Here is a 57671-nt window from a genome sequence, read left to right as displayed (position 1 = left end):
AGCTATAAGGGGGAAACGGGATGACAGAGCATGAGCAGCGACCACCGGAGATGAAGCGGCATGAACAGGGGAACAGTGGATGGGCGAAATCGCGAAGATCACTCTGGTGGGGCTCAGGGCTTCTCATTGTGCTGATTGTGGCAGCAATTGCTTGGTGGAAGCCTTGGCAATCGACGGGTGCGGTACTTACGGCAGAAGCGGCAGCTCAATCCGTACTGGATCAATATCCGGGTGAAATTGTGAATTCCACGTTGAAGGACGGGACGTATATCATGCAGCTCCGTTCGGAGACCGGATTATATGACGTGCAGGTGGATGCCGTCACGGCTACGGTGAATTCTATCAAGCGGCTGGAGTCGAACCCACAAGCGGAAGAGAAGACGTTATGGAGCCGCGAGCAGATCAAGACGGCATTGTTAAAACAACAAATAGATAACCAATTGGTCTCGCTTGAACTTGTAGAGCAGCAAGGCAGTCCGGTATACACGGCGGTAGTGAAGGCGAAGGATAACAGCCGTGAAGAACTCACGATTGATCCATATACGGGAGAGACGATATCGTCCAAAACAATAGCAGCCCCGACAACTGAACCAACCAAGGATGATCCCAAACCTCAGTTTCTGAGCGAGAAACAAGCCAAGCAGAAGGCACTTGCAGAGGTCCCGGGGGAAGTGGACGATATCGAACTGCGTGGAACCAACAGCGGGAATCCGTATTATCTGGTTGAGATTGATCTGGAGGATGGCCGGGAGGCTATTGTGCAAGTGAACGCGATCTCGGGAGCCATTCGGTCCGTGACATGGGATGAAGACGAGGATTAAAAGTTAAAGTTCAGAAGAAACCCCTTTGAATACAGGGTAAAATCGCTTCAAAGAGATGATTCCTTCATTTTAGGGGATCATCTTTTTTCAATTACATGGACAATGAATACCCGTTAAATGAGCAATCTCCTCATTTTCTCATCAAATTCTAATCTAACTCTCGCTGATCTCTCATTCCTGCAGGTTATTCTATGAATGTAGACGAGAACGAAACAACAAACGAGGAGATGAATGATGATGATGAACAAACATAAACTTTGGATTGGTAGCTTGTCAGCAGCAGTATTACTAGGTGGATCGGCCGTAGCGGCTAGCGGGAATGTGAACGGACAATCGGTACAAACTACACCAACGTCAACAACACAATCCGTAACACAGAATCAGAACAGCACAGGCAAAATGCTGAATGCATCCCAAGCAAAAGCGTTAGCGTTGAAAGCAGCCGATGGTAAAGTGGATGACGTGGATCTGGAGCGTAGAAACGGCCAAACGTTCTATGAAGTTGAGATCGACAGAAAAGGCAAAAATGATGTTGTCGTTCGTCTGGATGCTTATACCGGAAAAATCCTGGCGGTCGTGGATGATGAAGACTACGATGATGACGATGACTATCAAGGCTCTGTAACAGGCAATACATCTAACAGCTCTGCTTCCAAGCAGGTCAAATTGACGGCATCCCAAGCTTCAAACATTGCGTTGAAACAAGTTACGGGTGGTAAAGTAACCAAAGTCGAGCTGGATCATGATGATGGTCGCTACGTGTATGAGATCGAACTGAGAACCGCTCAAGGTGAAGCAGATGTAGATATCGATGCCAACACAGGTAAAGTGTTATCGTTTGACCAGGATTTTGACGACCAGGATTAAGTAATAAGGGCGAGTATACGCTGACAAAACAACATATTAAAACCTGCCTATGAACAGCCACACACAGCTAGAGATTGTTACATCATGAAGGGGCAGGGCAGGTATAGCAGAGGACGCTTCGGGGGAAGCGTCTTTTTGCTTTTTATGGAGAGCGCGGAGTATGAAATTGTACATGATCCGCCGGATTGTTCACTATTCGAGCAGGAACGTGGCGGATACAATCAGAATCAAGGAGGTGAAGCCGGGCCAAACAATTTTGCCAGGAATTCTAATGCTGAAATGCATCATCGATCGGAGGCAGATGAGACATATCAATTTTATTTTTTATGTAAGCGCTTCATAAAAAACATGGAGGTGCATTACGATATGGCTATGAACGATGGATGGTTGAAAAAGAATACACACTCACGCCGCTTTCGCTTTACTCAGCACTTGAGTTATCTGCTTGTTTTGGTGCTGGCGCTGCAATCAGTAGGCATGCTGCTCGCACCTGGATCGAATGCTTCAGCTGCTCCGCTCAGTGTAACGAACGGGGTACAGTTCAAGGACACCAATGGCAATATCGTACATGCTCATGGGGGCGGGATGATCAAGGCGAATGGGTATTATTACTGGTTTGGGGAGAACCGCAATCCGAATGGAACGTTCAAGGCCGTGTCCGTGTATCGTTCATCGGATCTGAAGAACTGGGAGTATCGCAATGATGTGCTCACCAGCAGCTCGGCAGTTGAGCTAAATATCTCGAACATTGAACGTCCGAAGGTCATCTACAACAGTGCTACCGGCAAATACGTACTTTGGATGCACAAGGAGAATGGTCTGGACTATGGCGAGGCCAGAGTGGCCGTAGCTACTTCTAATACGGTTGATGGGAACTACACGTATGTGGGAAGTTATCGTCCACTTGGATATGATTCCAGAGATATGACGGTGTATAACGATAACGGAACGGCTTACCTAATCTCCGCGACCCGAGTGAATGCAGATCTGAATATATATAAGCTGACCCCGGATTTCCTGGGTGTGGAATCGCTTGTTACAACACTATGGCCAGGACAATATCGTGAAGCACCTGCTTTATTCAAAAAAGACGGCGTCTACTTCCTGATCACCTCGGGTGCAACCGGCTGGAATCCAAATCAGGCCAAATATGCAACAGCCTCCAGTATTACAGGCACATGGAGCGGCCTTAGCAACTTCGGAGACAGCACAACGTATGGTTCTCAATCCACCTATGTCGTTCCAGTAGAGGGTTCACAGACCACATCCTATCTCTACATGGGCGATCGCTGGGCTGGGGCGTGGAGCGGGCCTGTGCAGGATTCCAAGTATGTCTGGCTGCCACTCTCGTTCCCAAGCGCAACCAGTCTGGCGATGAACTGGGCCAGCAGTATCACGATTGATACAGCAACAGGTACTGTGACCGGAGTGAATACACCGGATGTCTGGGACGTGAATGCTTCATATCAGCTGATTAGCCGTAAAAGCAACAAGTTACTGAATGTCATCGGGGGTTCCTCCGCCAACGGTGCGGATTTGGAGCAGCGGGCAGATGGGGGAACAACAAGTCAACAGTGGCAGATTACTGATGCGGGTGGCGGTTATGTCAAAATCATCAACCGTTCCAGTGGCAAACTGATCGGTGTGGAAAATGGTGCTACCACCGATGGAGCTGTCATTGAACAGTGGAATGATGGGGGCTGGGCCAGCCAGCAATGGCAGCTCGTCCATGTAGGTGGTGGATATTATAAACTGAAGAACCGCAGTACAGGCAAGGTTTTGGACATCTCCGGTCAATCGTTGGCAGATGGTGCTGCGGCCATCCAGTGGACGGATAATGGTGGTACGAACCAGCATTTTCAGATTGTAAAAGTGCAGTAAGACGGTATGAGTATTAGAAATAAGGTTCCAAATACAGATAAAGATACAGACAAAGCCCTTGTCTCTTACCTTAAGGTGAGACAGGGGCTTTGTGATGTGTTCGCGCTTGTTATGTGATGCTCTTGCTCAATGAAATATGCAGATGATGGCTCACACATCGTGATCTACTTCCGATCAATGTCATACCAAAGTATGGTAAACTAGTAGAATTGTAGAAAAAGATAGAGACAGGAGCTGGATAACGAAGTGAGTGAACAACAAGTGCTATCTATTGAAGGCTTGCGTATGAGATACAACGGACGTTATGTGTTGAATGGCATCGATCTGGAAGTGAATCGCGGTGAGATGATTGGATATATTGGCCCAAACGGGGCTGGCAAAAGTACGACGGTTAAGATTTTACTCGGGCTGGTTGAAGGGTATGTAGGCACGGTGCGAATCTTTGGTAAAGATATTGCGGATGGCGATGTGGAGTATAAACGCAGAATAGGCTATGTTCCGGAGGTCGCGGAATTATACGAACAATTAACGCCTGCGGAGTACCTGACTTTTACGGGAGAGTTATACGGCATATCCTATGAAGATGCGGATTATAAAGCCAAGTTATTGATGGATTGTTTTGGACTTGAAAAATCATATCATTCCCGCATTGCATCCTTTTCCAAAGGCATGCGGCAGAAAGTGCTGTTAATCTCTGCGCTGCTGCATGACCCGGAACTGTTGTTCCTGGATGAACCGCTCAGCGGATTGGATGCCAATAGTGTGATGGTGGTCAAAGAGATTTTGTCACAATTGTCAGCCAAAGGCACAACCATTTTCTATTCGTCCCACATCATGGATGTGGTGGAGAAGATCAGCAGTCGAATTGTACTGATCGCTGAAGGACGCGTGGTGGCAGATGGTACGTTTAAGCAGCTCCAACAGCAGTCCTCGGAAGGGACGCTGGAGGAAGTATTTAATCAATTGACAGGCTTCAATGAGCACATAGCCATTGCGGAGCGATTTGTATCGATTGTGCAGGAGGTGTACTGATATGGAGGAAACCTCCGACTTCCGCACGCTGAAGATCCTGGATCGCTTTCGGCCAATCATCGCCAGAACAGGGGCAGATTATGATGCGCTGCGCCTGATTTTGCGGGTGAAATTCCAGATGGATCAACGCAGAGTACCTACCATTTTGTCCAACAATTCAGGGAAAAAAGAGCGCAAGGAAGGTAATCAGTTTCATCGATCCCTGTGGTTGTATGGATTAATGGGACTGATGATGGTTCCCTTCATCGTGTGGGATACAGGGCATTTCATGCTTCAGATGGGTCTGGTGTTCGGTATCTTAATGTTTATGATCATGACGTCCATGATCTCGGATTTCTCCTCCGTACTGCTGGACATCCGGGACCGCAATATTATCATGACGAAGCCTGTTAATGGGCGAACAGTAGGCATGGCCCGAGCTATTCATGCAGGTGTCTATCTGGTACTGCTGACGGGTTCGTTAACTGGCATACCGTTAATTGCCGCGTTGGTGACGCATGGGATCGGATTCTTTCTGATCTTCCTTGTGGAATTAATTTTGATCAACATGCTGATTCTGGTGACCACGTCCCTGATTTATCTTCTCATGATGAAGTTTCTGGATGGCGAGAAGCTGAAGGATATGATCAATATGGTACAGATTCTGCTCTCGGTGGGGATTGCGATCGGTTATCAGCTGGTCATTCGTTCGTTCAGCATGTTTGACTTTGGTATGGTATTTACACCGGCTTGGTGGCAGTTGCTGTTGCCCCCGTTATGGTATGCGGCTGCCTATGAATGGTTATTTGCAGGGGGAGGGAATGTGTGGCTCTATACGTTCACAGCACTGGCAGTCTTGGTTCCTGTGGTATGTCTGATCGTATATGTGAAGCTAATGCCTGCCTTTGAATTGTATCTGGAGAAAATGGCACACTCGGGTCAGTCATCTGGACGCAGACGCGGAACATGGGATCGTTTGATCTCCAAGGTGGTCAGTCGTTCCAGAGAGGAGCAGGCTTGCTTCCGTCTGTCCGCCAGCATGATGCGTAATGAACGGGAATTTAAGCTGAAGGTGTATCCATCGCTTGGTTTATCCTTTGTTTTGCCTTATATATTTTGGTATACCCAATTGCAATCCTCCACCTGGGCGGAGTTTAGGCAAAGTTCGTTCGTATACACCTTTTACATCGTGCTGATTCTGGTTGTAACGGTGGTAGTCATGCTGAAATTTTCGGGACAATACAAGGCGTTCTGGACCTTTCGCGCTGCACCGATGGCGAATGATAGTGTGTTGTATAAAGGCGCTCTGAAGGCGTTCTTGTGCAACATGTTCCTGCCTATATTTCTGGTGAATGCCATTCTGTTCACCTGGACATTTGGATTACGGATACTGCCGGATATTGCGATCATCTTGTTGACGGCAACCGCAATTGTCCCACTGGCAGGCAAGTTGTTGCTGCGTAAGCCGCCGTTCTCCCAATCCTTCAGTGTGGCGCAGCAAAGTGATGGCTGGTATGTATTTGCCGCCCTCCCTGTGCTGGCCATGTTATGGGGAGTCCATGTCTTTTTCCGCTCAGTGTCGGGGGGCGTATGGATCTATGGTGCAATTTTGATTGTGGCGAATGTGTTGCTGTGGACGCTGCTGTTTCGGGAGAAGAAGACAGCGAAGAAGAAGTCGGTTGCAGTTTGAGAATAGAGTAGTAGAACAGAAGAATAAAAGAAAAGCGATAAGGGATTAGAAAGTAGAAGGACGAAGTGATAAGAGCCTATAAGAGTTAAGAGTGCTAAGAAGAGCTAACCTGGACATGGATGTCGGGGTTAGCTCTTTTTGTTGTGTGATGCTATCCTCAAAGAAACTTCATCCGCAGCGCTAACGAACATGAGACAACCTATTCACGGTCAAAATCTGAAATATAAATTCTAACGAACCTCAGGAACGCTATCCTTCGGAAAAGTAGCTATTTAGCTTGAAAAAGGAACAATCCAGGCACAATAACGTGTCTGAGATTCGTTAGATTTTAGATCCATGTTAAAAGGGGCGAATAGCGTGTATCAGGTTCGTTAAGATGGACTGAAGCAATGGAGGCTCACTTTCGGTACGTTGAAATAACGAAATCGAGCGAAGCCCGTGATAAGTTCAAGGTAACACTATAACTTTGAATGAATAACGCGGTGGCGGATGTGTTGGTGGTGTGAATATGCTTAGGTGGCCGGTGCTGCTTGTATACGATGCTTTACCCAGTCTAGTAATGAGGACTAGCAGTAACGTCCCGCACAGCGAGCAAAGTTGAGGTTCAGGCGTGTGAGGACGCATGAGCACACAATCAACCGCTTGAATTGTGATAGAAGCGAGTGAGCTAATACGGGATGGTCTCGACTTGTTTACGGCGTAGGAGTCAACGATTGGAATGGTTCTTTATCTGCATCTTCTGGCAGATTAGGGCGCTCTAGTTCTTATGGCCAGATCGAAGGATGGATTCCGCTAGCCGATCAGCTGCATCGGCTGTGGAGATCGCAGATTGCGCAGCTTCTGCGTATACCTTGCTTAGCGTGCATGCAATCCCCGCCACCTTTTGGCGGATCAGGTCAGGCCCGGCGCCTTCCAGCTCGTAGGCGGTGGAGATGATCCCGCCTGCGTTGAGCACATAATCAGGCGCGTACAGGATGCCGCGCGCCTGCATGCGGCCTGCAACCAGCTGTCGTTCACTCAGCTGGTTGTTGGCCGCCCCGGCAACGATGGAGCAGCGTAGCTCCTCCACCGTTGCCGGGGTCAGTACGCCCCCTAGGGCACAGGGGGCGAAGACCTTGCAGTCAGCGGCGTGGATATGGGCCGGATCGGCCGGGATGGCGCCGCTGAACTGCACAAGGGCACGTTGTACACGATCCGGTACAACGTCTGCCACAATGAGCCGTGCCCCGGCTGCATGCAGGTAACGGCACAGGGCATACCCGACCTTGCCCAGTCCCTGGACGGCAACGGGAATGCCCTGCAATGATGCAATGCCTTGCTGGCGCAGCGAGGTCACAATGCCGATGTGTACGCCGTAGGCGGTCATCTCGGCAGTGAAATCATCCTGCGCCCCAAGCGAACCGGTGGTGTCCGTCACATGTGTGGTCTCCAATCGGATCTGGTCCATGTCTGTCGCCGTGGTACCCAGATCAAGGCCGGTCACGTACCGCCCGTTCAGCCGCTCCAGACAACGTCCCAGTGCGCGAAAGCGCTGGGCCCGCCCGGATACGTCCGTATCCGGGCTCCCATCTATATGATGCGACACTTCCTCAGCAACGATTCCCCCTTCAGAGGCAACGCTCTCTTGCTGCTCTACCTTTAGGTCTCCAGCGACCGGAGCACCACGAACAGACCCATAACTAACCTCATCCGGTGCCGCACTCTTCGCAAAGGGTGCATCCCATATGACCACCTTCCCGCCGCCATACGGCAGTCCAGAGATTGCATTTTTGTACGTCATGCCTTTGGCAAGCTTCACAGCATCCCGAACAGCTTCTTCCTCGGACGCATACGTCCAGTAGCGGCATCCGCCAAGCGCAGGTCCAAGGACCGTGTTATGAATGGCAATGACCGCCCGCAATCCACTATCTGCATCATGGCAAAAAATGAGTTCCTCCATGCCTTCCCGCTCCATCTCCTGCCATAGCTGCATGACGGCACCCCCTTTTTGTTTTGACCCATCCATCCTGGTTCTGACCTGATATCCTGTGCCAGCGTGCTTGGCTTTATGATGATACAGCATATTCAAAGACCCTCGTTTTCGACCCTGGGACCTCCGCCGGGTTGATAATCGGTACAAACGGTTCTATAATGGCAGTTCCGGCATGCCAGAGAGCAGAAAATGCCTACGGATTTACATCCAACCGTTTAGAATGAGGGTATAACGTCCAATGATGGAGATAGAGCGAACATACAGGAAGCATAGATGATACGAAATCGTCGAGGATATGCAGCAAAGGGCCAATTCCGTTGTGAAGGAGGCCAGGAAAGAGGGATTGTGATTGTTTAAAATATTGGTATTTATCTTTTTGATCCAGATTGTATATGTATCGGCTTATACATTACGGATGATTCTGACACTCAAAGGCCAGAAATATATCGCCGCACTGATCAGCATGGGTGAGATTGTGATCTATGTGCTCGGTCTGAATCTGGTGCTCAAATATCTAACCCAACCATCTGCCTTGATCGTTTACGCGGTAGGTTATGGACTCGGTGTATTACTCGGGGCCTGGATCGAAGAGAAGATTGCCCTCGGTTACGTTACCGTTAAAGTAATCTGTAACCAGATGGGAAGCAACGTTGCGAATGCCCTGCGGGACAAAGGATACGGTGTTACTGCGTGGGTGGGTAGTGGACGTGACGGAGATCGGCTTGTGATGGAGATTCTGGCGAAACGAAAAAACCAGAAACTGCTCTATCAGACAATTCTCAGCCTGGACCCCAAAGCATTTGTCATTACCGTGGAGCCCAAACAGTTCCATGGCGGCTTCTGGACACGTTCCATTAAAAAGTAAAATCGAGCAGGTCTGCGGCAGATGCAGTCCTGCTTTTTTTATTTCATCCCATCTGGAATTGTCTTGTTGCCACGATATATCCATGAAACCTTACTCCCCAAGTTAACTCTGTACGATTCAAGGTTGCTTACAGTACAAATCCTTACCATACCAGCCTTTCCTAACCACATGTGAGATAGGGATTATTGTTGTAATCGCTTTCGACATTTACATTGAGAACATGTCCTTCGTACCTGGCATGGCAGCGATGGACGAATGTCATCATCATATATTGGGAGGAATGGAATCGATGAAAACTAAATTTCGAAGTTTATGCAGCACAGCCTTGGCTCTAACGTTGGGTTTAACTTTATTGTCCGGCCCGGCAAGTGTGCAGGCGGCGGGTAACGCAGACTACAATCTTACAGGCTTCTCCCAAGGGAACGCGGGCGGCGGCATCATTAGCGAATCAAACACAGCCACGTATAAGAAAGTGTATAATGCGACCGATCTGGCACTGGCTCTGAAAAAGAACTCCGGCGTCAAAGTTGTTGAGATCATGAACGATCTGAATCTGGGATGGAATGAAATTCCGAGTGCAGCGCAGACTTCTCCTTTTGCCAAGCATAATGATGCGCTGACGCATCCCGTATTAAAACAGACCGGTGTCAGCAAGCTCACGATTGACGGTTTCAATGGACTCACCATTTTCTCCGCTAACGGCTCCAAAATCAAACACGCTGCAATCAGCGTGAAACGAAGCTCCAACGTCATCATCCGCAACCTGGAATTCGATGAGTTATGGGAATGGGATGAATCCACCAAAGGTGATTACGACAAGAACGACTGGGATTACATCACCTTGGAAGAGAATAGCAACGTATGGATTGATCACTGCACATTCAATAAAGCCTATGACGGACTTATCGATTCGAAAAAAGGAACCAGTGGCGTGACCATCTCCTGGTCCCTCTTCAAAGGGGATGATGGCAGCTCGAACAGCTGGGTCACCCAGCAGATTAACGAATTGGAAGCAAACAAGGCTTCCTATCCCATGTACAACTACCTGCGCAGCAGTGCTGTAGGTCTCAGTAAAGCAGATATTATCGCCATCTCGGGTCCGCAAAAGAAAGGACATCTGGTCGGTTCCACCAGCCTGGAGTCGGCTAACGCCAATCTGTCCATGACGCTGCACCATAACTTGTACAAAGATATTCAGGACCGGATGCCACGCCTGCGTGGAGGCAACGCACATGCATACAACATCGTGATGGATGCGACTGGGGCACGTGCCGCTAAAGCCAAAATTACAACGGCGATGGCAACAGCGATTGCGTCCAAAGGTTATAAGTTCGATATCATTGGCAATGGGGCAATCTCGACAGAGAGCGGAGCCGTATTAGTTGAGAAATCAGTCATTAAGGATGTTCTGTATCCTGTTCGCAACAATCAGACCGATCCGGCAGATCCAACGTATACCGGTAAAATCAGAGTGACCGATACCATGTATTCTTTGGATGGCAGCTCATTCCGTGGCAGCAGTGATACGTCTGGCAGTCCACTGGCGCCAATCCCGGCTGTGGTAAAATCATTCTCCTGGAACGGCTTCTCGACACTCCCATACAGCTACACTACGGATGACCCATCCACGTTGAATTCACGTCTCACGGCTTACAATGGTGCGGGTTCGGGTAAATTGACCTGGTCCAAGGACAATTGGTTGAAGACGAGTTATTAGGCGATGATGTGATGTAAGTCTGAGAACAATGCGAGGGGTATCAGCGTATCCTGCTGCTTGTTCAAACAAGAAAAGAGTACTCCTGCAGCTACGATAGCCGGGAGTGCTCTTTATTATATAATTTAGCTCTATAAACAGTCATTAATACAAGTTCTTCTTGTAATTATACTTACCGGTAAATATAATTAATGAATGGAAATGATAACTAGTTAATCATAGACTAAAATGAGCAAGTGAATATGAGCTTGAATATATAACACCTTTGCAACTTTCGAAAATTAGAACAGCCACTACTCACTAATAGGGCTGGATATAAGGATGGTGAAGCAGCTTGGATGTATGGATATACTCCGCACTGACTCTTGTTTATTTTATACTTGTTATTCGGATGGTCGTCGTTTTAACCCAGAGGAAGCAATGGCTCACATATTCCAGTTTTCAGTTATTCGTAGCGTTTAGCTTGGCGTATGATAATGGAATTATTGCTGTAGGTAACTTGATAGGAGAAGGGGAATTGTTAACCGTCCTTAGTAGCCTTCGATTTTGGCTACATGCCTTCGCTACGCCAACCCTTATTCTTGTTGGCTACCATATCTTGCGTAGCACAGGTGCCAAGTTTGCAAATAGAAGTATAACGAATGTGGCAGCATGGCTGATAACGCTGGGTCTGGTTATCTACCAGATTGTAGGCTTTACTTTATCCGAGGTTAAAAATCTCACTGCTATAGAAGAGTATGGAGTACTGCGATATATGGCAGAAGGTCATGGAGGTCCGCCGATGATGGTTATCGTCGTGGGCATTGTACTCTTGTTTGTTAGTTTGATTGTGCTTTTCAGACATAAATGGGTATGGCTATTTGTTGGGACTGCATTATTGTTTGTAGGGCAGTTAATCTCCCTGCCCGTGGAGAGTGGGGCGTTAACCAATGTGTATGAGCTGATTCTCATTCTCTCGATCTGGAGAACGACTACATTTTTGATGGATTCAACAGATCGCCGCCGTTATTAATCCCCGGAGCATCAGAAAAAGACTGGCCAGTAAGATAGAGGCCAGTCATCTGTGTTCGTTTTTAATTCTTTTATTCAGCTATCCATTTGTATCTGATGAGGCAGACGCAGCACTCACGGAGTCACGATAGATAATATTGCCTTTCACATGAACACGGCCGAAACTGCGGTTCGGGTTGTCGATTTTTTTGAGCATCGACTGGACCGCAGTGCGCGCCATCTGTTCCACATCCACTTCGACAGTTGTCAGTTTTGGATCGGAGAGCATGGCATAGATATCATTATCAAAACCAACAACAGAGCATTGGCCAGGCACCTGAATATCCATCGAATTCAGTTTTTGAACGAGCAGATGAGCGACCTGATCACAGTTGCATACAAAGGCCGTTGGCAGCTGCTCGGGCAAGTCGATCTCAATAAACGTACCGCGTTCATCCCGATCATTCAGAATTAGATCCGGATTCATCGGCAACCGATGTTCCAGCAAGGATTTGTAATACCCGAGGAATCGGTCCTGGATACTGCTCGTGGAATATAGGTTCCCCACATAGGCAATGTTACGGTGGCCCTGCTGGACCAGGTAGTTCGTCAGCTCATAGGCAGCGTAGAAGTTATCGGTAACGACGGAATCAATGTCCGAATGTTCATCGTAGAAGTCGAGAAACATTTTGGGAACTTCCATTGATCGTACCAGTTCAATATACTCTTTGCTGATCTGTCCGAGCACGATGAAACCATCGACTTTGTTGTCGCTGTACAGCTTGGGCAGTGTTAATTCTTCCTCATCCTCCACATTCAGAATGTGCAGAATGCCGTAATAGCCCTGTTCCTCCAGATGTTTGGTAATTCGCTGGAACACGCGTACATAGAACGACTGCGTAGGTCCGGTAAAACGCTCCGGGATAATTACGCCAATATTATGGGTTAAGCCTTCCTTCATCGAACGGGCAGCGGCATTATACCGATAGCCCATTTCAACAGCAAGCACTTTAATTTTTTCTTTTAATTCGCCACTCACGCCATCTTTATCATTCAACGCTTTCGAGACGGTCACACTGCTGACCCCGAGCCTGTCGGCGATATCCCGCATGGTGATATTGTTCTTCAGTATGGTCGCCTCCTTCAAGCCGGTATAGGCACAATGTGCTGTCACTATGATGAGTGCTTTCCTCCAACATAATAACAATCCATATCAGTATACATCGTTACCCACTTGGAATAAAGCCATTCTGGCTGTTGTTTCGCTAATTTTCAGCACATTGCAGGTTTCCCTGAGAGGACGCTCTACCGATGTTACGTTAATTGTTTCTGTAAAAGCTTCTCATTCTGTTCAATCAGCTGACCCCGCTGGCTGGCACAGTCCAGGGAACGATATGGATCGGCCGGTGTGTTGAACGTATAATCAACCAGTTTCTCCAGAGTGGTAGTTGCCACATGACAGCGGGTATCACTGGATGCGTAATAGATAAAGACTTCTTCCTTCTCATTGACCACGGCACCGTTGCAGAAAATAACATTGGATACATCGCCTACACGCTCGTCGTCATAAGGGGCAATGAAGTGGCCGCCCGGCTTGGCAATCATGCGCGCCGGATCATTCAGATCCGTTGCGAAAGTGTATAACACATAACGCAGTCCTGCTGCAGTGTTCCGAACCCCGTGAGCAATGTGAATCCAGCCACGATCCGTTTTGAGCGGAGCAGGGCCTTGACCGTTTTTGACTTCGTAGACCGTATGATATTGCCGTTCGTCGATAACCGTCTCTTCATGAATGACCGGGTTCAAGATATCCTCACACAGGCCGAAGGCGATACCGCCGCCGCTGCCAGTCGAGATGAATCCGTCCTGTGGACGGGTGTAGAAGGCATACTTTCCATCCACGAATTCCGGGTGCAATACGACATTGCGCTGTTGAGGGGAATTGGTGGTGATGTTGGGCAATCGTTCCCAGCTTGTAAGATCACGTGTACGGACCAGTCCTGCTTGTGCAACTGCGCTGGATGTATCAAATGCAGGAGCCTCCGGGTCTTTGCGTTCAGAGCAATAGATGCCATAGATCCAGCCGTCTTCATGTTGAACGAGACGCATATCATACTGATTGGTTTCATCCGCATCGATATCATCCCAGACCAGTGGTTTACCCGTGAAACGGAACCCGTCAATTCCATTGTCACTCTCCGCAAACGCAAAGATCGATTTACGGTCCAATCCTTCCGTACGAATGACCATGATGTATTTGCCATTGAAATAGATGGCTCCTGGATTCAGCGTCGCATTAATACCCAAGCGTTCCATGAAGTGTGGGTTTGTCGTCTTATCCAGATCGAATCTCCAATGCAGCGGCACATGATGACGAGTGATTACCGGATATTGATACCGATCATATACGCCGTTGTAGAAGGAAGAATTGATCTCATTGGGGCGAGCAAGCAGTTGCTCCTGTTTCTCCAGTAACTCCTTGTATTTCGGGTGTATCATTCTGATCCCATCCTCTCAATTAGTTCAATACAGAATCTGCTATTGTGATACGGGCATTTCCACGGTCCGGCAATCTCGCTCTGATCCGGTGTGCCGTTTCCGTCCACCGACCAGTACCATTCCCCGCCGGCACGCTGATCAATGATGTTTTCTTTTGTATAGGTCCACAAGCGTTCCACTCTCTCCAGAAACAGTGGATCACCTGTGCGCTGATATGCGTTATAGAAGCCGACCATGGCCTCTGCCTGAACCCACCAGATTCGCTTCTCATCGACATGTTCACCTTCTTGTTCATTGAGCAGGGAACCATCGGCATTTACGGCCACATTGGAGATGTTATAGGCAATATCCGTTACCATCGCCGCATACTCCGGATGTTGTTCCATCCCCAGAACTTTCAGTGCTTCGTCGATCAGCCAGCTGGCTTCAATGTCATGTCCGAACGAGCGCAGGTCAATGATGGACTCCCACTGTTTGTTGAAAAATACCCCGAGAAACTTGGTGTCTTGGTCATACACCCGTTCATATAGAATTCCGAGCAGGCGTTCCAGCGCCGCCTTCACTTGCTGAACTGGCCACACTTGATAGAGCGTGGTGTAGGCCTCTAACACATGGATATGCGTATTCATGGTGTAATCCGCAATTACCCCGTTTTCGCTCAGCATTTCATTGGGCTGTTCCTTCCATGTACGATCAAATTGTTCCTTGTACGCAGGTCGTTCGGCATCCAGACCTTTGTCCTCGATGAGAGCAAAAAGCGTTTTCGCAAGTTCCAATGCAGAAACATCCCCGGTTGCACGATAGTACTCACTGAGTGAATACACACCGAATGATTGCGTATACACATGTTTGCTCGTGTCCAGTGCTTCCCCTGTGTAATCTACCATCCAGTACATGCCGCCATATTCGGTATCCATCACATGATCGGCGAGAAAACGGTATGCGTGTTCCGCGTGCTCGCGCCATCTCTCGTTTCCGGTAACCCGATACGCCGCTGCAAAAGACCAGAGTTGACGTGCCGTGGCGATCCCGCCTTTGGGTGCCTGCGGATTCACCTGAAGATCATTGCCAACCCAGCCGTAGAATCCACCGTGGGTTGTATCTTTAAGGTTGGACCAGAAGGGTAAAATCTGCTTCTCCCAATGCGCCTTAATCTCGGATTGAAGTTTGGTTGTTTTTGTATTCATAAGTGAGCGCTCCTTCAACGTGTTACATAAATCTTAATATATAAATTGAACTAAAGAATATTTACACTGGCCACTCCGATGACAGAATAACCTTCCGATCGCTGTTATCCCCAGATATTTTTGATTCCCTTTTTCAAAGGTGAAATTCCGGTGATAGCGTATGCTTCCGATGTAGCTTTCTTTCAGAAAGCTTTTAGGCGAACGCTCCGCTTCTTCAGGTTTTTTCTGTCCTCTACGTTTCGTGTAAATGTTTAATCAATATATATAATTAAGTTAACGGTAACTTTATAAAATAATATTAGTGCTCTGAAAAACAGATGTCAACGAATTAACTCGCAATTTTTCTTGTTAGGTTATAAATAAATGAATTGACAGGTAAGCGTTACCATAATAGAATTCATTTTGTAACCTTAACGATAACTTAATTAAATTAAGAGAGGGGTCGAAACAATTGAGAAAAAACAAAGGTTGGATGATGTTGCTGACGATGCTGCTCATCACTTCACTACTTGCTGCATGTTCATCCGGAGGCGGATCTTCGCAGGCAGGGGAGGAGATCAGTACAGATCCGGCAGATATCAAGGGTGAAATTACCGTCCTTACACAACGTACAGATATTGTGGACACCGTGTTCAAAGATTACGCTGCTGAGTTCAATAAGGAATACCCGGATGTGAAAGTAAACTTCCAGGCACTAGCCGATTATGAAGGACAAGTGAAGATCCGTATGAGCACCAAGGATTATGGTGACGTACTGATGATCCCGACCAGTGTTCCGATCGCCGATATCCCGGACTTTTTCGAGCCGCTCGGCACGTACGATGAGTTGAAAGACAAATACACCGCCATTGAAGAACGCATGGTGGATGGTCAGGTCTACGGTATCCCTACCGTAATTACGTTCTCTGGAATCATTTATAACAAACAGGTCTTCAAAGACGCGGGCATTATGGAAGTTCCAAAAACACCGGAGCAATTCCAGGCTGCGCTTCAGTTGATCAAAGACAATACAGATGCTGTTCCGCTCTATACCAACTATGCATCCGGCTGGGCATTAACCCAATGGGAATCGGATCTGCCAACCGTTGCGGGCAGCGTGGATTACGTTAACGTGGACCAACCGAACACAGATGATAACTTTGTGCCTGGTCAGCCGCACTATGAACTATATAAAGTGCTCTATGATGCAGCCAAGAACGGTTTAATCGAGAAAGATCCAACGACAACCGACTGGGAAAGCTCCAAAGCGGATCTCGCCAAAGGCAAAATTGCTACGATGGCACTGGGCTCTTGGGCGATCACACAGATTCAAGGGATGACAGATACGCCGGATGACATTGGATTCTTGCCTTTCCCTACGAATGCAAGCGAGGTTGTGGTCCCGCTCTCGGCTGACTATAACATCGGCATGAACGTGAACAGCGAGAACAAACCTGCTGCGAAAGCCTGGATTGACTGGTTCCTGGCGAAATCGAACTATGCGGTTGAACAGGGCGGCGGTATGGATGCCGACAAAAACGCTGAATTGCCACCGATTTTGGATCAGTATAAAGACGTTAAATTCTCCACACTTACCCCTGCCAAAGAAGGTCAGGAAGGTCTCGTTGACAAGATTGACAACGAAGGCGAAATCGGCCTCTGGCAGCCTGACTTCAAGAAACGCATTATTGAAGCAGGTATCGGTAACCGCAAGGAATCATATGACGACATCATGAAGGACCTGAATGACAAGTGGGTAAAAGCACGAGCAGAACTCACGAAATAATGGGATTAACGTAAATGGATCATATGGCGAACAGACTGCGGGAGCATGGGTAAAAATCCATGTTGTATGGGGGCAAATGGTGTCTGAAGTTATGGTGCCGGATGCCTTCCCCGGCAGTTGTTCAGCCAGATTTTCCTGGACGGAAGTCTTTCGATATATAGGCGGGTCAACCGCTTGGAGGTGTGGAGAGCATGAAGTACTTAAAGGTTTCGAATTGGGGTTACTCAGCGCAACGCATATTTATCATCTGTGCCTTCTCAATTATTCCGCTGGCGTTGCTGTTCACGTTTGCATACTTACCGGTCATCAACATGTTCAAATACAGTTTCACCGATTGGAACGGATACAGCAAAAGATTCGATTATGTTGGGTTTGAGAACTATACCCGCATATTTAGTGATCCCGAATATTTCAAAGTATTTATTGTCAGCTTGTATTATTTTGTTGCAACGTTTGTGCAGATGGGCTTGGCCCTCTACTTTGCCACGATTCTGAGTTTCAAAGTCCGAGGCAAAAACTTCTTCAAAGGCATATTGTTCTTTCCTTATTTGCTGAATGGGGTAGCTATCGGTTTTATCTTCCTCTTTTTCTTCAAACCGGACGGCACACTTGATATGCTCATGCATGCTGTAGGGCTGGGACAATACACGCAGCTCTGGCTCGGTAATCCGAATATTATCAATGTGTCACTCGCAGGTGCATCAGTATGGAGATACATGGGCTTCAACTTTATCATTTTCCTGGGTGCAATCTCCTCCATTCCAAAGGATGTGTATGAAGCATCCGATATTGATGGTGCCAATCGCTGGCAGCAATTCCGCCACATCATCCTGCCAAGCATTACACGTATCCTGCAGCTCAACCTGATCTTGGCGATTAGCGGCGCAATTAGTGCGTTCGATATTCCATATATCATGACCGATGGTTCCAACGGCAGTATGACATTTGTAATCCAGACGGTTCATTTGGCATTTAAATATGGCAAGCTGGGACTGGCATCCGCCATGGCTGTGGTGCTGCTCATGATCGTTATTCTTGTTACGCTTGTGCAGCGCGTCACCATGAAAGGGGAGGAATAAAAGTGACACAACTCAAATACACCCTTGCGAGCGTGGTTAAATATGCTTCCCTGGTACTTGCTGCGTTTATCGCGCTGTTACCCATCGTGGTCATCCTGTTTGCATCTCTCAAAACGAATGCGGAATACGCTACCAGCAGCCCGCTTGCCCCGCCAGCCAACTGGCTGAACTTTGCGAACTATGCAAAGGCCTTTGTGGATGGTAACATGCTGGTCGGTTTCAAAAATACAATTATTATCCTGGTCATCTCCATTATAGGAGCGACCTTAACAGGCTCCATGATTGCGTATGTGCTGGATCGATTCAAATTCAAAGGCAAGAAAATCATGGTTGCGGCATTCCTGCTCGCTACCCTGATCCCAAGTGTGACAACGCAGGTTGCCACATTCCAGATCATCAACGCGCTCGACCTGTTCAACACACGCTGGGCAGCCATCGTGATGTACCTGGGTACAGATATCATCGCGGTGTATATCTTCCTGCAGTTCCTGGGCTCCATCTCCAGTGCATTAGATGAATCTGCTATGCTGGACGGTGCCTCGTACTTCACGATTTACTGGAAAATCATTCTGCCACTGCTGAAACCGGCCATTGTAACGGTCATTATCGTGAAGGGCGTTAACATCTACAACGACTTTTACACACCGTTTCTGTACATGCCGAAGACAGACTTGCAGGTCATATCCACTGCCTTGTTCAAATTCAAGGGACCTTTCGGATCGCAGTGGGAAGTCATCAGCGCCGGCATCATGATCGCCATTATTCCAACGATGGTCATCTTCCTGTTGTTACAGAAGTACATCTACAACGGCTTCGCGCAAGGCTCCGTTAAATAAAAAAAACGAGAGGCTATATGAAATGCATATTGAGAATGCACAGGAACGAAGTGGTCTAGTGTAATTTTAGTATTCATTTCATAAAGCCTAACCGAAGGGAGAAATGAAAATGTCAGTTGCTGAAACGAAAAACGTACACATTGTTGGGGATGCTTTGCCGAATATGCCGTGGGAGGCCAAACCGGAGGGGACCGAAGGCCCGGTATGGAGACATTCGGCGAATCCGGTCGTGCCGCGTAACCCGGTGAAGGGTGTTGCCCGCATTTTCAACAGCGCCGTTGTTCCGTATGAAGGGAAGTTCATCGGGGTATTCCGTGCTGAAACCGTTAATGGCCGTCCGCATCTGCACATGGGTGCAAGCGAAGATGGCCTGGAGTGGACAATTGAAGAGGAACGCATTGCATTTGTCGATGAAAATGGCGATCCGTTTATGCCGAACTATGCGTATGATCCGCGTCTGGTCAAAGTGGAGGATACGTATTACATCATCTGGTGTACTGATTTTTACGGCGCTGCATTGGGACTGGCGAAGACGGATGACTTCCAGACGTTTGTCCGCCTTGAAAATCCTATGCTGCCGTTCAACCGTAATGGTGTGTTGTTCCCGCGCAAAATTAACGATAACTATGTCATGTTGTCCAGACCAAGCGACAGTGGACATACCCCGTTCGGAGACATCTTCCTGAGTGAAAGCCCGGATCTTGTATACTGGGGCAAACATCGTCATGTCATGAGCAAAGGCGGTCAAGGCTGGTGGCAATCGGTCAAAATTGGCGGCGGGCCTGCTCCGATCGAAACGTCCGAAGGCTGGCTGATGTTCTACCATGGCGTAACTGGAACCTGCAACGGATTCGTTTATAGCATGGGTGCGGTCATTCTGGACCTGGATGAGCCGTCCAAAGTGAAATATCGTTCCTCCAACTTTGTGCTGACACCCGAAAAATGGTACGAGGAGCAAGGATTCGTCGATAATGTCATCTTCCCGTGTGCAACGTTACATGATGCTGAGACTGGACGCATCGCCATCTATTACGGTGCTGCCGACACGTATGTTGGCGTGGCTTACACGACCATCGAAGAAATCGTGAATTATGTGATCGAGACCGACGAAGTCATTGCCGGAGACCACGAGGAAGGCAAGCTGTAGTTGAAGTGAAAGTGCAGAACCAATCTGAAGAAGCGAAGTGGTCGTATAACGGCGATCGGAAGATGGTACTGCAATCGTAGTGAAAGTGTATATATTCGACCATTTACTAAATGAAGTGAATGGAACACTGGGGAGTAATGAATATGGAATATATCAAGGGATTTACATTTGGCTGGATGAGTGGCAAGGGTGACTTCCGCAAGCCGGAGGCTAAAGAATCCCTGCGTCTGATGGCTGAACGTACAGGCAGTTCGCATGTTATTTTTGCACTGGCTGCACATCAGGATCATCCGCAGGCGGTAGAGGTCAAATATCGGGGTGATCATCTGGTAGATGATGATGAACTGGTCGATATGATGCGATATGCCCGTGAACTCGGGCTGCGTGTCATTCTGAAACCAACCGTTAACTGCACCGATGGCACATGGCGTGCACATATTAACTTTTTTGATATCGATGTGCCTTGTGAGCCGAAGTGGAAGGATTGGTTCCGCAGCTACACAGCATTTCAGAAGCATTATGCAGCGATTGCAGAGCAGGAAAAATGTGAGATGTTCATTGTAGGTTGTGAGATGGTGCAATCCGAACGTCGGGATCAAGAATGGCGCGAGGTGATCGCCGCTGTGCGTGAAGTGTACACTGGACTGGTGTCATACAACACGGACAAATATCAGGAAGATCATGTGAAGTGGTGGGATGCTGTGGACGTGATCTCTTCCAGTGGTTATTATCCCATCGGAGATTGGGAGGCACAGCTGGATCGAATTGAGCAGGCGATTGCTTCTTATGGGAAACCCTTTTTCTTCGCGGAAGCCGGTTGTCCCAGTCGTAGCGGATCAGCTCACGTACCGAACGATTGGGGACTTGCAGGTGAAGTCAGCGCGGAGGAACAGGAGCGGTTCTATGAAGCCATGTTCCGGCATGTCAGTCAGCGTGAATGGGTACGCGGGTTCGGTCTTTGGGATTGGAGCGCACATCTCCATGCGGAGAAGGATGCACTGACCGATGATGGATATGGAGTTTACGGTAAGCCGGCGGAGAAGGTCATTCGTCGGTTCTATGAGGGCATCACTATAGAAGTTTAACCAGAAACAAGAAGACGTATGTGAAGACGAATCTCAGTGATATATCTGTATATGTACTTTCGTGATTTCCATGCTGTGAGCAAGGAATAGCAGATTATGGTGGAGCTTATTTTTCCAGTTGTAATTCATATTCAGGTCAAGAAGCCTTTCCTCCCACAGGAAAGGTTTTTTGGCTATTTTAGTAACAACACATACCATGTCGAATTTTGTTGACAAAAGGAGGGCTCCTGCCTATTCTTAATGGATGAATATGATAATCATTATCATAAAATAGAGAAAAGGGGTTCAACATCCATGTCTGTTCAACATCGCAAATCTTCGGCCCTCACGCTGGCAACTATGCTCTTGTTGTTATTCGTTATTGTGGGTTGCAGCAATACAGGAAGTGGAGAGGAATCCTCATCTGCTGCTTCGAATCAAACATCTACGAAGTCGATTACGATGTCATGGCCACGTGATATCGGTACAATGAATCCGCATACGTACAATCCTTCGCAATTATTTGCCCAATCCATGCTCTATGAGCCACTGATCAGTTACCAGAAGGATGGAAAACTGGAACCTGCGCTGGCAGAATCATGGACCATCTCCGATGACGGCAAAGTATATACATTCAAGCTTCGCCAAGGTGTGAAATTCTCAGATGGTACGCCATTTAATGCTGAGATTGTGAAAAAGAACTTTGATGCTGTAATGAAAAATAAAGACACACATAGCTGGCTGGGCATTGTAGGCGTGCTCGACAAGACAGAAGTTGTGGATGACCATACTTTCCGATTGACACTCACAGAGCCGTACTATCCTGTTCTTCAGGATTTGTCTGTGGTTCGTCCTTTCCGCTTCCTGGGTGAAGCTGGATTCCCGGATGATGGAGATACTTCCCAAGGCATCAAAGAGCCAGTTGGAACGGGCCCGTGGATGCTGGCTGATTACAAGCAGGACGAATATGCTGTTTTCAAACGCAACCCGAATTATTGGGGAACAGCACCGAAGGTAGATCAGATTACGGTCAAAATCATTCCTGACGGTGAAACCCGTGTCCTTGCTTTTGAAAAAGGCGATCTCGACCTGATCTACGGGGAAGGTGTGATCAGTCTGGATGCATTCCAACAGCTTCGTGACAACGATGAATATGTGACCCAATTGTCTGATCCGGTGGGCACACGCAGTCTGCTGCTGAACTCTTCCAATCCAAAGTTATCCGATGTCAGAGTGCGGATGGCGCTCCAGCAAGGGTTTAACAAACAGGCGATGGTTGAGGGTGTCACTTCCGGATTGGAAGAACCAGCCGATTCCGTATTGTCCAAAAACTATCCGTACACCAATGTAGACTTGGAACCGATCACGTATGACGTGGAGAAATCCAAAGCATTACTGGATGAAGCGGGCTGGAAGCTGCCGGCTGGTGGGACGATTCGTGAAAAAGACGGACAGCAGCTTGATTTCGAGATGATTTTTGACAAAACGGACCCGATTCAGAAAGCGATGGCTGAGACCATTCAGGCAGAATGGAGCGAGCTTGGGGTTAAGGTAAACCTCACTGGACTGGAACTGACGGTTCAGATCAAACGTTTGAAAGCCAATGATTTCGACCTGTATTTCTGGTACAACTATGGTGCGCCGTATGATCCTCATTCCTTCATTAACGTTGTGGCGAGCCCTGGATTCGGGATTTCCGAGACCTTGAGTGCGTTGCCGATGAAAAAGGAACTGGACGATCAGGTGCATGCAGCACTGTCATCTACAGACGAGACGAAACGCCAGGAGTTATATGGCTCTATCTTGAAAACACTTCAGGAGCAATCGGCGATCGTACCGATCTCTTATATTAAGAAAACGGCAGTATATCAGAAGAAAATCTCCAACTTTATTTTCCCTGCGAACCGTGATGAAAATCCGTTTGTGGGCATTGAACTAGGCAATCAATAAATAGTAATTTAATTAGGGAAGTGGATGGCCCTTGGTAAGGCCATGTAGCTTGATGAAAGGGAGGAACGTTTGGTGATCAGTTATATCGGTAAACGAATGATCGCGATCATTCCTATCGTTTTTATCGCTACACTTGTTACCTTTGCGCTTATTCATATTTCACCAGTTGATCCGGCCGAGGCTTATCTGACAGCTGCTCATATCTATCCGACACCGGAGTTGCTTGCACAAAAGCGGCATGAGTTCGGCCTGGATCAGCCTTTGTTAACCCAATATGCGCATACGATTCAGAAGATTGCCAAGCTCGACTTCGGCACCTCGTATCTCACCAACAAACCCGTATGGGATGAAGTGAAATTAAGGCTTCCGGCTACGGCTGAGCTAGCCTTCTGGAGTATGTTGTTATCGACTCTGGTGAATATTCCTTTCGGAATCCTAGCAGCGGTGTATAAGAATAGCTGGATTGACATGGTCAGCCGGGCGATCTCCTATTTTGGAGCATCTATTCCGCAATTCTGGCTTGGTTATCTGCTGATCTTCTTTTTCTCGGTGAAGCTGGATTGGCTGCCTGTGGAAGGACGTGGATCGTGGGAGAATCTGGTTCTGCCTACAATTACACTCTCCTTCATTCTTATTGCGATCTACACCCGATTACTGCGTTCCAGTGTACTGGAGCAATTGCAGGAGACGTATGTACAGTACGCGAGAACACGCGGGATTCGCGAACGAGTCATTATGCTGAAACATGTGCTGAAAATCGCCATATCGCCCCTTATTACGGGGATGGGGATGAGTATGGGCAAGCTGCTGACAGGAACCATTATTGTGGAGCAGGTGTTTTCCTGGCCTGGGTTCGGACGATACTTTGTCGATGCGATATTTAACCGGGATATTCCCGTTATTCAATGTTATGTCTTCTTGGCGGCATGCCTGTTCATCGTATGCAATCTGCTCGTTGATCTGGTGCAGCTCGTTATGGACCCACGGATTTCAGCGAAAGGACGGGCAGAACATTGATAAACAAATGGCGTGCAATATTTAAAGGACAGAGAGCCATCCAGATCTGCTCGGTGATTATATTGCTTTTCTTCGTGATCGCGTTACTAGCCCCATGGATTGCTCCTCATGACCCGGTGAAGGTGAACCTGTTGCAGAAGCTGGCGAGTCCATCGCTTGAGCATTGGCTCGGAACGGATCATCTGGGACGCGACAATCTCACCAGGCTGATATATGGAGCGCGGGTGTCGCTTGGTTTTGCTACTCTGATCTTCCTGTCATCTTTGCTCATTGGTGTCATTGTAGGTTCGATTTCCGGTTACCTTGGTGGCTGGGTGGACAGTCTGCTGATGCGCTTATGTGAAGGCATTATGGCGTTTCCGAATCTGGTGCTGGTGCTGGGTATTGTGGGGATCTTTGGTCCAGGTCTGATGCAGGTGCTTCTGGCCCTCATGATGGTACAGTGGGTGTATTATGCACGTATCTGTCGGAATATGGTCGTTAGTCTGAAAGAACGGAACTTCATCGCAGCTGCGCGGATTAGCGGCTCCTCTTCGTGGACGATTATCCGCAAACATATCATCCCCAACGTGCAGCGTCCCATCGTTGTAATGGGCACGTTAGAGATGGGATGGGCGATTATGGATATATCGGCCCTTTCATTCTTGGGGCTTGGCATCCAACCACCGAATGCAGAGTGGGGCGCCATGATTCATGAAGGAACGGGGTATATCCGCAGTCATCCGGAGTTAATGATCTATCCGGGTGCATTAATTCTACTGGTAGTCATTACGTTCAACATCTTGGGTGAAGCGTTATCCGAGCGTTATGGCATTGCAAAAAGGTAGTGGTTCGAAACCGAAGGCATACGAGAGGTGAACGTAACGATGGATGATTCAGCGAAGGTACTCGAAGTTCGTGGTCTGCAAGTGAATCTAAGAACAGCGGAGGGTTCAGTCCCGTTACTGGAGCCCATTGATTTCGAATTACAAAAAGGGCGTGTCTTCGGTCTGGTTGGCGAGAGTGGCAGCGGCAAGACCGTTACATGTAACGCGTTGCTCCACCTGCTTGATCCACGCAGGATGGAAGTGTCGGGCAGCATCCGCCTGAATGGACGGGAGCTTGGCTCGTTGTCGGGTGAGGAGATGCGGCGCATCCGAGGCAAGGACATCGGATTTATTATGCAGAATCCGATGAATGCTTTTACACCCGTGTACACGATTGGATCTCAATTCATTGAAACCTTGCGTACGCATACAGGAATGTCCAAAGCAGCGGCCCGGGAGCGGACGATTGCAGCCTTGGCAGATATGAACTTACCCGAACCAGCTAAACTGATGAAGCGATATCCCTTCCAACTGAGTGGCGGCATGCTTCAGCGGGTGATGATTGCCATATCGATGTGCCTGCGACCCGCCCTGGTTATTGCTGACGAACCAACGACGGCACTGGATGTTGTGAATCAGTTGAAGGTGCTTCAGGAATTGGATCGGCTACGTACCGAATATGGCACATCCATCTTGCTCATCTCCCACGATCTGGGCGTGATCTCGCAAATGGCTGATGAAGTCGCGGTTATGCAGAAGGGGCGAATTGTGGAGCAGGCGGATGTGTACCAACTGTTCGATCAGCCGGAGCATGAGTATACCCGGATGTTGTTAAATGCCAGGCCCAGTATGTCTTTGGGAAGATAGCGATTACAGATGAGTTGAATCGTTCAGTGAGTGTATGTGTGGAGCGAGCGGGTATGAACTGTATTTTGAGTGGGTAGGGTAGGGGTGGAATGGACATGGTGAGGTGTAATTTCGTCTTCTTCGGAGATTGCTTCTGCCAAGTACAAGAGAGGAGGATGACCTGATGCTTCAGGTACGTGAAGTAAGCCATAGTTATGGCAAACGCAATTGGCTGGATCGTTCGGGAGCGCGTCCTCCTGTGCTGGCAGACATTTCACTTACGATTGAAAAGGGTGTTTGTCTGGGACTGCTGGGTACGAGCGGGGCAGGTAAAAGTACCTTGGGCAAAATCATTCTTGGTCTGGAGAAGCCCAGCCAGGGTCAGATTTTATTTCAAGGACAGGATATCTATCGATCCAGCAAACCCGTACTCAAGGGATTACGGCGTGATCTGCAGGTCGTGTTCCAGGACTGTTATTCGGCTGTGAATCCGCTTATGACTGCCGCGCAGATCATCGGTGAGCCGCTGGATAATTACGAGCGTTTGTCGGCAAAAGAACAACTGCGTGTGGTTGGACAGCTGCTTGAGCAGGTCAGACTTACACCTGAGGATGGGAGCAAGCTTCCGCACGAGTTCAGCGGTGGGCAATTACAGCGGGTCAACATCGCACGAGCCATCGCGCTCAAGCCGAAGTTAATCGTACTGGACGAATCGATTAGCAGCCTGGATATGGTGCACCAGACACAAATCTTATCTTTGCTGGCAGAGCTCAGAGCATCTTATGGGTTGTCCTACCTCTTTATCACGCATGATATTCGGGCCGCCATGACGATCTGTGACCGCATTGCCGTGATGGATCAGGGGAAGCTGGTCTATAGCGGTGATGCTGGGGGTTCGGTAATGCAGTCGGATCATCCGGCTGTGAAGCAGTTGGTTACAGCTATTTTGCCTGAGCATCCGTCGGGTCGTATTTCGTTTAAATGAAATTTATAGTGAAGGAGGCTCCTTACCATATCGATGGTAGGGAGCCTCTTTTTTCACATCTATTCATCAGTTTAGGATTATCCTAATTTCCCCGATCTGCACGCTCCATACGATATGTATACTTCACAAGCTCAATCTGTTGCTGCTTGAAATCTGCAATCCATTCTCCTAAAATGTTCTGGAAACGATCCATCTTTCTTCGCAATTCTTCTGCAGATTTACCTTTCCAATCTCCAATACTCTCATCAATGGATCTTACATGACGTTTGTTAGCTTCAAGCATATCCATTAAATCATTGATTTCCTTCTCGGCATTCATCAAATCCACTAATTCTACAACAATGCTCCGTGACATATGCTTCGTCGCTCCTTTTTTAACCCTCGTCGGCTTGTCTGAAATCTTCCGCTTTTTGATTAATATACTCTGCAATGACATGTGCTTCTTCTTCGTACCATCGGCTAAATTTGTGCAAATCACTTGTTAACCGATCCACAATAGGTTCAAGAGAGTGGCTATCACTGGACTCAATAAGTCTGAGAATGGCATTGGTTGCTGTGGGGAGGCTAGATTGAAATTCATTTACATGCTGCTTCATTTTTTGTCCGGCTCTTTGAAGATTCTCTAGTGAGAGTTGGATGGTAACCCCAGCACCGGCAGCAGCCATTTGTCCAAGAGGTCCTAGGTTGGCACCATACTTTTCAATTAATTTATTTACGGTATCCTTCATTTTTTCATTGGCAAGCAGGGTATTTATGTATTCCGTGTACCTTGGATTTCCACCAATCACTTCACCATCTCGTGTATAAAGTGTATTTGTAATAAAGCCATTCTTGTCAAACTCGAAGTTCTCAAGACCGTGGGCCTTTTCCCCACCGAAAGAATTGAAAAGTTTGACTCCCATGTTTTGCGTACCAGATGGAAGCGTAGTTGAAACAAAAGTCAGATTCTTCCAAAATGGTGTAAAAAAACCGGAAGAAGTATCAGTTGATTTGGTTATTAAAGGTATAACGATTTTGGGTCTATTCGCTTCCTCGTACGTCTTATTAATCATGATTGTATTGGCTGCATGCCGCGTCGATGTATTGGAAAAACCTGCTCCAACACCATCTCCTGGGTTGACATAAGCTGTGTTTTTCTTATCATATTCTCCGGCATCTATTTTCTTTAGGATATCATCGGAGACAACTGCTCGAATGCTAGCTGGGTTGTATGTAGTGGATGACAGGTTGTTTCTAACAGAGACGTATTGAGCAAGCGCTCCTCCCAGTGAATGTCCTGTAGTAGAAATTTCTGCTTGTGGGTATTCTTTTCTAACGGATATGTATAATTGATCTGCCTGATAGAATTGATTATTTTCATACTGAGAGTTAGGACCATATACTTGAGGAGATATAAGTTTTTTTTCAGCCTCATTTAAATTCGGGTTGTTATGGACACTTGCCCACTGTTGTTCTGCGTATTTGGTACGTCCCCCAATTACGTCTTTAAGGTCCGTTCCGTAGTCTGTTATCACACTCTTAATGGGGCGGTCAGGTGGCTCAGTTCCTCTGTAACCAATGATGACTTGATCCGTTTTTTTATTATAGAAAACTTCAGCATGAAATCCACTTTTCTCGTCATCGAGCATACCTGAAGGTTTGATTACTTTCCAGTCGGTATTTGTAGGAAAGTTATAGCCAGATTGTATACTATCTCTATAGACTTCTTGTGAGATAGTATGATAGATTTCATCACTAACAAAATTACTCATTAAGACACACCCTATTTATAATAATTTAAAGCTACAAGTAGTATTATTTTACCATATATACTAAACTGTATATAGTATTATTTTTCTGTGAAAGGAGAGTTTTTTTGTCAAAAAACAAAAAGATTATTATGTTTTTTATGCTTTTTCTTATAATATTCACTGTATATTATAAAATATCTGAATCTAAAAAACAGGATTTATATGAAAGAGTAATACCGATTGGTGAAGCTTACTTTATGGAGTATTATGATGCGGAAATATATTTCACAAGATTTGACATTAATACCCCCGTTTCAAACGACATTATTCTATACGGCTATGTAAAGGGAGACGAGAATACACAAGTATCTCTTTCAATCGATTTAGATACACTAGAGCCTCAATTAGAAATGGGACCACAGGATTTTATAAATAAGCGTAAGATTCCGTTTAAATAATATAATATTAACTTTGGCTCAATCTAAAAACTAGTGATTGAATTTTTCAATTCGTTAAAGTAACGTCGGTTACATTCAACTAAGATACCAGCTCTGTAGCACGTGCGATTACGTGTGAAGTAGTGTCGACGCTGGTAAGCTTTGATCCGGTTATGCCGTCCTTCAACAGTCGCATTTGTAAAACGACAGTGATGGTAATTCACGATCTCTTCTTGCCAGTTTCGCAATGGTTTTCAATGTGCTCTGGACGGCAGGATGATCGATGTTCTCTCCTTGCTCTAACCATCGATTGAATCCCAAGCGAGCTGCGTTGACGTTGGTAGAACAGTCGTACCACTGCGAAAATGATTCCTTCCATTCCCAGACGCTGCGTAGCAACGTAGAGAAGGTAAGTAGGCTTTCTTTGTATTTTGCTCTGTTCAGAAAGCTGATCCATCGGCGGATTCAGCAATCGATGATGACTTTTCAGGATGGCTTTAGCCCGGGAAGATAGCCTGTGCTGAATCGATTTTCGAATCTCTTGAACACTGTCGATGACATAACCATGAACATGGAAGCGATCCGCAATACGAATCGTCTGGGGAAAACATTCGGCAATCCACGTGTGATAGGCCTTAGCAAGGTCCATCACAACGGCCTTGGGCTTTAAGGCTAAAAAGCGGGGATTTGCTTGAGCATACTCGCGTAAGTCTTCCAGCTTCCGTCCAGCCCAAAGATCCAGCATGGTTTCGCCACGTAGATTGTGAATGCCGGTATTATACGTAAGTCCTTTTTTGATCGCGAAACCGTCTATCCCGAGTACCAGATTCGAACAGTCTGTAGCTTCGTGCCATGCCTGTTTCGTCAAGCGCTCGCATGCTTCCCGATGCATTCGCTGCACTGTACTTGCAGGCGCTTGTTGCATGTGTGAGCTATGCACTGCTGTAGAGCCGAGTGCTTGTTCGACGGTTTGAGCACGAAAAGCCTGGCTGTATCGTTGTTTAGGCCCCACAAACTCGTAGCTCCAAACGAAACCTATTTGGCATGCCGTGCAGGTCATGCGGATCGCTGAAATATGCAAGTAGCGGTCAAGACTACGTTATGAAATATTATGGTGCAGAAATAATTTTCACAAAGTATGAATTAAATACTCCTGTTACAGAGGATATTGTTCTGTGTGGTTACGTAAAAGAAGATCAAAAAATACAAGTCTCTCTCTCTATTAATATAAATACACTTGAACCAAGAAATGCAATGGGGCCGCACGATTTCATAATAAAGCGTAATCCGCCGTTGGAATAGTGCAAATGGTGGTCGTATTTCTCCAAGTTTGTATGATATTTAGGATTTGTTAGACCTATGCAAAGAAAAAGCTACTGGGAAGTTAAAGTGAGAAGAGTACATATAGAAAGCAGAGGGATTTAGATCATGAAGAAACTTTTATTAACTGTATTAGCAAGTATATTGACTGTAAGCATGATAGGTTCGGGAAACAGAGCACTTGCAGCTGCGCCGAAGCAAGTCGAGGTGTTGCTGAACACCGTGAAAATGAAGTTTCCAGATGCGAAGCCATTCCAGGATGGCCAAGGTAGCGTTATGGTTCCAATCCGATTTGTATCAGAAGCCCTAGGCGCAAAGGTAACATACTCGAAGGCTGGCAAAGTTTCCAAGGTTGGGATCGTCAGCAAAGATCATAAAGTGGACATGACGATCGGGCAGACTTCAGCCCTCGTCGATGGCCAGAAGAAAGACTATGGTACGCAGATCATTCTGAAGCAAAACCGGACTTTCGTTCCCCTGCGTCTAGTGAGTGAAGGACTTGGCCAGAAGGTAGAGTGGGACAAGATTGGCCGTTGGGTTTGGATTGGGAACAAAGACTTCCGGAGTACAGATGATAAAGAGTTCAAGCAGAAACAGTTGAGTGATTTTAAAACTTATGCGAAATCTGATTATGTCTTCAAGACCATCAAGAGTCAAAACTATTCGGGCATTAAGGTAATAAATGAAAGTGATTTGCCGATTAAGTTACAAAATGGACAGGTAATCTATAGTATTAATTTAGTTAAAAAGGATGGGGACAATTTTATTGCTATTCGGAGTTCTCAGCGTGGAACACCTATCGATTTACTTGTAAAAGGCGATTTTGCTAGAGGTAGAAATCATGTAGATAGCATGTTTGTAAATAATGGCGACAAAACAGGAACTGGCTATTATCCGGTGCTGAGTAGATTGGATAAATTCCAAAACGGGGATTACGTTCAGAATTTCGACTGGACTAAATTTAATTTAAAGCAAGCTGACTACATTATGATTCAAGATGGTGATTTACAGGACTATGGTGTCGCCCTCTTAAATCCATTTAAGTAGGGAAAGATTAATGAAAAAAAAGATCTACTCTTTATTAAGCTTAGTACTTATTTTGTCGTCAGTTCTCACAATTTTTACATTTAGTCCGGGGAAAGCTGAAGCGATCGGAAGTTCAAGACTTTTTCAAGACCCCGAAAATCATAATATCTATTATTTTGTTGGAATGGTCTACTTTGAAGTATGGAGCGATTCTTCTGGAGTTTGGACGAGAGGGAAAAGTCCAAAAATGTGGACTGAAGTAGACGGTGGTCCTTATGAATTCAGCTTTGCTTCAAACCGAAAAGTCAAAAGTTTGAGTGCAAAAGCTTATGATTTTAATTGGAAGTATGCAGATGAAACATTTAATACATCCAGAACCGGGGAATTAGCGGCTAATAATAAACGGTACTACATGCTCGCAACATCAACGAAAGAATACACTTTAAAAAAGAGTACTGTGAATGGCGTAGGAACCAGCTCTGTAAATATGGACGTTATTGTCCAAAATGGATATCTTGATGCTGTGAAACCAGTTGATAGACGAGAAGAGGAGGAACGTAACGGGAAAACTTTTGCAGCCAAAGTAGAAGGTTATAAATACTTCTTCCCAACGTTGTTTACCATTGAACTCGAACCGACTGAAGGACAAGCTGTAATCAAACACTGGACGACAACAGGACAAAGTCTGGATGGTGTAGAAGGCTTCACCGACAAAAAAGTGAAGCTGGAGAAGGATAAGACATACAACTTCACCCATACCGCTCCTGGTGATAAATACACCTATGAGGGTCATAAGAAAAGTACGCAGGGAGATCCTTCGAGTTTATCTCGAAAGTCCGGAGATCCTGGACAGTTTATATACAACAGCCAGTACCCGGTCTATTACGTGTACTTCTACTACAAGCCCAAAGGCACACCACCACCACCTGGAGGGCCAACTTGTACCCAACCGGCTCCAGGGCGCACCATAGATGGCAAGGTCATGGACCCGGTCGTCAGTGGCATGATTAAAGCCGATCAGCGCGGCAATGAAATGTTCGATGTCCTGAAGGGTATCCCGACATCGGAAAGCCTGTACGGGAATGTCTTCAGCCGAGATTATTTGTTCCAGAACAAATTCGTACAGATGACCGGCACATGCGAATATACGGTCAAAGTAAATCAGAAATGGAAATTGACATGGAAAGATGGAAGAACGGTTTCCACACCGGATGGTGGTACGGATACGATCTATGATATACCGCGGGAAGTAGATGATGAACGTAATCCGGAGTACAAAGTGGTACGGCCATACGCCTACTGGACGATTGATGAACTGAGCGTGTACAACATCCAGGATGCGGTGCTCCAGAATTACGCATTCTCCGGAAGCGAGATCACCATCACGCCAACGGGATACACACCGCCAGAGTTCCAGGCTGAAACGACAGGCGACAAATACCCTGCTCCGCAGCCAGTCACACAGCAGGGGCCTTCTCGAACAAAGGATGGTGGAATAAGACAACCATCCATGGAGGAAGAGAATCTGCAGGCCGTGGCCGAAGCTGCTGTTCCGGACGTACAAGTCGAAAACGACTCCCTGGTGTTCAAGGGTCAAACGGTCATGAACAAGCAGCGCACAGCCAAGGAGGGTCCGCAGCCTGGACAGATCCCAGCGCCGGTTCAGATCGGGAAGGACGTATTGTATAGTCCATATAACTACATCCCGATCGAAAAGACTAACAAGAAGGATACAACCAGCAAAGGACATATTAATTACATATTAGCCGATGGAAGTATTGATGCCGAAGAAGAAGAACTGGAATACGAAATCTACGGGATTAACACAGTCACTGTTCATACGCCAGTCGTGAACTATTCTCTTGTTTCAGACGATCAGCCTCATAATCAGAAAACAATACCGAATATGGCTCGGTCTGCCCTTATTTTGGAGCGGCCGTTCACAGTCCGTATCCCCACGAGCGGACAGCATTTGGATGTCAACTCGTATCCGGGATATGGGGATCGGGATTATGCCAAATATTATCGAATCAAACAGGTGCGGTTTCCGTTTGACGTGTACAGTGCCGACCGGACACAGTTTTACCCGCGGAGTACATGGATCGATATTCCGGTGGACGTGCTCGATACCACCTTTTATCTGCCTGTATGGGTAGACGAAGGAGATTACCAGGTGGAGTTCCGCAATATTGCAGAGAATGCACCTGCCGATTTTGAATCGATGTCCAGGAGCAATGCCCAACCCGATGCCAACACAGATCTAACGTATCATCTGGCCAGCGACGAAGTATCCGTGGAGGTCATTGGAAGGTTATACGATTTTGAAATCACGGATATTGCAGATTACAACTGGGAGCTTGTTTTCCGGCGGTTTAAGGGTAGTACTGCCCCAACTTGGATCAGTTACTGGACTGGAACGCAGGGAATTGATGGAGACAAGCGGGGGAACAAACCGCAATTCACCGTACCGATTCGCCCAGGCAGTCATCCGCTGCAAGGGTATCAGAATGTGGCTGTGAAGACGGGATATCACTTTAAGTTTGATTTCAAAACCAAGGGCAATATGTTCGGGCCCAGAGACGGCATTCGCCTGACTCCGACCTTTGATTTTGTAAGCAAAGATGGGAAAACACGCGTACCGGTAGATCTGTATTACTCGACGAACCAGCGAAGTTTTATTCGTATAGGTTCAGCAGAGGATCAAGTTAAGCGGTTTGTCATTCTCAATGATCGGTTACGTCAAGTACCTTCGGAACAGCTACGAGATACGGCGACCTACAAATATAATCGCTATGGCGAAATTCATCCAGGGATGATGAGTGAACGGACGTATCAGGAGTATTACCGGGATAAATTTACGAAAATGAAAACCCCTGTAGGCGGATACAGTCTTTTGCTGATGCCTGAGCAATTACGTACGTTTATCGGACCTAAAACCAATATTCCGACGAACGCAAGTGCGGATGTACTTCGTGCAAATGCTGCCATTCAGCAGTGGTATGGAGAATATAGTCTGCCCGCCGAGCCTTCCGTGGTTCAAGCAGGAACCAATCTGGCCGAGTATGGGCGTACCCATGGTGGTTTGGATGCAAAGTCACCCATCTTCTTGAAGAACGGTTATATTGTTGTGAACTTTAACTTGGAGTCGATCCAGGAAGGGAACCTGGGGGCTCCGCATCTGCAATATATCCATGCACCGCTGATGAACCAATGGTTGCTGGAAGGATTTCAGCGTCAAGTCGAAGATAGCTACGGCAACTCGTTCACTTTAAGGGATGGAGATGTGGTGTTCTACCATGCTGATCGTTCCAGCCGAGATGATTTCAGTGCACAGGTGCCACATTAAGCGAGAACGTGCAGCTAAAACAAGCACGAAATATGCCAAACGTTTAGAGCACAATAGGTTGAGATAAGGAAGACATAGAGTCCGGCATTGGACAGATGGAGAACGCGATGAGTAGAATACAAGTAACCCCGGAGCGTTTGTTTGAAGCCTAACGAGAGGTTGAACGGACTCGCGTGCGAATGGGAGATACACACGAGGAACTCATTCGATTGATCCGCTGGATGGAATCGATGTGGTCCGGGATGGTGCGAGAACGGTTTTTAGAACGATTTGAAGAAACCCAGCCCCGCATGATCGAAACGCTGGAGCATTTGACCCACATCGCGAAGGAACTTCGAGACATTGGTGTCCGTTTTCAGCAGGCAGATGAGATGAGCGGGGCGGCAGTGGCAGGTACCGTAGCTACGATGTCTATCGGGCTGAAAGCAGCGAATAGTCCTAGTGATAAAGGATACCGGATGGCGTACAATTCGCAGTGGCATATGTGGCTACCGGTTAATGAGAAGGGCGTGACAGATCAGACAGCCCTTCAGGCGTATGAGAAGGACAAGGGTAAACTGGATAATAGCAGCTTGAGTCAGGGGATGGGAGCTGTCGAGCCTCCGAATCAGGATCTAATCCAGTTACAGATTGAAGCACTAGAACTGAGAGTGAATCCTTTTACGGGAGAGCCCGTCACTGACGATTACGCCAAGATGATGATATCATCCCTGAAATGGAGTCAAATTGTTGCCGGAATCGGGCTGGTCACTGGAAGTCTATCTGGAGGGAAAGGTCCTTATAAAGGACGCGGGACCAATCCGGCAATTGCCAAAGTGAAACAGACTATTAAGGACGCGAAAGCGAAGAGAGAGCAGTCGAGTAAGAGTTCTGGGGGTACCGTTAAAGGTACTTATTCTGGAGGAAGAAATCAAACAGAATTAGATGATTTAGCTCGTGATCCAGCAAGTAGTGGAAAAATAGAGCCAAAAAATATAAGGGAAAGAGAAGTTGGATTAGCAGTAGAAGAAAGAGGTGAATTAGGGAGGTTAATACGTGATCCTCAAAGAGAAAATGGAGCAGAATTTATTGATACATCATCAGGTTTAAAGTGGGACGTTAAAAGCTTTGAATCTTTTCCAAGTGGTAATAATGGGATTCCTATAACAAATCCCAAAAAGGGTGCTTTTACTGTCCAACAAGGTATGAAAAAGCTTCAAAAAGAATTTGATAATGGAAATAATGTGATTATCGATACAAGAAAAATGGAAGGTGAGCATATTAAACAAATGAAGAAAGCAATTGATGAAGCAGGAGTAGCAGATAAAATAATATGGTATCCTTAAGGGGTGTGGAAATGGAAGGAAATCTCAATAAGGAATTTGAACTTCATAAAAAATGGATTGATACAATTGGTGAAGAAGGTGAAATGTTAAATTTAGATGGGGTGGATTTAAGAGGAGTAGATTTATCCAATAAATTGGTTGAACAAGCATATTTAATAGAATGTAACTTTGATGAATTAAAATTGGAAAACATTGATTTTCATACATCGTTATTATGCTCATCGACATTTAAAAATGCCTATCTAAATAACTGCGATTTTTATAAATCTGATCTTAGATATGCAGATTTTTCTAACTGTATCATTAAAAAATCTAGATTTAGTAAGAGTGACTGTTGGGAGGTGGGATTTAAAAATGCAGTTTTAATAGATTGTAAGTTGAATAATGCACTTTTCTATCTTACTGATTTTAGTAATGCAAAATTAGAAGACGTAGATATAAGTTTATCGACATTTGAAGAAACATTATTAAAAGGGGTGACATTAAAAAATATTAAAGGTGTAGGAGAGGCTCATATAAAAAGTATCAATATCGGGACCCAAGAAAAACCAATTATTTTACTGGGTGAAGAAGCTAGAAAATGGCTAATAATGATGATGAAACAGGAATGAATAACTATCTAGTAGTAAGTAGTTTGGATCTCTTCCAAAATTGATAGTTCGTAGAGATTTATGATTACACGAAGTTCAAACTTTCTTCGGCAGATTATGTTCTCTTGAGTGATGGCGATTTGGAAGATTACGCTGTGGCCATCATCAATCCATTCAAGTAAGAAGGGGCTGATCAAGATGAAACGAACGATTAGTTCCTTTTTAAGTTTTGTACTTATATTGTCCTCAGGTGCTTGTTATATTCATGTATTATCCAGGTAAGGTAGAAGCAGCCGTACACTCTATTAGTTCAAACAGACTCTTACAAGACAAGGATAATCCTAATCTGTATTAATTTGTAGGGATGGTTTATTACGAAGTATGAAGCGATTCAGCAGGAAAGTGGACGGGTGAAGGTTATCCTCCTAGATCTAAGGTTTAGAACGAAGAGAAAAATAGACCAATAAAGGGTTAATATTAAATGAGTGCTAAATGGATGTTCAATTACATAATATTGTAAAAAAAGACGCTCCCATAGCAAAAGAATATTTCAAAAATGAGTATAACGTAACAGTGGAATTTACAGATTATCATCTTATTACTGATTATGTGAGCCCAGATTCATTAAAAATTATCTATCGAATTGGTAACAAATGACCAGTTACTAAACGAATATTACATAAAGTCGGAGATTAATTAATGGAACAAAAAATGAACGAATTATATAGAACAATTGCAGAAATCATAGATCAAATGATACCAGTTAAGTGGGAGGACTTTTATTTTAATGGTGAAGTGGAAAATGGAGAAGGCGGAGTCTTTTTTTTCTTTAAGCCTGAAAATGGGAGAGAGTATATTTATTCTCTTGATATTTTAAATAGATACAATGTTAATTCAGAAGAATATAATCATTTAGAGACTAAATTGTTTGAAGTTACAAATGAGTTGAAAAATTTATTTTTAAACGAAGGACAGGATCCATGGTTTTCAATAACCATGAAGCTTACATCTGAAGGGAACCTAAATATAGAATACGATTACACGAATTGGGGCGAATCCAACTTTGGCCCTTCAGACAGGTTAGAATATTGGGAAAGTAAATATCTGAATCATATTCCACAAGAAGAGAATGACAGAGTGAAAATTGAGAAAATGAAAGAGTTCGAAGAAGTGAATTAGATTATTTTTCTTTGGTAGTAGGGCTACCCAGTGCTGAGTAACTAAGTATCCAACAGCAGTTTTAACTGATGTAATACACTTATAAAGATTTTTGAATTCGATTGTGCGCACATCAAACCCTTTAAGTTTACAACATAAATAACGTTATCGCGGTTCATTAGCAGGTTAATTGTGGTAGTAATTACCGTAATTAACCTTTTTTTATTTTGTATTTGGAAACAAACACAACTTAAAAATATAATCGCTATAGCGAAACTCATCCAGGGATGATGAGTGTGTGGATAGAAGAGACATGATTCCTGAACATGTTGAACAGTTAAAAGAAACAATTAAAAAAGCCGGAATATCAGATGGGATTATTTGGTATCCATAGGAGGGTTAGGGATGACAAATGATATTAAAGAAATAATGACTCGATTAGAATCACACCGCCTTTGGCTTGAAACTGTTGGGGAACAAGGCGAAAAACTAGGTATAGATGAAGTTGATTTGCGAAATATGGATTTGTCACACTACCCATTAGACCAAGCATATATAACAGCTTGTACCTTTGATGGCATGAACTTAAATCACAAAAATTTCTCTTCATCTTTACTAAATTCATCAACTTTTATATCTACAAATTTGGAAGGGGCAGACTTTTGTAAATCTAATGTCTCTTATGCGGACTTCACAAATGCCAATGTTAAAGCTACTAGACTTTCTGATAGTGAATGTATTGAGACGGTGTTTGTTCAAGCAGATTTATCAGATGCTAATTTAGTAGCTGGTCTTTTTGATGAGACGGATTTTCGCAATGCAATATTTTTTAATGCTGATTTTCGGTTAGCTACGTTTGAAAGAGTATTGCTAAAAGGAGCTAAATTAACTGGGGTTCGGGGGCTAGATGAGGCTTTTATAAAAAGCATCAATATTGGGACGCCAGAACAACCAAAAATTCTAGTAGGTGAAGAAGCTAGAAAATGGTTACAAGATAATAAGCAGATCCTTTACAACAGTAGAGATTAGGCCGTAAAATACACAACCAACAATGCCACAATATGAGCTAGCCGCCCGTGTTGTGGTCTTTTTTTACCCTCTATAAGCACTATAATTGGTCAGATAGTGTATATGAATAATTAGGGAGGTAGAATTTTGGCAACTTATGTTCTGTTAGTTAGAGAAGAAGAGACAGAGAATTTTGTAGTGTATAAATTTGGTCCTGATGAAAACTCATTAGGGAAGATAAAGTTAAGTAAATCGGATGGGGAATGTGAGGAAATCGAAAAAGTTCCGGGATCCACTACAAATTTCTATTATTTACGTGCAGCTTCAAGATTAATTAGAATCTTAAGAGAGAATGACGGCGTTTTTCCAGATAGAACGTCTTATGCTTCTTAAGGGGAACGCTTGTCTATGAGTAGATTCGACCCAGTACCGAATGAAATTACTAATAACCTTATAGCATTGAACAGGTCAATTATGGTTATATACTCCCATGATTGACCTGTTTTAGTTAGCATCGTTTTATACAAAACAAACTCAGCAAACAGCGTTTTGATTAAACTTTACTTTTACACAATATAACTGACCATGGCGACGATAGATATCTACTCAGTTACCCCATCTTCCGCCCAAGCTGTTCGATCTTATCCAACCAATTCTTTCTCTGTTCCTCGGACTGTTTGCCGACCAGATCTACAGGTGTTATGCGCACAGGTTTGATGCCTGTCAGAGAAAAGGTGGAGATCTTCATCATTTTGTGTGCAGGTTCACCCTGGAACCATTTGTAGTACCAGCTCGGACCATCCATCGTGGTGATCATGCGAGCGGTGCGGCCTTTGAGCAGCTGATCCGGGAAAGGTTTTCCTTTTTGATACTTGAAGGCATAACCTGGCATGAAGATTCGGTCAACGAATCCTTTCAGCAGGGCAGGAGGTCCTCCCCACCAGATTGGGAATACCCATACGAGATGCTCGGCCCATTTAATCGCCTCTTGTGCTTCTAGCAAGTCCGTTTCAAGCGGCAGTTTATTACGATAACCTCCCTTTAAATTCATGTTGAATTCCAGTTCGTTCAAGGTGATCATGCGAACCTCGGCACCTGCCTGCACAGCGCCTTTACGATAAGCTTCGGCGATTGCGCCATTGTAACTCGGGGAAACGGGATTGCCTTGGATGATTAATATTTTCTTCATGATGACGACACGTCCTGACTATTTTAGTTAATGAACACTAACCTCATGTGCAAAAAGAAAAGGTCACGTATGACCCGATAATCCATCTGTATATCCTGATGGTATGTTGACGATTCTCTTTTTATAACGTGTAGCCCCAAACCTTACTTGGTGTTCTGCGAGGTCAGAATGGTTGCCCTCTCCAGTTCTACTCTTGAGGTACCTGCCCCAACATCAATGAGAGTCGGTGAACGGTTTCCCCGGTGTAGGGTACCAACAACTCTGGCAATTCACCTTGCATACTCGAGACCGCCATACGTGTAATCGCACCGATCACCAGAACGGCTGTGAGCCGTGAATCCTGCTGAGGCAGTTCGCCCCGCATCATTCCCTGATCGATCAGATCCATTAACGCATCCAATGGCTGACGGTAATCATCACTGCTTCCGGCTTCAATAAATATTTCATGATTCTGTGAAATCAACAGCAGTCCATAGGGATCTTCATCATGCAGATGGAGAACCTCAGTCACCAGTTGCTTGAAGCGTTCCAACACGGGACCTTCCTGGCGAACATACCCGTCAATCAGTGAAGTATAGTCCACGCAGTATTGGGTGAAGGCTTCCAGGGCAACGGCATCTTTGTTTTTAAAATGTTTGTAAATCGCCGCATCGGTTACTCCGGCGGCGTCACCGATTTCTTTGACGGATATGCCGTCAACGCCTTTGGTTGCAAACAAGCGCATCGCCGCTTGTAAAATATCTTTCTTTTTACTATCCACATGAGGTTTGTTCTTCATAATCGTATAGTAAGTGATTACTAACTAAAATGCAACAAGCAATTTTGAAACTCTAAATGGAGACACGGAATAAGCGCTTACGAACAAAGCTTGCAGGCTTGAGAGAGGCAACGTATGATGAATAGAAATCAACATCGGAGCAGCAGGAAGAACGAAACGGATGGTGGATTGCGTGAAAGATGAGATGGATGCATACAGCTGGGTGACGCCCGAAGGAATGCTGAATGATCACTATATAACAAGCCGTGAACAGTTGTATAAAGGAATGAACGGACGATATGTGGAGCGATTCACTGTTCCTAGCGGTGAACGTTATATTTTCAAACCACTGACGAATCCTGCACAGCATGGACGGGAACGATGGATGTACGAGCGTGTGATGTCTGGCCTGCCACCGATTTATCCGCAGCTCATTGCAGCGTCGGACCCTACCATCGCACCGGCACAGAGCTGGATGATCTACGAGGATCTGGGGCAACTGGTGCATGATTCGCAAGAAGCGACGATGCTTGATGCAGCGGCACATATGGCAGCATGGCATGCATTGCCTGTTACGGATTGGAGTGAGCTGCCACGCGTAGGTCAGAAACCGCCCATTCGCACGATGCTGGATGAGTTGCAGATGCACAGACAATCTACCGATGAACTGATATCCAGACTGGATATACAGCTGTCCGAATCCGATTGGGACAAGATTGCCACGTTGATTCTCACAGCAGAGGAGGAACTTCCTACCGTTCTGTGTCACGGAGACCTGCATCCCGGGAATCTGGCGGAAGTGGACGGTAGGCTGGTCGTCTTGGACTGGGAGCATGCCCATCTGAATACGCCGCTGTGGGACATGTACCATTTGGTAGATCTCTCGCATCCGCTGTTTCCCAGAACGGTTACGCCTGCTTTGCGAGAGCGGGTCATAGACATTTATTTGAACAAACTAGAGAGCCTAGGCGTGCAGATTGAACGGGTTTCTTTTGCAGAATGGTACGACGCCTATGCTATTGTATTCTCACTCTGGATGCTGCGTTTGATTGATGGTGACCTGAGAAGTGAGGATTGTGTATGGCCGAAGGAACAGCTGAATAACCAGTGGCTTGAGACGACAGCGACGCTGGAACAGTGCATGAATCGGATGTGCGAGGAATAGAAATGAGGGGTGAGAAGCTTGCGTAAAGTCGGACTTGTTATGCGTAAAATTCAATTCACAGAAGCTCAAGGGCCACGCGTATTTGCGGATCGGCTGAAGCAGATTGGTCTGGAGTTGGGCGTGGATATTGTGTTCATCTCGCCAGAGCGTCATGTCAGCGGATACGACTGGTTGCCGGGTTATGAGCATGAGAAAGGCGACCTGGTGAACTACGATATCGTGCTGGACCAGATTCATAGCCAAAATATAGAGCATGTCATCTACACTGTATCCGGGTTTACGTTTTTGAAGATGTTCCTACCCAAGAGTGTACTGTTCCCGCACAGCTTCCCCGATCCCGCGCTAACGGGATATGAGATGATGAAGCCATTTTATACGATGGTCGACAAAGCAATTGTGCAGACCGAGTTTTTGAAAACAGAACTGGGCCGCAATTTCGGCGTACATGACGTGAACGTCATCCCGATTGGCTTTAGCGAAGAGCTGGCGAACCGACACTATGACCCGAGCCAGGTCGTGCATAATCGGGTGCTCTGGATTGGTAGGGATGAAGCGAATCGTCGACCGGATATGGTGCTGGAATATGCGCGGCAGAACCCGGACAAGGAAGTGTACATGGTGTTCGGCGGTGTTCGCTATAAGGAAACCATGAAGAAGTACGACATTCCTGCCAACGTGAAGCTGAAGTTCGCGCTCACGCAGGATGAGATATTTACGTTGATGAACTCATCCAAGGTGTATTGGAACTGTTCGGCCTTTGATACGTTTGCAATGCCGCTGACGGAAGCGATGGCGATGGGCAAAATGGTCGTGAAACCGGAGCATGCCTGCTACGGTCACATTCGATCCACGCATGCCTTTGCAGGCAACGAGGACAACTGGTTTGAACTCGTGAACATGGCTGCGGCTGCGCCGCGCAGTGTGTCAGAAGACAACCGGGAGTATGCATTTGGTGCTTTTTCGCGCACGAAGATGAAAGAGGGATACCGCGAATTTTTTGCTAACTGGTTGAAGTGAAGTTATATGTATTCAGATATAGACGGCTTGAGGTTCCGGTAAATCAACTTGAGCCATAAGGGTAGGATCAGCAACGATAACACATTCAGTCGGTGGATCGATAACAGAGACGAAAAGGCTTCTAATCGGGTAGGTATTCCGATCAGGAGCCTTTTCGTTATACCAAAATCAACAGGTGCTCAGATAGCGATCACCAGGGGGGTATATTATTTTGACCCGAATGAAATGGACATATTTTAGTATTTAACAAAAAAAATACGAGTGTTATGCTGTGAGCGTAAGGAAGGAGTGATCCCCAATGAAAGCGCTATCTGCGAGGGAATATCAGATTTTGAATTTTCTATTGGAGCGTAGGGATTTCGTTCCGGTCAAAGAAATAGCCGGTCACATGAACTGGTCGGAAAAAACGATTTACAGGGAACTAAACGCCTTGGAACACAATTTGCATATTCGCGGAATTCGCCTCGAACGGAAGCCGGGAACAGGTATCGCGTTGGCTTTGACTCAGGAACAGACGATGGAGCTGAGGAGAACGCAATGGACTTCGGGAAAAAGGGTGGTGACAACCCTTTCTGTAGAGGCGAGGAGAATCAAAATATTGACAAATTTATTATATGATTCTCCTGAGGAAACCTCGATTAACAAGCTGTCAGAAGAATACTTTATCGGCAAGGCATCGATTGTGAATGATCTCAAGGCCATTGAAGAACGAATTGAACCCTTTCAGCTCCGACTGGAAAAAAGCCAGCTCGGTACCCGTCTGATCGGTTCAGAGATTAACATTCGCAAAGCCATGGCTTCTCTCATTCATGAACTTGTGAGTGAAGAACGGGCGGGAGAACAAGAGCATGAATCTCGGATTGATGGTAACACACTGGTTGAGTTGATAGAACATTTTGGCTGCGATTCAGTTCAAGGGATTCAACGTATTCTGGAAGAAACCGAGCAGCAATTAGGATATACCATAGGCGATCCATATTACATCAACCTGCTGACTCACCTGCTGATTTGTATCCGCAGACTGAAGAGTGGCAAGGTCATTCGATTGGCTGACGGCATTCCTGATCATCCCGTAACTGACCCTCATGTGCATTCCATCGCAAAAGCCATGGCCGAGCGAATCAGTGAGCTATGCGGATTGGAATTACCAAGTGAAGAGATCTATTTCATCTATCAATATCTGATTTCATCAGGCATGAGTGTTCCGTCCCTTAATCTTGAGTTGTCAGGTCTGATGGACAAGGTTTGTCCAGAGTCTAAAGCGATGGTCAAGGAATTAATTCAGACTGTATCCGGGATGATCCGGCGTGATCTCACAACAGACGAACAATTGTACAAGGGTCTGATCATTCATTTCAAACCGATGCTGAATCGTCTAAAATACAACATTTCCATTAATAATCCTCTGCTGGAGGATATACGTGAGGCGTATGCCGAGATATTCTCTCTGGTCCGTTTGGGGATGCTGCCCATGGCCCAAGCCTGCGGATTGAATTCGTTTAGTGATGACGAGATAAGTTACCTGGTCCTTTATTTTCAGGCATCCATTGAGAAAAGCAGTAAAAAGAAAAGAGTTATTCTGGTCTGCTCCACTGGAATAGGGACATCTCACTTGCTGAAAAACCGGATTAATCGTTCATTTCCCGAATGGGAAGTCGTTGATGTCATTTCGACAAGCTGGTTCAAGCGGATGGAGGATTGGACGGATATTGATCTGATTATTTCAACCGTGAAACTGGAGCATCATGACTTGCCAGTTGTGTATGTCTCGGCCCTTTTAAATGACACGGATGTCAGCCTGATCAAGGCGAAGTTTAACGAGGAGAGGTTGAATCAACATCAAAACAGGGTGTTTTCGTTTCCGCTGCTCAGGGCGTACTTCCACCCATCTTATGTTCAGATTGAAACGAACACGAAGGAACAATATGCAGAAGGTACAACATCCAGTCTGAAGCTGTGTGCATCCATACTCCAACACGTAGATGCTAATCCGGAAAACCGGACATTTGCCGAGGCCAAGTTGAATAAGCATTTGTCGGTTTTCCTGATTCGCGGTGAGGTGAACGTTAATCCGATCGTCGGTTTTAACGTCATTCAAGGTGAAACAGCCAAATGTAAACTGGAAATTGTAATCGCTTTCTTTAATGATGGGCCACTAACTGAGTTACTGATAGAAATACAGAGTTTGTTGATGTGCAGGCGCATGTATGAACAGATCATGAGAATAACTACACCCCAGGAGCTTTTCGAGATATTACAGTCCAAGCACGATCAGGAGGAGAAAGATTATGGATATAACCAAGATTATCAACGAACGGTTGATTAAGCTGGATCTAAAAGCACGAACCAAAGATGAAGCCATCGAGGAATTAGCGGATTTGCTGGCAAAGGAAGGAGCCCTTTCCTCCAAAGAAGAGTTTATCAAGGACGTCTATTTAAGAGAGGAAGAGGGTCAGACTGGCCTGGAGAACCACGTAGCGATCCCTCATGGCAAATCGGCGGCGGTCCTCAAGACCTCCCTCACCATCGGGCGAACAGAGCACCCGCTTGAATGGGAGACCCTGGACGGCAAACCTGTCCATGTCGTTATTCTGTTTGCTGTACGGCTTGTAGATCGGAATACAACCCACATGAAGCTGTTGGTCCAGGTTGCCAGTATGCTCGCTGATGAAGAGGTTTTGGAGCGTTTGATGCATGAGCCGGACCCGGTCCAGATTATGGAGCTGTTTGCTAGCAGGGAGAGCGTATCGTAGAACATAGCCATTTATGATTTTAATATGGAGCACAATATATCATTTGGAGGGATTCTGATGAAGATTGTAGCCGTAGCCGCATGCACTGCTGGTATTGCCCACACCTATATTGCCAAGGAAAAATTGATTAAAGGTGCAAAAGCGCGTGGTCATGAGATCAAAGTAGAGACCCAAGGCACCATAGGAACAGAAAACGAGCTTTCCAGGGAAGAGATCGGGGCAGCTGATGTTGTCATTGTGGCTGCAGATATCAAAATCGGTGGAGAAGAAAGGTTCAAAGGCAAACGGATCATTCGAGTCAAAACCGAGACGGTCATTAAAGCCCCGATTAAATTCATTGAAAAGGTGGAGCAGTCTTTAGGGGTATCCTCATAACAAGGGAGGCAGGGCGATGAGCGCAAAATCCAATCACGCAGGTTCAGTCATCAAAGGTCATCTGTTAACAGGCATTTCCTACATGATTCCTCTGATCGTTGCTTCAGGGTTGTGTATCGCGCTGGGTCAAATTCTGGGAGGAGCTGATGTGGGCAAGGCGGAGGGTACCATTCCGTATATGATTAATCAGATCGGCGGTTGGGGCATGGGGCTAGTGGTCCCTTTAATTTGCGCAGCGATTGCTTATTCGATCTCGGACCGTCCCGGAATTGCTCCAGGATTAATTGTTGGTTTTATATGCAGTCAGATTCAAGCGGGGTTCATTGGTGGCATGCTGGGCGGATTTCTGGTGGGTTATGTCGTCCTCGGTATCCGTAAATATGTGAAGCTGCCAAAGTCCATGCAAGGATTAATGCCTGTTCTTGTTATTCCGTTTCTAGCCACACTGATCTCTGGTTTGGGTATCTTTCTGGTCATTGGTCAACCGATTGTCTGGTTACAGGACAGTCTTACCCATGTGCTTGAATCGATGCAGGGAGGATCCAAATTTGTTTTAGGTGCCATTCTGGGCTTGATGGCCACCTTTGACTTCGGAGGGCCTGTGAATAAAACGATGTCACTATTTGCTGATGGGATGTTAGTCCAAGGTATCTATGGGCCTGAGGCTGTCAAGTTTGTCGGCTCCATTATTCCACCATTAGGGATTACCCTATCGTATTTCCTGACGAGAAACAAATATACGGCAGCAGAAAAGGAGTCGTTAAAGGCCGCATTTCCGATGGGAATCTGCATGGTCACGGAGGGTGTCATTCCGATTGCGGCAAGGGATCTGATCCGGGTGGTGACTTCCTGTGTCATCGGCTCAGCGGTAGCTGGTGGATTGATTATGATCTGGGGCGTTGAGGCTCCAGTGCCACACGGCGGACTATTCGTTGTCCCCCTCTTCACCCATCCATGGCTGTTTATGTTATCTCTTCTCATAGGAACCGGAATCTGCGGTGTAACCTTATCTTTATTAAAGAAGCCAGTTACGGCGATGGATGAAGAATTCGACGATACCGAAGACGAAAGCGTAACCTTCGATGACATTGTGTTCAAAGTGGAGTAGCACCCTTCATATAGATAACGCTTACAAATTAATTATCCAAAGGAGATGTATCTCATGTTGATTACGATGAAGGAATTGCTTAAAGTAGCCAAGGAACACCAATTCGCGGTGGGAGCATTTAACGTGGCAGATAGTACATTTTTGAGAGCGGTGATTGAGGAGGCCGAACATTCCAATTCTCCAGCGATCATCGCCATCCACCCCACGGAACTTGAATTTTTGACGGATGAGTTTTTCGCATATGCCCGCCAGCGTGCACATGCCAGTCATGTTCCACTGGTGATCCATCTGGATCATGGCGGGTCCATTGCAGATATCATCCGGGCGATCAAGTGTGGATTCACCTCTGTCATGATTGACGGTTCCCTGCTCCCTTATGAAGACAATGTGGCTATTACAAAACAGGCGGTAGAAATTGCACACGCTGTCGGCGTCTCTGTTGAAGGGGAATTGGGAACGATTGGGCAGACCGGTAACTCTATCGAAGGCGGCGTATCGGTGGTAACTTACACGGACCCGGCCCAGGCAGAAGATTTTGTGACACGTACGGGGATCGATACGTTAGCCGTAGCCATCGGTACAGCCCATGGCATCTATCCCAAACATATTAAACCAGAGTTGCAAATGGAAATCCTAAGGGAAATCAATCAATTGCTAGACATCCCTCTTGTTCTGCACGGGGGGTCTGCAAACCCTGATCAGGAGGTCTCCGACTCCGTTCGACTAGGTATTTGTAAAATCAATATTTCCAGCGATATGAAACATGCATACTTCAATAAAGCTCGTGAAATTCTAAGCACTACGGAATTATGGGACCCTAATGCCATTTATCCAGACTGCATTATTGAGGCTCAGAACGTCATTCGTTATAAAATGAATCTGTTCAATTCCGCGGGCAAAGCAGACTTGTATAAAGGGCTGCGTTATGAGCAGCGTCAGGCTGAAAGTGTGAGCCTTTACTAAGCCTGCTGGCGGGGAAAATCACCCGAAGAACGATTCTCATTGCATCTCTCGGAGCCTCCCTGAAGCCCACTATTCACGAAGTTCATTTATCGTGAGTAGTGGGCTTCATTATGTGATAAAATCTACACGTATCAGAATGCTCAGCGTCAATATGTATTCGGAGAATGTGTGAAGAAGGAGGGGAGCATGAGTGAAAGGTCTTATTATATTGACACTCCTTGTTTGGCTCGCATTGCTGCTGATTGAATGGTTGATTTACCGTTTACAAGGACGGCGAATAACATGGGTTCAGTATATATTGCCATGTGTAGCCTTGCTTGGCGGTGCCGTTGTAATTATGATCAGCATTCATATTGGCGGCTGGAATGGCATCGGATATGCGTTGCTCGGTGTGTCACTCGGTACTGCGGGAATGTTAACACTTATTACAGTGGCGATCAGAGATGTGATGCTTCGGCGACGGGGCGGGAACTAGATTCAGCAGTAAAGCTGCTGTGCAGTTAGGATGAATTGCGCGCTGGGATGGTTGCAGGAATGCATTCGTCTGTGATATATTGACATTAATTATGACAAGGGAGGTGAAGACAGGTGAATCACGAGATGCTTAACAACCGTATTAGCCAGCTGCCGATTGCTATGGCTGGCATTGTTCATACTTTTCTGACCAACGGGAGAAGTCTGTCCAATTTTGAATATACGGAAGTTAACATGTGCGAGAAGATGCCTGCCTTGACCTCATTCGGACGATAAGCGATATTGCTTGAATTCTGAAGGGCCGCGGAGCTAACCTCCTGCGGCTCTTTTTGTGTTGCGGTCAGGATCTTCCATACCATAGGAGGAACCTTATTATGATGATGATTAGCGCGCAACAACTGACTCAATACCACGGAGCACATCTGGTGCTGGACGGCATTACGTTTGAAATTATGGAAGGTGACAAGGTCGCCCTGATTGGCCGCAACGGAAGCGGAAAGACCACACTTATGCGCCTCATGGCAAGGCTGAATAAGCCGGATGAAGGGCAATTGATGATTAAAAAAGATACACGAATGGGATATGTAGCTCAGGTTCCGGAAGGACTGGATGACCATACCGTACTGGATGTGCTGAGCCTTGGATTCAAGGAGCTTATGATGTGTCGCACGCAAATGAAGGAAATGGAGCAGCAGATGTCCGATCCGGCATGTGCAGCAGACCCAGATCAATTGGAGCGTCTGCTCAAACGCTACGCGGCGCTGCAAGATCAGTTTGAGCGTGAGGGTGGATATGAAATGGATGCCCGCATTGATCAGGTGGCGGACGGTCTGGATATCGCCAAGGCGCATTATGAATGGCGCTTCGGTTCACTGTCCGGTGGGGAACAGACCCGGGTGGTGCTGGCCTCGCAGCTGATCGTAAAACCCGATCTGTTATTGCTGGATGAACCCACGAACCATCTCGATCTGGAGCGGGTGGAGTGGCTGGAAGGATTTTTACGAGAATACTCCGGTACCATTGTCCTGATCTCGCATGATCGCTACTTTCTGGATCGGGTAGTGAATCGAACGCTGGAGCTGGAGGATGGTGAGGCGCTAACGGCAGCGGGGGGCTATACGGAATATATGGCAGTGAAAGAACAGCGGCTGTTGCAGCAATTCGAGGAGTTCAAGGAGCAGCAGAAGGTGATCAAAAAAATGAAGGAAACGATCCGCCAGCTGGAGGAGTGGGGCCGAGTTGGTGGCAATGAAAAGTTCTTTCGGCGGGCCGCTTCCATGCTCAAAGCACTGGAACGGATGGAACAGGTGAAGCGTCCCATATTGGAGCGGCGCAATGCCGATTTCGATGTGCGTCCTACGGATCGAACAGGTAAACGGGTCGTGGTCCTGGAACAAGTGGAGAAGAGTTATGGCGAGCGTGCAATTCTACGCGGGATCTCGGGTCTGCTGGAATATGGCGACAAGATTGCTCTTATTGGTCGGAACGGTTCCGGTAAGACGACCCTGTTCAAGTTGTTGCTTGGAGACGAGCAACCCAATGCGGGCAGGCTGGAGTGGGGGGCGCGTGTGGATGTGGGGTATCTGGCTCAACAGGAGGAACCCACGAATCCGAAGCTGAACGTGCTCGAATACTTCCGTCTGGAAGCAGGCGTGGAAGAGGGAGAGGCTCGCGGAATACTGGCTCGATACCTGTTCTATGGAGCGGATGTATTCCGCTCTGTGGGACAGTTATCCGGCGGGGAATGGACGCGCCTGCGTTTGGCTCTATTGGTGCAACGCAAACCCAATGTACTGCTGCTCGATGAGCCGACCAACCATCTGGATATCGCATCCAGAGAAGCGCTGGAAGAGTCGCTGGTTGATTTTGAAGGAACCGTACTTGCCATCTCACATGATCGGTACTTCGTTAATCGCCTCGCTTCCCGTGTCTGGGAACTGGAGGACGGTCAGATGACTTCTTATCTGGGAGACTATGAGGAATATCGGGAGAAGAAGCTTGAACTGCAAGCTCGTGCGGCGGCAGCGAGTCAGCATACATCAGGGAAGAAACCAGAAACAACCTCGACAATGAACGGTTCCACTGTTGCGGCTACCGATGGAAGTCGAGATTATAAAGCTTCTACTGAATCAGGTAAGGCGTTGACTCCTTCGGCAGCAAATGCATCGAACTATAGAAGTGGCAATGGCAACCAACAGTCTGCGGAGAAGCTGGAACAGACGTTGGCTCGTCTTGAGGCACAGATTCAGGTACTGGACCAACAGTTGGAAACCGTACAGAACAATCCGGTTGAACTGGAACAAATCTGGAATGATCGGGAGCAATTGTCCACTGAATACAATGATATATTGGCCCAGTGGGCTGAGTTATAAGTCAGAATGGCATGAGCATAAGATGGAACAAGCGAGGTCGGAGAATCATTTCCGGCCTTTTTGACCGGGGTTAAATACCATACGCCTTGTGTTAGCCAAGAGAGCGTTAAAGCACGAATGTAGCATCGTCAACTTGATTGAAGCAGCTAAAGGTATTGTGAAATTGATTCACTAGTGGAACTTTTTACCTCTACATGCGTTAAATACGTTTGTATGAATTGAAACGGCTCACCTAAGAGCTCGCAAAAAGGGAGGTTATCGGTATCTATTATTCATTGACGTATCGGAGTTGGTCGGATGATCGACAGGCGGAGACGGGGGTGCTGGAACAGACTTCAGTCACACGAGATGAACTGTTCATGCGCAAACTGGTGGATGCCACCTTGGTGAAAAACAAACTCTGGGCGCATCTGTCCAATGAATGCCAGGATGGGCGGGAACATGCAGTATACGTGACGGCGTATGAGCAACAGATGCCGGACGAGTACGGTGCAGCCATTGCGGGTGCTGCGCTGGCGATGTGCAAAATGTCCTCCATGTACAGTGCAGAGTATATGTTGTGGAATGGAAGTTCATTTCAGGAGTTGGAACTCACAGCGTCATCCACCTATACGATGGAGCTTGCCGAGCAACTGCTCGACCATTACATGGTTCGGGATGGCAAGACGTATGAGTTCCTGTATTCCGTGCTGGATGCGGATCGCAAGAAAGTGTTGTTTTATATGAAAGAGGTGGATCTGTGATGAGTGAGCAAGAGCGGGGGCAAGCATCGAAACCCGGATCAAAAGCGAAGCTGGTTGCTTTCTCCCTGATGCTGGCGGTTCCTGCTGTGTTATCCGGTTGCGGCAGCAACAATGATGAATGTGACCCGGAGTATGATACCGGATGTGAATATGATTCCAGCAGTGGGCACTACTACTATGGCGGGTCATCGTATCGAAGCAATAAGGACAGTAACAGCTCCTATAGCAAATCCAAGTCTAAATCAAGCGGCTTTGGTAGCTTCTTCCGCAGTTCGGGAGGATAACCGGATGAGGCAATTGGTTCAACTACCGTTTAGTCACGAAGAAGTATTTCAGGGCGAAACGGAACAACAGATTCCATATCATCGAATGTATGGGAAGCAGTATTGTGTGCCTGCATTGACGGTCTATTCTCCCTCGGAGGTACAAGAGCTGCGTGCCGCAGCCGAGGCGCTAGACGGCATTTACTGTAAAGTGATGCGATTTATCCAGCAATATATGCCGGATTCTTTTTTGGAGCATCAATTGGGTATCCATCCCGGGCTTATTCCGGCGGCGCGTATGGAGATGGTGACTGGAGGGATTACCCGCCAGGACTGGATTATTGGAGAGACTGGACCGAAGTGTATTGAAAATAATACGGACACCCCTACGGGTATCCCAGAGGTAGCTGCACTGGAAGGTATCCTGGTCGGCCTTGCAGGAAATGCTGCGTTGACTGCACCATCTGCGGAGATGGATACGTGTATTCGGGAATGCTTCAGAATGTGGCTGGAATTCTATGCAGCGCAGGGGTTACAGGGCCCCGTGACGTTCACTTCTTTTGGGGAACATGTCGAAGATCGAACGAATACCGAGTACCTGATGAGACGTTGTCAGGAAGCTGGATACGAAGCCTGTTATGCCCCGCTGGAGGAACTGGAGATTGTTCCGGGAGAGGCGCTTTACCATAAAGGTCGGGAGATTAATCTGCTCTACCGCCTCTATCCACTGGAATATCTGGTTGATGATCGGGATGAGACAACAGGGGTGGACATTGGGGCTGCGCTTCTTGATCTTGTACGGGAGGGACGATTGGGCCTGATGAATCCCGTTCAGCATGTGCTCATGCAGAGCAAAGGTTTCATGGCGGCGATCTGGTCGCTCTACGAGCGTAATGAGCAAACCCCGGAATATTGCGGGTTTACCCTCTTTGATGATACAGAGATGGACGTGATTTCCCGATATCTGCTTCCAACCTATTTTTCGGCTGAACCCTTCGAGCTGAACGCCATGCCATATGTAGCCAAGAGTTATTGGGGGCGCGAAGGCAGAGGAACTCTTTTGCTGGATGGAGGAACGGACAATGCCTTTGGAAAGCAGAATATAGAGTATTCCTTTAACGAGAAACTGGAATCCGATCTTGCAACTGGAGCGACAGAAGAGGATGAAGAGATTACAGCTTATTACGAAAATCAGCCCAAGATCTATCAGCAGCTGGTTCCGATGGAGCAGGCCGTGATCGAAACGGAAGATGGCGCATACAGCGGTTATCTGCTTACAGGGGTGTTTGTTATCGGTGGGCGTTTGGCGGGGTTGTTACCACGGGTCGGGGAGAAAGTAACCGGAGATATGGCCTATTATTGCGCGGCTACAGTTCGTGAACGGATGAATGATGAGGAGGAGAAGGAATGGAGAACTTGGGATTGAACTTGCTGAATGTTGCGGTGGGTGTAGGCATTCTGCTGGTGGTATTGGTGTGTGGATATTTCGCTTTTAGCAAATTGACCCGGTATAACGATAGTGAGGAAATCGCCAAAGGGAACGAGGCGGCAGGCATGTATATGGGTAGCAAATTGCTGGGACTGTGTATTATCGTAGGCATGGTGTCTTTCTCGACGCATTCGTGGCTGGATATGCTGCTGTGGTCGGCGCTTGGAATTATTGTGTTGTGCCTGGTCTATATTATATTTGATTTCCTGATTCCGAAAATGCGGGTATGTGACGAAATTGCACGAGGAAATATGGCGGTAGCACAGCTGCTGCGCTCGATTATCATCGGCGTTTCCATCGTCATCGGTACATTTTTGATGTAAAATAAGACATAGTGTTTTATAGAATGTACTATATAAACGGAAGAAGGAGCGCGGCATCATGAGAAGAGTCATCATCGATACAGATACAGCAGGAGACGATACGATTGCGATCCTGACGGCATTGCATCACTTTCAGGTGGAAGGTATCACCATTACGGGCGGTAACGTACAATTCGACCAAGAGGTTGAAAATGCCCTGTACACGGTCCAGGTTGCTGGACATGGCGGCAAGGTGCCTGTGTATAAAGGATGCGAGCGACCGCTAATGGCCTACGGTAAAGCTCAGCACCGTACAGTGGAAGACGTGCATGGCGATGACGGCATGGGCGGCGCGCATTTCCCGAAGGCTGATCAGCGTCCCGAGAGCGGGCATGCGGTTGATTTTATCATTGAGAAGGTGCATGCACATCCAGGTGAAATTGAACTGCTGGCAATTGCCCCGCTGACCAATATTGCCATGGCGATCCAGAAAGACCCAACGATTATTCCAGAGATTGCTCACCTGTACATCATGGGCGGAACGAATAATGCACTGGGCAATATCACCCCGGCGGCGGAGTATAACTTCTACGTAGACCCGGAAGCAGCGAAAATTGTACTGCATGCGGGCATTCCGATCACAATGGTTGGTTGGGAGATGTGTACCCAATACTCAGTGATGGACGATGACGATCATGCAGAGATTGCGGCTCTGGGTACATCGGGTGCCAATTTCTTCACCGCTATCAACAAAGTGGTTATGCAGTTCAACAAGTCGGTACATAAGCTGAATGGCACCACTCATCCCGATACGTTGCTGATGGCTGCTGCAGCAGATGAATCCATCATGACCAAGTCGGGTCAGTATTATGTGGATGTCGAAGCGGCAGGAGAGCTGACACGGGGATACAGTGTGGTTGATATTAACGGACGTTTTGGCAAAGAGCCGAATGTACGCGTCTGTGAGGCCATTGATCGGCCGAAGTTCAAATCCATGTTGCTGGATGTTCTCTCAGCGATCCAATAAACGCAGGAATTTAAATGCAGGAAAAAGAAGAAAATCCGTGCCTATCCCAGGTACGGATTTTTTATTGCCCATTTTCTGAATAACTACTTCACCTGTCGTAGTAAATTGTGCTATACTTCAACTACTACGACAGATGAAGTAACGAGGAGGAGTATCTTTTGTGATCAGCAGTGACGTTATACGTGGCTACAATGATACGCTGATCCTCTACATGCTGCTCGAAGGGGAGTCGTACGGCTACGAGATTTCCAAGAACATCAGACAGCTGACAGAGGAAAAGTACGTCATGAAGGAAACGACATTATACTCGGCCTTCACCCGATTGGAGAAGAACGGTTATATTGAATCGTTTTATCTGGATGAGAACAGCCTGGGGAAGCGTCGTACTTATTACCGGATTACGCCGCCCGGCCTCGACTATTACAGAGAAAAGTGTGAGGAATGGAAGGTTACGCAGGAGGTTGTTAATCTATTTATCAGGGAGTTGTGACGGAACATGGAGACAATTATGGTGTATCTGGAGAACATGTTTGCTGGTCTGCCGAAGACACCCGAGGTGGAGCATCTGAAGCAAGAGCTACTTTCGGGAATGGAAGATAAGTACCTGGAATTGAAGCGGGAAGGCAAGTCGGAGAATGAAGCCATCGGCATTGTGATCTCGGAATTTGGTAATATCGAGGAGTTAACTGCGGAACTCGGTATTGAGCCAGTCAGTTCGGAAGAGGCAGTACCTGTGCTGACGGAAGAAGAAGCCTACGCATATACCACTGCCAAAAGAAATGCCGGATTTTGGATCGGGCTGGGTGTTTTATTGTGCGCGTTGGGTGTGGCGTTTCTGATTTTCATGGATACTTTATTTGAGAACTATGCCACTTCAGCTGCCAACCGTTCGGTGGAAACGGGGGCTGTACTGGGCCTGATCGGCATGTTCGTGCTGATTGCCATTGCGGTAGGCATGTTCATTCACAGTGGCATGAAGCTGGAACGCTTCAATTATATGGAGAAGGGCTTCCAACTTCCTTATACACTTAAAATGAGTATTCAGCATAGTCGGGAGAGCTTCGCTCTGACTTACCGTATAGCCATCATTACGGGTGTGTGCCTGTGCATTCTGTCTCCTGTGTTTATTTTCGCAGCCTCCTCTATCAATGATAACTACGCCTCTTATGGTGTATCTGCCTTTATGGTCATGGCTGGAGTAGGAGTATTCTTGTTTGTATATTACGGAAATATTCAGGGGGCTTACACGAACTTGCTGGAGAAGCACCAGTTGACGGCAGAGAAGAAGCAAGAAGTCAAGGTTGTGAGAGCCGTGGAAGCGATTGTATGGCCGCTGGCGACAGCCATCTTCTTGTTCACAGGCTTTGTATATCAACGGTGGGATATCAATTGGGCCATATTTCCGATTACCGGTATTCTCTCCGGTAGCTTTAGCAATGTGTACCATATTATGAAAAGCAAAAATCCGTCCTGAGCATGCTGCTTTGGATAGTAAGGCCCACCCAGATCTACTATATAGATCAGGGTGGGCCTTTTTACACGTTTAATCTATTCTTGCTGCAACAAAAACGAGCGAATTCCTGTCGTGACCAGATCATGGTCTTCCTCATCAGGCAGACCCGATACTGTAATGGTGCCGACCGGTCCCTCATTTTCCAGAATCAGCGGGAAAGCGCCGCCAGCCAGTACATAGTCCGATGTTGGCAGATTGAAGTCTTGCTCAAGGGTCTGGCCCTCGTTTCTAAGGCGTAGGGCCGTATGCCAAGAGCTAGAGGAGAAATGATTCACCACGTTGTTTTTGCGTCGAATCCAGTCTTCATTGTCGGGATGAGTGCCTTCCATCGCATGCAAAAAGAGACGATGTCCCTTCAGGGTAATGTCGATCGTCACGGCCTGTGAACGACGCTTCGCTTCTTCAACCAGATGCAGGCCAAGGTTAAGCGCTGTTTGAGAATCAAATGTGCCAAATACCAAGTCCATTTCTTCCTGTTGCATTTCCTTTAATTTTTCTGTCATGGTCAGGTTCAAATTACAGGCAGCTCCTTTACATATATGATTGATGTCTACATTCGACATGAATGGGTATAGTACCTTCCGAGTGCTGACTGGACGATGTTAGTGGACGTTATGGGTGTGGCTGAAGATGGCTCATTTGGAGACCGTATATAGGCTGTGTTAAAGTGAAGGGAACCTAATATACTCAAAACTCTTAAAGTTAAAATAAGTTATCGCTAAGTAGGCAGGAGGAGAAGCACGATGCTGTTTTATTTTGTAGCACTGCTGGTGACTTTGGTGGATCAGGGGACCAAGATTGCAGTGAGGATGTATATGGAGGTTGGCGACGTCATGAGACTGGGTGACTCCGGCATGCAGTTACAGCATTATGAGAACAGTGGAATGGCGGGCAGCATGTTTCAGGGAAATGCACGTTTGTTTGGTGTGATTGCTGTTCTGTTCATAGCGGGAATGCTGTATTACCGGAGTAAAGGTGAGATTCGTGGTTTCTGGATGCAAGCTGGCGCGGGTTTTATGGTCGGCGGGGCTTTAGGAAATGCGATCGATCGATTTATCTATGCTCGGGTAACGGATTTCCTCGTATTTCCGTCCGGACGCGGTATCTTGAATCTCGCTGATGTTGCAATTAACATCGGTGTGGTCATGATCATCATCGGCATGTTGATTCGTGCATATCAGAGTTATCGAGCCAAGCGTTTACGTAATGCTTTGCCGAAAGCAGAACGT

The 57671-nt window shown here is 46.6% G+C and carries 52 protein-coding genes and 2 pseudogenes (1 of these 54 running past the window's edge); 44 read left to right on the top strand and 10 right to left on the bottom strand.

Annotation, left to right across the window (positions count from 1 at the left end; translation table 11 throughout):
• Positions 1–20 precede the first annotated feature (20 nt).
• From NKT06_RS30165 to NKT06_RS30145, 5 genes are all read left to right on the top strand, one after another.
• Entirely contained in the window at positions 21–821 is an 801-nt protein-coding gene (locus tag NKT06_RS30165) for a PepSY domain-containing protein (protein ID WP_253441794.1), read from the top strand.
• 237 nt (positions 822–1058) lie between these two features.
• Positions 1059–1688 (top strand): PepSY domain-containing protein, encoded by a 630-nt coding sequence (locus tag NKT06_RS30160; RefSeq protein WP_253441792.1) that lies wholly within the window; start codon positions 1059–1061, stop codon positions 1686–1688.
• Between the two features lie 477 nt (positions 1689–2165).
• Positions 2166–3569 carry an RICIN domain-containing protein gene (locus NKT06_RS30155; RefSeq protein ID WP_483311641.1) on the top strand — a complete coding sequence of 468 codons (1404 nt, stop codon included), beginning with the start codon at positions 2166–2168 and terminating at the stop codon, positions 3567–3569.
• Between the two features lie 246 nt (positions 3570–3815).
• Positions 3816–4601 (top strand): ABC transporter ATP-binding protein, encoded by a 786-nt coding sequence (locus NKT06_RS30150; protein ID WP_253441788.1) that lies wholly within the window; start codon positions 3816–3818, stop codon positions 4599–4601.
• Between the two features lies 1 nt (position 4602).
• Positions 4603–6270 (top strand): hypothetical protein, encoded by a 1668-nt coding sequence (locus NKT06_RS30145; protein ID WP_253441786.1) that lies wholly within the window; start codon positions 4603–4605, stop codon positions 6268–6270.
• A 757-nt stretch (positions 6271–7027) separates the two neighbouring features.
• Here NKT06_RS30145 and NKT06_RS31810 read toward each other — a convergent pair.
• A complete protein-coding gene (locus tag NKT06_RS31810; protein WP_301290222.1) occupies positions 7028–8242 on the bottom strand; it encodes a Leu/Phe/Val dehydrogenase in 1215 nt (404 codons plus the stop codon).
• Positions 8243–8591: 349 nt separating this feature from the next.
• Here NKT06_RS31810 and NKT06_RS30130 point away from each other — a divergent pair, with 349 nt between their 5' ends.
• The 3 genes from NKT06_RS30130 (at position 8592) to NKT06_RS30120 (ending at position 11833) form a co-directional block, all read left to right on the top strand.
• Positions 8592–9107 carry a DUF2179 domain-containing protein gene (locus tag NKT06_RS30130; RefSeq protein ID WP_091012544.1) on the top strand — a complete coding sequence of 172 codons (516 nt, stop codon included), beginning with the start codon at positions 8592–8594 and terminating at the stop codon, positions 9105–9107.
• Between the two features lie 289 nt (positions 9108–9396).
• Positions 9397–10824 (top strand): pectate lyase family protein, encoded by a 1428-nt coding sequence (locus NKT06_RS30125; protein ID WP_253441784.1) that lies wholly within the window; start codon positions 9397–9399, stop codon positions 10822–10824.
• Positions 10825–11155: 331 nt separating this feature from the next.
• Complete coding sequence (locus NKT06_RS30120; RefSeq protein WP_253441782.1) at positions 11156–11833, top strand: hypothetical protein; 678 nt, start codon at positions 11156–11158, stop codon at positions 11831–11833.
• 78 nt (positions 11834–11911) lie between these two features.
• On the opposite strand, the gene NKT06_RS30115 is transcribed toward NKT06_RS30120, so the two are convergent.
• From NKT06_RS30115 to NKT06_RS30105, 3 genes are all read right to left on the bottom strand, one after another.
• Positions 11912–12985 (bottom strand): substrate-binding domain-containing protein, encoded by a 1074-nt coding sequence (locus NKT06_RS30115; RefSeq protein WP_253441780.1) that lies wholly within the window; start codon positions 12983–12985, stop codon positions 11912–11914.
• Positions 12986–13125: 140 nt separating this feature from the next.
• Positions 13126–14310, bottom strand: coding sequence for a glycoside hydrolase family 130 protein (locus NKT06_RS30110; protein ID WP_253441778.1), 1185 nt, complete (start codon positions 14308–14310; stop codon positions 13126–13128).
• On the bottom strand, positions 14307–15497 hold the full coding sequence (locus NKT06_RS30105) for an AGE family epimerase/isomerase (protein ID WP_253441776.1): 1191 nt from the start codon (positions 15495–15497) through the stop codon (positions 14307–14309). The genes NKT06_RS30110 and NKT06_RS30105 overlap by 4 nt, the downstream gene beginning before the upstream one ends.
• 451 nt (positions 15498–15948) lie before the next feature.
• Between NKT06_RS30105 and NKT06_RS30100 the strand changes: the two genes are divergently transcribed.
• The 10 genes from NKT06_RS30100 to nikE all read left to right on the top strand — a co-directional run bounded on the left by NKT06_RS30100 (position 15949) and on the right by nikE (position 26992).
• Positions 15949–17262, top strand: coding sequence for an ABC transporter substrate-binding protein (locus NKT06_RS30100; RefSeq protein WP_253441774.1), 1314 nt, complete (start codon positions 15949–15951; stop codon positions 17260–17262).
• A gap of 191 nt (positions 17263–17453) precedes the next feature.
• Entirely contained in the window at positions 17454–18341 is an 888-nt protein-coding gene (locus NKT06_RS30095; RefSeq protein WP_062836746.1) for a carbohydrate ABC transporter permease, read from the top strand.
• 2 nt (positions 18342–18343) lie between these two features.
• Entirely contained in the window at positions 18344–19177 is an 834-nt protein-coding gene (locus NKT06_RS30090) for a carbohydrate ABC transporter permease (protein WP_253441772.1), read from the top strand.
• A 109-nt stretch (positions 19178–19286) separates the two neighbouring features.
• Positions 19287–20324 (top strand): glycoside hydrolase family 130 protein, encoded by a 1038-nt coding sequence (locus NKT06_RS30085; protein ID WP_253441771.1) that lies wholly within the window; start codon positions 19287–19289, stop codon positions 20322–20324.
• A 143-nt stretch (positions 20325–20467) separates the two neighbouring features.
• Positions 20468–21409 carry a glycoside hydrolase family 113 gene (locus NKT06_RS30080; RefSeq protein WP_253441769.1) on the top strand — a complete coding sequence of 314 codons (942 nt, stop codon included), beginning with the start codon at positions 20468–20470 and terminating at the stop codon, positions 21407–21409.
• Between the two features lie 294 nt (positions 21410–21703).
• On the top strand, positions 21704–23338 hold the full coding sequence (gene nikA, locus NKT06_RS30075; RefSeq protein WP_253441767.1) for a nickel ABC transporter substrate-binding protein: 1635 nt from the start codon (positions 21704–21706) through the stop codon (positions 23336–23338).
• Between the two features lie 72 nt (positions 23339–23410).
• Positions 23411–24355: a nickel ABC transporter permease subunit NikB gene (gene nikB / locus NKT06_RS30070; RefSeq protein ID WP_253441766.1), complete on the top strand. Its 945-nt coding sequence runs from the start codon at positions 23411–23413 to the stop codon at positions 24353–24355.
• On the top strand, positions 24352–25182 hold the full coding sequence (nikC, locus tag NKT06_RS30065; RefSeq protein ID WP_253441764.1) for a nickel ABC transporter permease subunit NikC: 831 nt from the start codon (positions 24352–24354) through the stop codon (positions 25180–25182). Before nikB ends, nikC begins: the two co-directional genes overlap by 4 nt.
• A gap of 39 nt (positions 25183–25221) precedes the next feature.
• Positions 25222–26028 carry an ABC transporter ATP-binding protein gene (locus NKT06_RS30060; RefSeq protein WP_253441762.1) on the top strand — a complete coding sequence of 269 codons (807 nt, stop codon included), beginning with the start codon at positions 25222–25224 and terminating at the stop codon, positions 26026–26028.
• A 163-nt stretch (positions 26029–26191) separates the two neighbouring features.
• The gene (gene nikE, locus NKT06_RS30055) at positions 26192–26992 is read left to right on the top strand and encodes a nickel import ATP-binding protein NikE (RefSeq protein WP_253441760.1); all 801 of its coding nucleotides are present in this window, start codon (positions 26192–26194) and stop codon (positions 26990–26992) included.
• 82 nt (positions 26993–27074) lie between these two features.
• Here nikE and NKT06_RS30050 read toward each other — a convergent pair whose 3' ends face one another.
• Entirely contained in the window at positions 27075–27347 is a 273-nt protein-coding gene (locus NKT06_RS30050; protein ID WP_076212169.1) for a hypothetical protein, read from the bottom strand.
• Positions 27348–27366: 19 nt separating this feature from the next.
• Positions 27367–28743, bottom strand: coding sequence for a hypothetical protein (locus NKT06_RS30045; protein WP_253441758.1), 1377 nt, complete (start codon positions 28741–28743; stop codon positions 27367–27369).
• A gap of 104 nt (positions 28744–28847) precedes the next feature.
• Between NKT06_RS30045 and NKT06_RS30040 the strand changes: the two genes are divergently transcribed.
• Entirely contained in the window at positions 28848–29180 is a 333-nt protein-coding gene (locus tag NKT06_RS30040; RefSeq protein WP_253441756.1) for a hypothetical protein, read from the top strand.
• Positions 29181–29203: 23 nt separating this feature from the next.
• On the opposite strand, the pseudogene NKT06_RS32045 reads toward NKT06_RS30040, so the two are convergent.
• Positions 29204–30243: pseudogene (locus tag NKT06_RS32045) on the bottom strand (ISL3 family transposase); the annotation flags it as partial.
• Between the two features lie 344 nt (positions 30244–30587).
• Here NKT06_RS32045 and NKT06_RS30020 point away from each other — a divergent pair.
• The 7 genes and pseudogenes from NKT06_RS30020 (at position 30588) to NKT06_RS29990 (ending at position 39325) form a co-directional block, all read left to right on the top strand.
• Positions 30588–31526 carry a stalk domain-containing protein gene (locus NKT06_RS30020; protein WP_253441752.1) on the top strand — a complete coding sequence of 313 codons (939 nt, stop codon included), beginning with the start codon at positions 30588–30590 and terminating at the stop codon, positions 31524–31526.
• 226 nt (positions 31527–31752) lie between these two features.
• Complete coding sequence (locus tag NKT06_RS30015) at positions 31753–34851, top strand: DUF5704 domain-containing protein (RefSeq protein ID WP_253441750.1); 3099 nt, start codon at positions 31753–31755, stop codon at positions 34849–34851.
• A gap of 170 nt (positions 34852–35021) precedes the next feature.
• A pseudogene (locus NKT06_RS30010) lies at positions 35022–36176 on the top strand (WXG100 family type VII secretion target); the annotation flags it as partial.
• A gap of 11 nt (positions 36177–36187) precedes the next feature.
• Positions 36188–36787, top strand: coding sequence for a pentapeptide repeat-containing protein (locus tag NKT06_RS30005; RefSeq protein WP_253441746.1), 600 nt, complete (start codon positions 36188–36190; stop codon positions 36785–36787).
• A 678-nt stretch (positions 36788–37465) separates the two neighbouring features.
• The gene (locus NKT06_RS30000) at positions 37466–37945 is read left to right on the top strand and encodes an immunity protein YezG family protein (protein WP_253441744.1); all 480 of its coding nucleotides are present in this window, start codon (positions 37466–37468) and stop codon (positions 37943–37945) included.
• A gap of 384 nt (positions 37946–38329) precedes the next feature.
• Positions 38330–38953 (top strand): pentapeptide repeat-containing protein, encoded by a 624-nt coding sequence (locus NKT06_RS29995; RefSeq protein WP_253441742.1) that lies wholly within the window; start codon positions 38330–38332, stop codon positions 38951–38953.
• 126 nt (positions 38954–39079) lie between these two features.
• Positions 39080–39325: a hypothetical protein gene (locus NKT06_RS29990; RefSeq protein ID WP_253441741.1), complete on the top strand. Its 246-nt coding sequence runs from the start codon at positions 39080–39082 to the stop codon at positions 39323–39325.
• A gap of 217 nt (positions 39326–39542) precedes the next feature.
• On the opposite strand, the gene NKT06_RS29985 is transcribed toward NKT06_RS29990, so the two are convergent.
• The gene (locus NKT06_RS29985) at positions 39543–40124 is read right to left on the bottom strand and encodes an NAD(P)H-dependent oxidoreductase (protein ID WP_253442907.1); all 582 of its coding nucleotides are present in this window, start codon (positions 40122–40124) and stop codon (positions 39543–39545) included.
• A gap of 184 nt (positions 40125–40308) precedes the next feature.
• A complete protein-coding gene (locus NKT06_RS29980) occupies positions 40309–40899 on the bottom strand; it encodes a TetR/AcrR family transcriptional regulator (RefSeq protein ID WP_253441740.1) in 591 nt (196 codons plus the stop codon).
• 160 nt (positions 40900–41059) lie between these two features.
• Between NKT06_RS29980 and NKT06_RS29975 the strand changes: the two genes are divergently transcribed.
• From NKT06_RS29975 to NKT06_RS29895, 17 genes are all read left to right on the top strand, one after another.
• On the top strand, positions 41060–42043 hold the full coding sequence (locus NKT06_RS29975; RefSeq protein WP_253441739.1) for a phosphotransferase family protein: 984 nt from the start codon (positions 41060–41062) through the stop codon (positions 42041–42043).
• Between the two features lie 18 nt (positions 42044–42061).
• The gene (locus NKT06_RS29970) at positions 42062–43060 is read left to right on the top strand and encodes a glycosyltransferase (protein WP_253441738.1); all 999 of its coding nucleotides are present in this window, start codon (positions 42062–42064) and stop codon (positions 43058–43060) included.
• A 298-nt stretch (positions 43061–43358) separates the two neighbouring features.
• A complete protein-coding gene (locus tag NKT06_RS29965; RefSeq protein ID WP_253441737.1) occupies positions 43359–45386 on the top strand; it encodes a BglG family transcription antiterminator in 2028 nt (675 codons plus the stop codon).
• Entirely contained in the window at positions 45349–45813 is a 465-nt protein-coding gene (locus NKT06_RS29960) for a PTS sugar transporter subunit IIA (RefSeq protein ID WP_253441736.1), read from the top strand. Before NKT06_RS29965 ends, NKT06_RS29960 begins: the two co-directional genes overlap by 38 nt.
• Before the next feature lie 57 nt (positions 45814–45870).
• Positions 45871–46188: a PTS fructose transporter subunit IIB gene (locus NKT06_RS29955; protein WP_253441734.1), complete on the top strand. Its 318-nt coding sequence runs from the start codon at positions 45871–45873 to the stop codon at positions 46186–46188.
• A 16-nt stretch (positions 46189–46204) separates the two neighbouring features.
• Positions 46205–47296 (top strand): PTS fructose transporter subunit IIC, encoded by a 1092-nt coding sequence (locus NKT06_RS29950; protein ID WP_124116714.1) that lies wholly within the window; start codon positions 46205–46207, stop codon positions 47294–47296.
• A gap of 54 nt (positions 47297–47350) precedes the next feature.
• Positions 47351–48259 (top strand): ketose-bisphosphate aldolase, encoded by a 909-nt coding sequence (locus tag NKT06_RS29945; RefSeq protein ID WP_253441732.1) that lies wholly within the window; start codon positions 47351–47353, stop codon positions 48257–48259.
• A gap of 190 nt (positions 48260–48449) precedes the next feature.
• Positions 48450–48734, top strand: a complete 285-nt coding sequence (locus NKT06_RS29940) for a YesK family protein (RefSeq protein WP_253441730.1) — start codon at positions 48450–48452, stop codon at positions 48732–48734.
• Between the two features lie 113 nt (positions 48735–48847).
• Positions 48848–49009, top strand: a complete 162-nt coding sequence (locus tag NKT06_RS29935) for a hypothetical protein (RefSeq protein WP_181150888.1) — start codon at positions 48848–48850, stop codon at positions 49007–49009.
• Between the two features lie 98 nt (positions 49010–49107).
• Entirely contained in the window at positions 49108–51105 is a 1998-nt protein-coding gene (gene abc-f / locus NKT06_RS29930) for a ribosomal protection-like ABC-F family protein (RefSeq protein WP_253441728.1), read from the top strand.
• A gap of 275 nt (positions 51106–51380) precedes the next feature.
• Positions 51381–51848, top strand: a complete 468-nt coding sequence (locus tag NKT06_RS29925) for a hypothetical protein (RefSeq protein ID WP_253441726.1) — start codon at positions 51381–51383, stop codon at positions 51846–51848.
• The gene (locus NKT06_RS29920) at positions 51848–52132 is read left to right on the top strand and encodes a hypothetical protein (RefSeq protein ID WP_192135170.1); all 285 of its coding nucleotides are present in this window, start codon (positions 51848–51850) and stop codon (positions 52130–52132) included. Before NKT06_RS29925 ends, NKT06_RS29920 begins: the two co-directional genes overlap by 1 nt.
• A gap of 4 nt (positions 52133–52136) precedes the next feature.
• Positions 52137–53537, top strand: a complete 1401-nt coding sequence (locus tag NKT06_RS29915) for a glutathionylspermidine synthase family protein (RefSeq protein WP_253441724.1) — start codon at positions 52137–52139, stop codon at positions 53535–53537.
• Positions 53519–53923, top strand: coding sequence for a DUF350 domain-containing protein (locus NKT06_RS29910; protein WP_145324763.1), 405 nt, complete (start codon positions 53519–53521; stop codon positions 53921–53923). Before NKT06_RS29915 ends, NKT06_RS29910 begins: the two co-directional genes overlap by 19 nt.
• 58 nt (positions 53924–53981) lie before the next feature.
• Positions 53982–54929, top strand: coding sequence for a nucleoside hydrolase (locus tag NKT06_RS29905; protein ID WP_253441722.1), 948 nt, complete (start codon positions 53982–53984; stop codon positions 54927–54929).
• 160 nt (positions 54930–55089) lie between these two features.
• A complete protein-coding gene (locus tag NKT06_RS29900; RefSeq protein WP_017691704.1) occupies positions 55090–55419 on the top strand; it encodes a PadR family transcriptional regulator in 330 nt (109 codons plus the stop codon).
• 6 nt (positions 55420–55425) lie between these two features.
• Positions 55426–56403, top strand: coding sequence for a permease prefix domain 1-containing protein (locus tag NKT06_RS29895; RefSeq protein ID WP_253441720.1), 978 nt, complete (start codon positions 55426–55428; stop codon positions 56401–56403).
• 74 nt (positions 56404–56477) lie between these two features.
• Here the strand turns inward: NKT06_RS29895 and NKT06_RS29890 are convergent, their stop codons facing one another.
• The gene (locus NKT06_RS29890) at positions 56478–56957 is read right to left on the bottom strand and encodes a heme-degrading domain-containing protein (protein WP_253441718.1); all 480 of its coding nucleotides are present in this window, start codon (positions 56955–56957) and stop codon (positions 56478–56480) included.
• 228 nt (positions 56958–57185) lie between these two features.
• Here NKT06_RS29890 and lspA point away from each other — a divergent pair, with 228 nt between their 5' ends.
• Positions 57186–57671, top strand: partial view of a signal peptidase II gene (gene lspA, locus NKT06_RS29885; RefSeq protein ID WP_076216808.1) — the 5' portion only. The gene runs 6 nt beyond the window's last position; 486 of the gene's 492 nt are visible here — the first part of the coding sequence; it begins with the start codon at positions 57186–57188; its stop codon lies beyond the right edge, outside the window.

This window comes from Paenibacillus sp. 1781tsa1 (genome assembly GCF_024159265.1).
GTDB lineage: Bacteria > Bacillota > Bacilli > Paenibacillales > Paenibacillaceae > Paenibacillus.
The sequence above is the reverse complement of the archived record's forward strand: the minus strand, read 5'-3'. Positions and strand labels throughout refer to the sequence as shown.

What these genes read in the sequence shown, in the direction of transcription:
- NKT06_RS30145 (WP_253441786.1), top strand. Translation starts at nt 4,603, where the DNA reads ATGGAGGAAACCTCCGACTTCCGCACGCTGAAGATCCTGGATCGCTTT.
- NKT06_RS30045 (WP_253441758.1), bottom strand. Translation starts at nt 28,743, where the DNA reads ATGAGTAATTTTGTTAGTGATGAAATCTATCATACTATCTCACAAGAA.
- abc-f (WP_253441728.1), top strand. Translation starts at nt 49,108, where the DNA reads ATGATGATGATTAGCGCGCAACAACTGACTCAATACCACGGAGCACAT.
- NKT06_RS29950 (WP_124116714.1), top strand. Translation starts at nt 46,205, where the DNA reads ATGAGCGCAAAATCCAATCACGCAGGTTCAGTCATCAAAGGTCATCTG.
- NKT06_RS29910 (WP_145324763.1), top strand. Translation starts at nt 53,519, where the DNA reads ATGGAGAACTTGGGATTGAACTTGCTGAATGTTGCGGTGGGTGTAGGC.
- NKT06_RS30005 (WP_253441746.1), top strand. Translation starts at nt 36,188, where the DNA reads ATGGAAGGAAATCTCAATAAGGAATTTGAACTTCATAAAAAATGGATT.
- NKT06_RS29975 (WP_253441739.1), top strand. Translation starts at nt 41,060, where the DNA reads ATGGTGGATTGCGTGAAAGATGAGATGGATGCATACAGCTGGGTGACG.
- NKT06_RS29905 (WP_253441722.1), top strand. Translation starts at nt 53,982, where the DNA reads ATGAGAAGAGTCATCATCGATACAGATACAGCAGGAGACGATACGATT.
- nikA (WP_253441767.1), top strand. Translation starts at nt 21,704, where the DNA reads ATGTCTGTTCAACATCGCAAATCTTCGGCCCTCACGCTGGCAACTATG.
- NKT06_RS29915 (WP_253441724.1), top strand. Translation starts at nt 52,137, where the DNA reads ATGAGGCAATTGGTTCAACTACCGTTTAGTCACGAAGAAGTATTTCAG.
- NKT06_RS30125 (WP_253441784.1), top strand. Translation starts at nt 9,397, where the DNA reads ATGAAAACTAAATTTCGAAGTTTATGCAGCACAGCCTTGGCTCTAACG.
- NKT06_RS30165 (WP_253441794.1), top strand. Translation starts at nt 21, where the DNA reads ATGACAGAGCATGAGCAGCGACCACCGGAGATGAAGCGGCATGAACAG.
- NKT06_RS29920 (WP_192135170.1), top strand. Translation starts at nt 51,848, where the DNA reads ATGAGTGAGCAAGAGCGGGGGCAAGCATCGAAACCCGGATCAAAAGCG.
- NKT06_RS30105 (WP_253441776.1), bottom strand. Translation starts at nt 15,497, where the DNA reads ATGAATACAAAAACAACCAAACTTCAATCCGAGATTAAGGCGCATTGG.
- NKT06_RS29945 (WP_253441732.1), top strand. Translation starts at nt 47,351, where the DNA reads ATGTTGATTACGATGAAGGAATTGCTTAAAGTAGCCAAGGAACACCAA.
- NKT06_RS30000 (WP_253441744.1), top strand. Translation starts at nt 37,466, where the DNA reads ATGGAACAAAAAATGAACGAATTATATAGAACAATTGCAGAAATCATA.
- NKT06_RS30110 (WP_253441778.1), bottom strand. Translation starts at nt 14,310, where the DNA reads ATGATACACCCGAAATACAAGGAGTTACTGGAGAAACAGGAGCAACTG.
- NKT06_RS30095 (WP_062836746.1), top strand. Translation starts at nt 17,454, where the DNA reads ATGAAGTACTTAAAGGTTTCGAATTGGGGTTACTCAGCGCAACGCATA.
- NKT06_RS29960 (WP_253441736.1), top strand. Translation starts at nt 45,349, where the DNA reads ATGGATATAACCAAGATTATCAACGAACGGTTGATTAAGCTGGATCTA.
- NKT06_RS30050 (WP_076212169.1), bottom strand. Translation starts at nt 27,347, where the DNA reads ATGTCACGGAGCATTGTTGTAGAATTAGTGGATTTGATGAATGCCGAG.
- NKT06_RS30155 (WP_483311641.1), top strand. Translation starts at nt 2,166, where the DNA reads ATGCTGCTCGCACCTGGATCGAATGCTTCAGCTGCTCCGCTCAGTGTA.
- NKT06_RS29955 (WP_253441734.1), top strand. Translation starts at nt 45,871, where the DNA reads ATGAAGATTGTAGCCGTAGCCGCATGCACTGCTGGTATTGCCCACACC.
- NKT06_RS30080 (WP_253441769.1), top strand. Translation starts at nt 20,468, where the DNA reads ATGGAATATATCAAGGGATTTACATTTGGCTGGATGAGTGGCAAGGGT.
- NKT06_RS29965 (WP_253441737.1), top strand. Translation starts at nt 43,359, where the DNA reads ATGAAAGCGCTATCTGCGAGGGAATATCAGATTTTGAATTTTCTATTG.
- NKT06_RS30020 (WP_253441752.1), top strand. Translation starts at nt 30,588, where the DNA reads ATGAAGAAACTTTTATTAACTGTATTAGCAAGTATATTGACTGTAAGC.
- NKT06_RS30060 (WP_253441762.1), top strand. Translation starts at nt 25,222, where the DNA reads ATGGATGATTCAGCGAAGGTACTCGAAGTTCGTGGTCTGCAAGTGAAT.
- NKT06_RS30015 (WP_253441750.1), top strand. Translation starts at nt 31,753, where the DNA reads ATGTGGACTGAAGTAGACGGTGGTCCTTATGAATTCAGCTTTGCTTCA.
- NKT06_RS29895 (WP_253441720.1), top strand. Translation starts at nt 55,426, where the DNA reads ATGGAGACAATTATGGTGTATCTGGAGAACATGTTTGCTGGTCTGCCG.
- NKT06_RS29980 (WP_253441740.1), bottom strand. Translation starts at nt 40,899, where the DNA reads ATGAAGAACAAACCTCATGTGGATAGTAAAAAGAAAGATATTTTACAA.
- NKT06_RS31810 (WP_301290222.1), bottom strand. Translation starts at nt 8,242, where the DNA reads ATGCAGCTATGGCAGGAGATGGAGCGGGAAGGCATGGAGGAACTCATT.
- NKT06_RS30085 (WP_253441771.1), top strand. Translation starts at nt 19,287, where the DNA reads ATGTCAGTTGCTGAAACGAAAAACGTACACATTGTTGGGGATGCTTTG.
- nikE (WP_253441760.1), top strand. Translation starts at nt 26,192, where the DNA reads ATGCTTCAGGTACGTGAAGTAAGCCATAGTTATGGCAAACGCAATTGG.
- NKT06_RS30160 (WP_253441792.1), top strand. Translation starts at nt 1,059, where the DNA reads ATGATGAACAAACATAAACTTTGGATTGGTAGCTTGTCAGCAGCAGTA.
- NKT06_RS29995 (WP_253441742.1), top strand. Translation starts at nt 38,330, where the DNA reads ATGACAAATGATATTAAAGAAATAATGACTCGATTAGAATCACACCGC.